This window comes from Mesorhizobium sp. M0159, assembly GCF_040322295.1.
GTDB lineage: Bacteria > Pseudomonadota > Alphaproteobacteria > Rhizobiales > Rhizobiaceae > Mesorhizobium.
Genome location: NZ_JAMYTF010000033.1, coordinates 1 through 54,158, shown reverse-complemented (window position 1 = coordinate 54,158; position 54,158 = coordinate 1). Strand labels below are relative to the sequence as shown.

61 protein-coding genes and 1 pseudogene are annotated in these 54,158 nt (G+C 63.2%); 32 read left to right on the top strand and 30 right to left on the bottom strand.

The annotated features are described in order from the left end of the window. Window positions 1–192 precede the first annotated feature (192 nt). Complete coding sequence (locus tag NKJ32_RS25720; protein WP_352570014.1) at window positions 193–621, top strand: GNAT family N-acetyltransferase; 429 nt, start codon at window positions 193–195, stop codon at window positions 619–621. Window positions 622–655: 34 nt separating this feature from the next. Here the strand turns inward: NKJ32_RS25720 and zapE are convergent, their stop codons facing one another. Together zapE and NKJ32_RS25710 are read right to left on the bottom strand one after the other, a co-directional pair. Then, on the bottom strand, window positions 656–1,858 hold the full coding sequence (zapE, locus tag NKJ32_RS25715) for a cell division protein ZapE (protein ID WP_352829205.1): 1,203 nt from the start codon (window positions 1,856–1,858) through the stop codon (window positions 656–658). Between the two features lie 142 nt (window positions 1,859–2,000). After that, the gene (locus NKJ32_RS25710; protein ID WP_023679800.1) at window positions 2,001–2,540 is read right to left on the bottom strand and encodes a protease inhibitor Inh/omp19 family protein; all 540 of its coding nucleotides are present in this window, start codon (window positions 2,538–2,540) and stop codon (window positions 2,001–2,003) included. A 304-nt stretch (window positions 2,541–2,844) separates the two neighbouring features. Between NKJ32_RS25710 and NKJ32_RS25705 the strand changes: the two genes are divergently transcribed. Then, a complete protein-coding gene (locus NKJ32_RS25705) occupies window positions 2,845–3,855 on the top strand; it encodes an MBL fold metallo-hydrolase (protein WP_352570016.1) in 1,011 nt (336 codons plus the stop codon). Here the strand turns inward: NKJ32_RS25705 and NKJ32_RS25700 are convergent. Next, window positions 3,852–5,111, bottom strand: coding sequence for a flavin-containing monooxygenase (locus NKJ32_RS25700; protein ID WP_352570017.1), 1,260 nt, complete (start codon window positions 5,109–5,111; stop codon window positions 3,852–3,854). The two genes, NKJ32_RS25705 and NKJ32_RS25700, sit on opposite strands and share 4 nt — an antisense overlap. 238 nt (window positions 5,112–5,349) lie before the next feature. Here NKJ32_RS25700 and NKJ32_RS25695 point away from each other — a divergent pair, with 238 nt between their 5' ends. The 7 genes from NKJ32_RS25695 (at window position 5,350) to NKJ32_RS25665 (ending at window position 11,383) form a co-directional block, all read left to right on the top strand. After that, window positions 5,350–5,511 carry a DUF1328 family protein gene (locus tag NKJ32_RS25695; RefSeq protein WP_031195454.1) on the top strand — a complete coding sequence of 54 codons (162 nt, stop codon included), beginning with the start codon at window positions 5,350–5,352 and terminating at the stop codon, window positions 5,509–5,511. 74 nt (window positions 5,512–5,585) lie between these two features. Beyond that, window positions 5,586–6,470, top strand: a complete 885-nt coding sequence (gene dapF, locus NKJ32_RS25690; RefSeq protein WP_352829203.1) for a diaminopimelate epimerase — start codon at window positions 5,586–5,588, stop codon at window positions 6,468–6,470. Beyond that, window positions 6,470–7,771, top strand: coding sequence for a tRNA (N(6)-L-threonylcarbamoyladenosine(37)-C(2))-methylthiotransferase MtaB (mtaB, locus tag NKJ32_RS25685; RefSeq protein ID WP_031212717.1), 1,302 nt, complete (start codon window positions 6,470–6,472; stop codon window positions 7,769–7,771). The genes dapF and mtaB overlap by 1 nt, the downstream gene beginning before the upstream one ends. Before the next feature lie 11 nt (window positions 7,772–7,782). Further along, a complete protein-coding gene (ftsY, locus tag NKJ32_RS25680) occupies window positions 7,783–9,372 on the top strand; it encodes a signal recognition particle-docking protein FtsY (RefSeq protein WP_352829201.1) in 1,590 nt (529 codons plus the stop codon). A gap of 60 nt (window positions 9,373–9,432) precedes the next feature. Then, entirely contained in the window at window positions 9,433–10,098 is a 666-nt protein-coding gene (locus NKJ32_RS25675) for a septation protein A (RefSeq protein ID WP_023679806.1), read from the top strand. A gap of 90 nt (window positions 10,099–10,188) precedes the next feature. Beyond that, window positions 10,189–10,809: a pyridoxamine 5'-phosphate oxidase family protein gene (locus NKJ32_RS25670; RefSeq protein ID WP_352570022.1), complete on the top strand. Its 621-nt coding sequence runs from the start codon at window positions 10,189–10,191 to the stop codon at window positions 10,807–10,809. 40 nt (window positions 10,810–10,849) lie between these two features. Next, window positions 10,850–11,383 carry an NADPH-dependent FMN reductase gene (locus tag NKJ32_RS25665; protein WP_352570207.1) on the top strand — a complete coding sequence of 178 codons (534 nt, stop codon included), beginning with the start codon at window positions 10,850–10,852 and terminating at the stop codon, window positions 11,381–11,383. Between the two features lie 106 nt (window positions 11,384–11,489). Here the strand turns inward: NKJ32_RS25665 and NKJ32_RS25660 are convergent, their stop codons facing one another. Continuing rightward, on the bottom strand, window positions 11,490–11,699 hold the full coding sequence (locus tag NKJ32_RS25660; RefSeq protein ID WP_023679809.1) for a tautomerase family protein: 210 nt from the start codon (window positions 11,697–11,699) through the stop codon (window positions 11,490–11,492). A gap of 32 nt (window positions 11,700–11,731) precedes the next feature. Continuing rightward, window positions 11,732–12,649 (bottom strand): SMP-30/gluconolactonase/LRE family protein, encoded by a 918-nt coding sequence (locus tag NKJ32_RS25655; RefSeq protein WP_352570023.1) that lies wholly within the window; start codon window positions 12,647–12,649, stop codon window positions 11,732–11,734. A 264-nt stretch (window positions 12,650–12,913) separates the two neighbouring features. Between NKJ32_RS25655 and NKJ32_RS25650 the strand changes: the two genes are divergently transcribed. Beyond that, on the top strand, window positions 12,914–13,081 hold the full coding sequence (locus NKJ32_RS25650) for a hypothetical protein (protein ID WP_023721879.1): 168 nt from the start codon (window positions 12,914–12,916) through the stop codon (window positions 13,079–13,081). Between the two features lie 88 nt (window positions 13,082–13,169). Here NKJ32_RS25650 and NKJ32_RS25645 read toward each other — a convergent pair whose 3' ends face one another. From NKJ32_RS25645 to ccmA, 4 genes are all read right to left on the bottom strand, one after another. After that, the gene (locus tag NKJ32_RS25645) at window positions 13,170–13,745 is read right to left on the bottom strand and encodes a DsbE family thiol:disulfide interchange protein (protein ID WP_352450188.1); all 576 of its coding nucleotides are present in this window, start codon (window positions 13,743–13,745) and stop codon (window positions 13,170–13,172) included. Next, on the bottom strand, window positions 13,742–13,909 hold the full coding sequence (gene ccmD / locus NKJ32_RS25640) for a heme exporter protein CcmD (protein ID WP_352456348.1): 168 nt from the start codon (window positions 13,907–13,909) through the stop codon (window positions 13,742–13,744). The genes NKJ32_RS25645 and ccmD overlap by 4 nt, the downstream gene beginning before the upstream one ends. A 126-nt stretch (window positions 13,910–14,035) precedes the next feature. Beyond that, window positions 14,036–14,701 carry a heme exporter protein CcmB gene (ccmB, locus tag NKJ32_RS25635; RefSeq protein ID WP_023679814.1) on the bottom strand — a complete coding sequence of 222 codons (666 nt, stop codon included), beginning with the start codon at window positions 14,699–14,701 and terminating at the stop codon, window positions 14,036–14,038. Between the two features lie 37 nt (window positions 14,702–14,738). Next, a complete protein-coding gene (ccmA, locus tag NKJ32_RS25630; RefSeq protein ID WP_352570024.1) occupies window positions 14,739–15,338 on the bottom strand; it encodes a heme ABC exporter ATP-binding protein CcmA in 600 nt (199 codons plus the stop codon). A 282-nt stretch (window positions 15,339–15,620) separates the two neighbouring features. On the opposite strand from ccmA, the gene acnA reads away from it, so the two are divergent. Next, a complete protein-coding gene (gene acnA / locus NKJ32_RS25625; protein ID WP_352570025.1) occupies window positions 15,621–18,311 on the top strand; it encodes an aconitate hydratase AcnA in 2,691 nt (896 codons plus the stop codon). Between the two features lie 77 nt (window positions 18,312–18,388). On the opposite strand, the gene NKJ32_RS25620 is transcribed toward acnA, so the two are convergent. Further along, complete coding sequence (locus NKJ32_RS25620; protein ID WP_352570026.1) at window positions 18,389–19,069, bottom strand: ceramidase domain-containing protein; 681 nt, start codon at window positions 19,067–19,069, stop codon at window positions 18,389–18,391. A gap of 175 nt (window positions 19,070–19,244) precedes the next feature. On the opposite strand from NKJ32_RS25620, the gene NKJ32_RS25615 reads away from it, so the two are divergent. After that, window positions 19,245–19,994: a DUF1223 domain-containing protein gene (locus NKJ32_RS25615; protein ID WP_352570028.1), complete on the top strand. Its 750-nt coding sequence runs from the start codon at window positions 19,245–19,247 to the stop codon at window positions 19,992–19,994. A 656-nt stretch (window positions 19,995–20,650) separates the two neighbouring features. Beyond that, window positions 20,651–21,037 carry a DUF2794 domain-containing protein gene (locus tag NKJ32_RS25610; RefSeq protein WP_031212724.1) on the top strand — a complete coding sequence of 129 codons (387 nt, stop codon included), beginning with the start codon at window positions 20,651–20,653 and terminating at the stop codon, window positions 21,035–21,037. Between the two features lie 10 nt (window positions 21,038–21,047). Here NKJ32_RS25610 and NKJ32_RS25605 read toward each other — a convergent pair whose 3' ends face one another. The 4 genes from NKJ32_RS25605 to NKJ32_RS25590 form a co-directional block, all read right to left on the bottom strand. Then, window positions 21,048–21,611, bottom strand: coding sequence for a GNAT family N-acetyltransferase (locus NKJ32_RS25605; protein WP_352570029.1), 564 nt, complete (start codon window positions 21,609–21,611; stop codon window positions 21,048–21,050). Between the two features lie 110 nt (window positions 21,612–21,721). Further along, window positions 21,722–22,501 carry a Bax inhibitor-1/YccA family protein gene (locus NKJ32_RS25600; protein ID WP_254817871.1) on the bottom strand — a complete coding sequence of 260 codons (780 nt, stop codon included), beginning with the start codon at window positions 22,499–22,501 and terminating at the stop codon, window positions 21,722–21,724. Between the two features lie 218 nt (window positions 22,502–22,719). Next, window positions 22,720–25,269: an ABC transporter permease gene (locus NKJ32_RS25595; protein WP_352570030.1), complete on the bottom strand. Its 2,550-nt coding sequence runs from the start codon at window positions 25,267–25,269 to the stop codon at window positions 22,720–22,722. Beyond that, window positions 25,269–25,979 (bottom strand): ABC transporter ATP-binding protein, encoded by a 711-nt coding sequence (locus tag NKJ32_RS25590; RefSeq protein WP_031212726.1) that lies wholly within the window; start codon window positions 25,977–25,979, stop codon window positions 25,269–25,271. Before NKJ32_RS25590 ends, NKJ32_RS25595 begins: the two co-directional genes overlap by 1 nt. Window positions 25,980–26,104: 125 nt before the next feature. On the opposite strand from NKJ32_RS25590, the gene NKJ32_RS25585 reads away from it, so the two are divergent. From NKJ32_RS25585 to NKJ32_RS25570, 4 genes are all read left to right on the top strand, one after another. Next, window positions 26,105–26,749, top strand: coding sequence for an arylesterase (locus NKJ32_RS25585; protein WP_023679824.1), 645 nt, complete (start codon window positions 26,105–26,107; stop codon window positions 26,747–26,749). Window positions 26,750–26,886: 137 nt separating this feature from the next. Beyond that, a complete protein-coding gene (gene thpR, locus NKJ32_RS25580) occupies window positions 26,887–27,483 on the top strand; it encodes an RNA 2',3'-cyclic phosphodiesterase (RefSeq protein ID WP_023679825.1) in 597 nt (198 codons plus the stop codon). Window positions 27,484–27,489: 6 nt separating this feature from the next. Beyond that, complete coding sequence (locus NKJ32_RS25575) at window positions 27,490–27,786, top strand: 4a-hydroxytetrahydrobiopterin dehydratase (RefSeq protein WP_023679826.1); 297 nt, start codon at window positions 27,490–27,492, stop codon at window positions 27,784–27,786. A gap of 92 nt (window positions 27,787–27,878) precedes the next feature. After that, entirely contained in the window at window positions 27,879–28,241 is a 363-nt protein-coding gene (locus tag NKJ32_RS25570; RefSeq protein ID WP_031212728.1) for a YkvA family protein, read from the top strand. A 45-nt stretch (window positions 28,242–28,286) separates the two neighbouring features. Here NKJ32_RS25570 and NKJ32_RS25565 read toward each other — a convergent pair whose 3' ends face one another. Continuing rightward, window positions 28,287–28,895 (bottom strand): methyltransferase family protein, encoded by a 609-nt coding sequence (locus tag NKJ32_RS25565; RefSeq protein ID WP_352570032.1) that lies wholly within the window; start codon window positions 28,893–28,895, stop codon window positions 28,287–28,289. 360 nt (window positions 28,896–29,255) lie between these two features. On the opposite strand from NKJ32_RS25565, the gene NKJ32_RS25560 reads away from it, so the two are divergent. The 3 genes from NKJ32_RS25560 (at window position 29,256) to NKJ32_RS25550 (ending at window position 31,737) form a co-directional block, all read left to right on the top strand. After that, entirely contained in the window at window positions 29,256–29,762 is a 507-nt protein-coding gene (locus NKJ32_RS25560) for an invasion associated locus B family protein (RefSeq protein ID WP_023721899.1), read from the top strand. A 266-nt stretch (window positions 29,763–30,028) separates the two neighbouring features. After that, on the top strand, window positions 30,029–31,261 hold the full coding sequence (gene rlmN, locus NKJ32_RS25555; RefSeq protein WP_023679831.1) for a dual-specificity RNA methyltransferase RlmN: 1,233 nt from the start codon (window positions 30,029–30,031) through the stop codon (window positions 31,259–31,261). Next, window positions 31,258–31,737, top strand: a complete 480-nt coding sequence (locus tag NKJ32_RS25550; protein WP_023679832.1) for a hypothetical protein — start codon at window positions 31,258–31,260, stop codon at window positions 31,735–31,737. The genes rlmN and NKJ32_RS25550 overlap by 4 nt, the downstream gene beginning before the upstream one ends. Here NKJ32_RS25550 and NKJ32_RS25545 read toward each other — a convergent pair. Further along, complete coding sequence (locus tag NKJ32_RS25545; protein ID WP_352570033.1) at window positions 31,709–32,350, bottom strand: LysE family translocator; 642 nt, start codon at window positions 32,348–32,350, stop codon at window positions 31,709–31,711. The two genes, NKJ32_RS25550 and NKJ32_RS25545, sit on opposite strands and share 29 nt — an antisense overlap. 168 nt (window positions 32,351–32,518) lie before the next feature. Here NKJ32_RS25545 and NKJ32_RS25540 point away from each other — a divergent pair, with 168 nt between their 5' ends. Next, the gene (locus NKJ32_RS25540) at window positions 32,519–33,742 is read left to right on the top strand and encodes an argininosuccinate synthase (protein ID WP_352570035.1); all 1,224 of its coding nucleotides are present in this window, start codon (window positions 32,519–32,521) and stop codon (window positions 33,740–33,742) included. 76 nt (window positions 33,743–33,818) lie between these two features. On the opposite strand, the pseudogene NKJ32_RS25535 reads toward NKJ32_RS25540, so the two are convergent. The 3 genes and pseudogenes from NKJ32_RS25535 to NKJ32_RS25525 all read right to left on the bottom strand — a co-directional run. Next, a pseudogene (locus NKJ32_RS25535) lies at window positions 33,819–34,091 on the bottom strand (IS5 family transposase); the annotation flags it as partial. 77 nt (window positions 34,092–34,168) lie between these two features. Then, window positions 34,169–34,591, bottom strand: a complete 423-nt coding sequence (locus NKJ32_RS25530; protein WP_352570036.1) for a DUF4279 domain-containing protein — start codon at window positions 34,589–34,591, stop codon at window positions 34,169–34,171. A gap of 113 nt (window positions 34,592–34,704) precedes the next feature. Continuing rightward, window positions 34,705–35,505 (bottom strand): lytic murein transglycosylase, encoded by an 801-nt coding sequence (locus tag NKJ32_RS25525; RefSeq protein ID WP_352570208.1) that lies wholly within the window; start codon window positions 35,503–35,505, stop codon window positions 34,705–34,707. A 185-nt stretch (window positions 35,506–35,690) separates the two neighbouring features. Between NKJ32_RS25525 and NKJ32_RS25520 the strand changes: the two genes are divergently transcribed. From NKJ32_RS25520 to rpsP, 7 genes are all read left to right on the top strand, one after another. Continuing rightward, the gene (locus tag NKJ32_RS25520) at window positions 35,691–36,938 is read left to right on the top strand and encodes a flavin monoamine oxidase family protein (RefSeq protein WP_352570037.1); all 1,248 of its coding nucleotides are present in this window, start codon (window positions 35,691–35,693) and stop codon (window positions 36,936–36,938) included. A 90-nt stretch (window positions 36,939–37,028) separates the two neighbouring features. Further along, window positions 37,029–38,123: a zinc-binding metallopeptidase family protein gene (locus tag NKJ32_RS25515; RefSeq protein WP_352570039.1), complete on the top strand. Its 1,095-nt coding sequence runs from the start codon at window positions 37,029–37,031 to the stop codon at window positions 38,121–38,123. A 63-nt stretch (window positions 38,124–38,186) separates the two neighbouring features. Next, entirely contained in the window at window positions 38,187–38,789 is a 603-nt protein-coding gene (locus tag NKJ32_RS25510; RefSeq protein WP_352829196.1) for a DUF1236 domain-containing protein, read from the top strand. A 151-nt stretch (window positions 38,790–38,940) separates the two neighbouring features. Beyond that, window positions 38,941–39,909: a CPBP family glutamic-type intramembrane protease gene (locus tag NKJ32_RS25505; RefSeq protein WP_352570042.1), complete on the top strand. Its 969-nt coding sequence runs from the start codon at window positions 38,941–38,943 to the stop codon at window positions 39,907–39,909. Window positions 39,910–40,218: 309 nt separating this feature from the next. Further along, entirely contained in the window at window positions 40,219–41,820 is a 1,602-nt protein-coding gene (gene ffh, locus NKJ32_RS25500) for a signal recognition particle protein (RefSeq protein WP_352570044.1), read from the top strand. A gap of 7 nt (window positions 41,821–41,827) precedes the next feature. After that, window positions 41,828–42,154: a chorismate mutase gene (locus tag NKJ32_RS25495; RefSeq protein WP_352450211.1), complete on the top strand. Its 327-nt coding sequence runs from the start codon at window positions 41,828–41,830 to the stop codon at window positions 42,152–42,154. A 50-nt stretch (window positions 42,155–42,204) separates the two neighbouring features. After that, window positions 42,205–42,606 (top strand): 30S ribosomal protein S16, encoded by a 402-nt coding sequence (gene rpsP / locus NKJ32_RS25490; protein WP_352570046.1) that lies wholly within the window; start codon window positions 42,205–42,207, stop codon window positions 42,604–42,606. A gap of 72 nt (window positions 42,607–42,678) precedes the next feature. Here the strand turns inward: rpsP and NKJ32_RS25485 are convergent, their stop codons facing one another. Further along, complete coding sequence (locus tag NKJ32_RS25485) at window positions 42,679–42,942, bottom strand: YMGG-like glycine zipper-containing protein (protein ID WP_023680734.1); 264 nt, start codon at window positions 42,940–42,942, stop codon at window positions 42,679–42,681. 191 nt (window positions 42,943–43,133) lie between these two features. After that, the gene (locus NKJ32_RS25480) at window positions 43,134–43,544 is read right to left on the bottom strand and encodes a DoxX family protein (protein WP_023680735.1); all 411 of its coding nucleotides are present in this window, start codon (window positions 43,542–43,544) and stop codon (window positions 43,134–43,136) included. Between the two features lie 261 nt (window positions 43,545–43,805). Here NKJ32_RS25480 and NKJ32_RS25475 point away from each other — a divergent pair, with 261 nt between their 5' ends. Next, window positions 43,806–44,213, top strand: a complete 408-nt coding sequence (locus NKJ32_RS25475) for an ACT domain-containing protein (RefSeq protein WP_352570209.1) — start codon at window positions 43,806–43,808, stop codon at window positions 44,211–44,213. A gap of 187 nt (window positions 44,214–44,400) precedes the next feature. On the opposite strand, the gene NKJ32_RS25470 is transcribed toward NKJ32_RS25475, so the two are convergent. Then, a complete protein-coding gene (locus NKJ32_RS25470) occupies window positions 44,401–45,435 on the bottom strand; it encodes an aspartate-semialdehyde dehydrogenase (RefSeq protein ID WP_023680535.1) in 1,035 nt (344 codons plus the stop codon). A gap of 106 nt (window positions 45,436–45,541) precedes the next feature. After that, window positions 45,542–45,691, bottom strand: coding sequence for a hypothetical protein (locus NKJ32_RS25465; protein WP_352450216.1), 150 nt, complete (start codon window positions 45,689–45,691; stop codon window positions 45,542–45,544). Window positions 45,692–45,892: 201 nt separating this feature from the next. Between NKJ32_RS25465 and NKJ32_RS25460 the strand changes: the two genes are divergently transcribed. Next, window positions 45,893–47,725 carry a DEAD/DEAH box helicase gene (locus NKJ32_RS25460; protein ID WP_352570047.1) on the top strand — a complete coding sequence of 611 codons (1,833 nt, stop codon included), beginning with the start codon at window positions 45,893–45,895 and terminating at the stop codon, window positions 47,723–47,725. Between the two features lie 88 nt (window positions 47,726–47,813). Further along, entirely contained in the window at window positions 47,814–48,521 is a 708-nt protein-coding gene (locus tag NKJ32_RS25455) for a DUF805 domain-containing protein (protein WP_352570048.1), read from the top strand. Between the two features lie 278 nt (window positions 48,522–48,799). On the opposite strand, the gene NKJ32_RS25450 is transcribed toward NKJ32_RS25455, so the two are convergent. The 6 genes from NKJ32_RS25450 to leuD all read right to left on the bottom strand — a co-directional run bounded on the left by NKJ32_RS25450 (window position 48,800) and on the right by leuD (window position 53,039). Next, complete coding sequence (locus NKJ32_RS25450) at window positions 48,800–49,309, bottom strand: GNAT family N-acetyltransferase (RefSeq protein ID WP_352570049.1); 510 nt, start codon at window positions 49,307–49,309, stop codon at window positions 48,800–48,802. A gap of 4 nt (window positions 49,310–49,313) precedes the next feature. Beyond that, window positions 49,314–50,417, bottom strand: a complete 1,104-nt coding sequence (gene leuB, locus NKJ32_RS25445) for a 3-isopropylmalate dehydrogenase (RefSeq protein WP_352829193.1) — start codon at window positions 50,415–50,417, stop codon at window positions 49,314–49,316. 137 nt (window positions 50,418–50,554) lie between these two features. Further along, window positions 50,555–50,905 (bottom strand): VOC family protein, encoded by a 351-nt coding sequence (locus NKJ32_RS25440; RefSeq protein WP_352570210.1) that lies wholly within the window; start codon window positions 50,903–50,905, stop codon window positions 50,555–50,557. Between the two features lie 51 nt (window positions 50,906–50,956). Then, window positions 50,957–51,340 carry a RidA family protein gene (locus NKJ32_RS25435; protein WP_352570052.1) on the bottom strand — a complete coding sequence of 128 codons (384 nt, stop codon included), beginning with the start codon at window positions 51,338–51,340 and terminating at the stop codon, window positions 50,957–50,959. A 125-nt stretch (window positions 51,341–51,465) separates the two neighbouring features. Further along, entirely contained in the window at window positions 51,466–52,377 is a 912-nt protein-coding gene (locus tag NKJ32_RS25430) for an Ivy family c-type lysozyme inhibitor (RefSeq protein ID WP_352570054.1), read from the bottom strand. Window positions 52,378–52,433: 56 nt separating this feature from the next. Further along, window positions 52,434–53,039, bottom strand: coding sequence for a 3-isopropylmalate dehydratase small subunit (gene leuD, locus NKJ32_RS25425; protein ID WP_023680526.1), 606 nt, complete (start codon window positions 53,037–53,039; stop codon window positions 52,434–52,436). Between the two features lie 167 nt (window positions 53,040–53,206). Here leuD and NKJ32_RS25420 point away from each other — a divergent pair, with 167 nt between their 5' ends. Then, complete coding sequence (locus NKJ32_RS25420; protein ID WP_352570056.1) at window positions 53,207–53,632, top strand: GNAT family N-acetyltransferase; 426 nt, start codon at window positions 53,207–53,209, stop codon at window positions 53,630–53,632. Between the two features lie 17 nt (window positions 53,633–53,649). On the opposite strand, the gene NKJ32_RS25415 is transcribed toward NKJ32_RS25420, so the two are convergent. Further along, a partial coding sequence (locus tag NKJ32_RS25415; RefSeq protein WP_352829191.1) for an NAD(P)/FAD-dependent oxidoreductase occupies window positions 53,650–54,158 on the bottom strand: 509 nt, incomplete at its 5' end.

The window sequence follows — 54,158 nt, the reverse complement described above, 5'->3', positions numbered from 1 at the left end:
CTTGACGATTTGATGACGGCGTCGGAGGAAGAGGCCGGAATGCTGCGGAACCGCGAAATTCGCCGCACGCAATAGCCCCGGCCGCACAAAAATTCAAACGATTATTTTGGAGTGAATAATTTCAATCGGTTAGAAACAATGGGAATTACGTAAACGTCAAAATTATGAAGCCGACTAGAGGAATTCTACACAATGGCACTGGAAATCAGAAGGCTGTTTCCTGGCGATGACGCCCTTGTGATGCGGGTTGCCGGCGAAGTCTTCGACGAGCCGGTCAGGCCGGATCGGCTCTCTGCCTATCTCGCGGAGCCCGGTCATTTCATGGTCGTGGCCCTCGCCGACGGCATCGTCGTTGGCCAATGCGCAGCCGTCATCCACTGCCACCCGGACAAGGTGAGCGAACTCTACGTAGACGAGGTCGGCGTGGCGCCGGCCTTTCAACGCCAGGGCATTGCGACGAGGATGCTCGGCGCCATGTTCGCACTCGGTCGCGAGCATGGCTGTGAGGAGGCGTGGGTCGGCACCGAGCCGGACAATGTTGCTGCTCGCGCACTTTACGAGTCGCGAAAAGAGCCGCATGGGCCGGCGGAGGGGTTCGTCATGTATGTTTATCGATTATAGGCGCCGGCGGCAGCGCCCCCTTCGGTACTATCCCTCACGCCTGTGCCTGCCGTGCCTCCGTCGATGATCCCTGCGCCCTCTGCCTCTTCGCCCAGTCCTCCAGCCAGTCGTGGCTCTGCATCTCGATCAGCCGCGATGCGGTGCGCTCGAACTCGAAGACTTCGTTGCCGCGCTTGGCCGTATAGAGCTGCGCCGGCGGTGCCGCGGCGCTCATCACCAGCCGTACATGATGATCGTAGAGCGTATCGACCAGCAGGATGAAGCGCTTGGCTTCGTTGCGCTTGCCTTCGCCGAGCACCGGCACATGGTCGATGAAGATGGTCGAGAAACGGCTGGCAATGCCAAGATAGTCGCGGGCGCCGAGCGGCCTCTCGCAGAGATCGGCGAAGGAAAAACGCGCCGCCTCGCCGGCAGCACGCGGCACTACGACGTGCCGGCCCTTCACCGTCAGCATCGTCTCGGCCGTCGGCCTGCCATGCGTCATCACCGCCCACGCTTCGTCGAGCGCATGGTCGGCGGCGGCATCGGCCGGGGTGACGTAGACCGGCATGCGGCTGAGCTTGTCGAGGCGGTAATCCTTATCGGCATCAAGCGCCAGCACCTGCGCGTGGCGCTCCAGGATAGCGACAAACGGCAAAAACAACTGACGGTTCAGGCCGTCGCGGTAGAGATCCCGCGGCGCGACATTGGAAGTGGCAACCAGCACCACGCCATTGGCAAACAACGCCGAAAACAACCTTGACAGGATCATCGCATCGGCGATGTCGGTGACGGAGAACTCGTCGAAGCATAGCACCCAGGCTTCCTCGGCCAGCGCGCGCGCCACCGGCGGGATCGGGTCGTCCTCCTTGGCCGTGCCGTTCTTGCGAGCCTGCCGGTGCTTCTGGATGCGGTCCTGCACGTCGGCCATGAAGTCGTTGAAATGTACCCGGCGCTTGCGCCGCACCGGCAGCAGCTCGAAGAACATGTCCATCAGCATGGTCTTGCCGCGGCCGACGCCGCCATGGATATAAAGGCCCTTGACCGCCTCGTGCACCTCGCGCTTGCGGGCGAACAACCACCCCAGCGCGCTTGATTTCTGCGCCAGCCGCTTTGCCGATATCTCTTCGATCAGCCGGTCGAGCGCAGCGGCGATCCGCTCCTGCGCCGGATCGCGCCCGATGGCGCCCGTCTCGACCAGATGGTCGTAGCGCTGCTTGACGGTTGCATGGGTCTGGAGGCCGTCACGCAGATGCATTGGTCACGTCGTTCCGGAGCAATTCCAAGAAAAGTGTGTAGCGGTTTTCTGTCCGGAATTGCGTAAAAACAAAAGAGGCAATTCCAGGAAAAGTGTGTAACGGTTTTCCGTCCGGAATTGCGTAACAATGGGGGCCGTTCTCTTACCTTGTAAGCGAGATCGGCAGGCCGTTGGAAGTCTGGCCGTCGAATTTCTCGCCGCCCGAGGAATAGAGCCGTGCCAGCGTGCCGCCATTCTCGTCAAAGAGCGTCAGCTGTTTGCCGGCGACGTTCCAGGATTTGATGCCATCGAGCGGCGCCGGGCAATGCAGCGGTCCGGCGCGGTAGCCCGAACCGAATTTGGTCTGCGGCGTCGCCACCTGACAGCTCTGGCCGGACACGCTTGCCTTCCACACACCGGCGACGCTGGACGCGGTCAGATCGGCCGCACCGGCCGGCGCCGTCCCATCGGGCGGCAGCGAGGCGACCTGCGTGTTCTGCGGCGCGGTCGGAAATTTCGACGGGTCGGCCGGGCCGGGTGTCGCCGGTGGCGGCAGCTGGTTTGCAGTCACCTTGCCGGCGGGCGCAGCTTCCAGCGGCGCCGGCTGCTGCTCGTCCATCGATGAGAACCGTGAGGTTGAACAGCCGCTCGCAACGAGCACGGCCAGCGATACGGCCAGCAGGCCGGTTTTCGAAAATTTCATTCTTCAACCTCCGTCGGATCGGGCTGGGGATGCCGTCCGCGCAATGTCCCCCTCACCAAGATGGAGAAGGTGGCGAAATTTCAACCCGATATGGTTAAAATACGGTTTGCGCCGGTAATGTTGCAAATTTGTCGCAAAATGCACATTGCCTGAACTTGCGTTACGCCTTGGCCGTTTGGCCGACACCTCCGGTTGATTCGATACGGCGCGCTGGCGCCAAATCCTTGGCGTTCACCTCAAATGCTTGTGCGGGCCGGCTCCGGCATTATCTCTTGGGATCAGCAAACTGCAGGGAGCCGATTTCTTGGCCGCGAGAAAGAGAGCCGCCAACCGCTATTACAGCGGGCCGCCCAGCGATCATTTCGACGGCACCTTGTTCTTCAATCCCAACGGACGGCCGCCGGGTCGCTTTGCCGATCTGTTGAAATGGCAATTGAGCCGCGAGCGCTCGAAATGGCCGGCGGCGGATCCGAGCCCGTTTCCACCGGCAAGACCGGTCGAGCGCATCGATGGTTCTGCGCTGCGCCTCACCATGGTCGGTCATTCCTCGCTGCTCGTCCAGACAGCCGGCCTGAACATCCTGACCGACCCGGTCTGGTCGCGGCGTGTCTCGCCGCTCTCCTTCGCCGGTCCGAAACGCGTCAATCCGCCGGGCATCGCCTTTTCGCATTTGCCGCCGATCGACCTCGTGCTGGTCAGCCACAACCATTACGACCATCTCGACCTCGCCACGCTGAAGCGCCTGAAGACAAGACACGACCCGCTGCTGCTGACGCCGCTCGGCAACGACACGATCATCGGCGCTGCCGTGCCCCGTATGCGGCTTTCCGCGCATGACTGGGGCGACCGGGTCGATATCGGCGATCGCGTCGCCGTCTATGTCGAGCCGGTGCACCACTGGTCGGCCCGCGGTACTCGCGACCGGCGCATGGCGCTGTGGGCGGGTTTCGTCGTCGAGACACCCGACGCAAAGATCTATTTCGCCGGCGATACCGGCTTCCACGGTGGCATCAATTACCGGCTGATGGCGCAAAAGCACGGCGGGTTCCGCCTCGCCATCCTGCCGATCGGCGCCTACGAGCCGCGCTGGTTCATGGCGCCACATCACCAGGATCCGGAGGAGGCGGTGCAAGGCATGCTTTTGTGCAACGCCGCCTATGCCGCCGGCTGTCACTGGGGCACGTTCCGGCTCACCAACGAGCCGATCGATGAGCCGCCCAGAAAGCTCGGCGAAGCGCTCGATGCTGCCGGCCTGCCGCGGCAACGTTTTCGCGCCTTGCGGCCGGGCGAAGTCTGGGACGTGCCGGCGGTCTAGCCCGGCGACCGGCCTGACGGCGCAGGCGACCCCAAGGCTTCCATACACCTGGCTATGTGGGCGGCGTCGCGGCCTACATATGAGAGAAGGCCGGAGCCAAAGGTATGCATCCAATGGAGGCCAAGAAAATACAGGCCAGGAAAAGCCGTCACGCCACGCTGTTGAACGGGTGCACCGCGCGAATCGAAAATTGGCAAATCTATCCAGTTGTAGTCGAAGAGGTATCCCGTCCCCCAGATAACCGAGCTGACGTTCTCGCTGCTGATATCCATTGACCGGGCACCGCCGACTTCCGCCAGGATTGGGGTTACTGAATGTTCATTGCCATCGCTGATATGGTCCGAGACTTCACGTTTCTCTGCCAACGCCTCCGCAGCGGAAACAAAATCGTCATAGGATTTGTCGGCTTCAGCTAATATCTGGAAGGCATCAGCGGCCACCAACAGTTTTCCATCGGCGCATCCGAGCACACGTCCCAGCACCGTTCCGCCATCGCGGGCAAAACGGCGGACGTTCATATCGTAACCGCCGTTGACACCGGTTACGACCGTCGAGGGGGGATACCGCTGCTCCGGGAAACTGTCGATGGTGATCTCGAAACGTCCCATTTTGTCGAACCACCACAAAACATCCTTGCCGCGATAGCGCCGAGGCACCCGACGATGGGGGCTGACCGAAAGATAGACATTGCGCCCGGATTGCTGGAGCTCATCGGCTATCTGGCTTCCAGATGCGCCGCTGCCCACCACCAGCACCGCTCCGGGGGGAAGTTCGTCGGGGCTGCGGTAGTTCGAGGCGTGAACCTGGTAAACGGATCGAGGCAAATCCCTTGCGGCCGCCGGTACCATCGAACGCTGGAACGGGCCCGTCGCCACTACGACGTTGCGGGCTCTCATGCTGCCGGTGTTTGTCTCCAATGCATAATCGCCGGTATCCCTGTGCCGGAGCCTCGTGACCTCGACACCCTGGCGAACCGGAGCTGCAATTTTGGCCGCATAGTGCTCGATGAATCGCGTGACAGCGGTGTGATGGGCGAACCCCTCCGGTTCGGGGCCCTGATAAGAAAGCCCAGGAAGCTCTATTGCCTGGTTGATGAATTGAAATCGGAGCGAATCCCAACGCTCCGTCCGCCAGCGTTCGGCAATACGAGCGCGTTCCAACACAACATGCTCACGTTCATGTTGTTGAAGATAGTAGCTCATGGCGAGCCCCGCCTGGCCGCCACCAATAATGATTGTGTCCCAACGCTCGGTCATTGGAAATTTTACCAAGCCGTCGAGACTCAAATATGCAAGTCCCGACTTTCCTATCCGCCGGCCGCAGCTCATGTGCCAGCGAACACGTCGTTTGGATCATTCAATACTATGACACATTGCATCCGTAGCTGCATATCCCAGCCGGGTTCTCCGACCCGCCCCAGCCACCGCCGGCGGAACCCAAGGCCTCGCTGAAGCGTTTGTACGTGTTCAAACCTGTCGGCTGCGAGGTAATCTCATGATCAGGTGGATCATCATTCTTTTGATTATCGCGGCCGCGGCGAGCCTGCTCGGCATGCCGGCACTGGCCGGAGCCGCCGCCACCGGCGCCCGCATCCTCATCGGCATCGTGCTGATCATCTTCCTGCTGATCGTGCTTGGCGTCTTCGCGGTGACCTGAAAATCACGCCGCGCTGGTAATTTCTGCCGCTATCCGCCATATAGGCGCCAAACCGGCAAGAGACCTTTCGATCGATGGCAAGCGCGTCCCCTTTCGCCAAGATGAACGGCATCGGCAACGAAATCATCGTTGCCGATATGCGTGGCCGTGCCGATCGCGTGACGCCTGCGGCAGCCGTCGCGCTTAATGCCGATGCGGCGACCAGGTTCGACCAGATCATGGCAATCCACGACCCCAGGACGCCGGGCACCGCCTTTTTCATCGACATCTTGAATTCCGACGGAACCAGGGCGCAGGCCTGCGGCAACGGCATGCGTTGTGTCGTCCAGGCGCTCGCCGCCGAGACCGGCCAGAAGACATTTGCCTTTGAAACAGTCGCCGGCATCCTCAATGCCGAGGAACATGCCGACGGAATGATCTCGGTCGACATGGGCAGGCCGCGCTTTGGCTGGCAGGACATCCCGCTGGCCGAGGAATTCCGCGACACCCGCATGATCGAGCTGCAGATCGGCCCGATCGATGCCCCGGTGCTGCATTCGCCCTCGGTCGTCTCGATGGGCAATCCGCACGCCATCTTCTGGGTCGACCGCGACGTCTGGTCGTACGAGCTCGAGCGCTTCGGCCCGCTGCTCGAAAACCATCCGATCTTCCCCGAGCGCGCCAACATCACCATCGCGCAGGTGACTTCGCCGGAGACCATGGTCATCCGCACCTGGGAGCGCGGCGCCGGCCTGACCAAGGCCTGCGGCACGGCTGCTTGCGCCGCTGTGGTCGCCGCGTCCCGCACCCGGCGTACCGGCCGCGGCGTCACGCTGATGACGCCCGGCGACGGCTCGCTGCATGTTTTGTGGCGCGACGACGACCACGTCATCCTGACCGGTGCCGCCGAATGGGAATTTTCCGGCAGCTTCGATCCGTCGACCGGGGCGTGGGCGCGCGACACCGAAAGCGCCGCCTGATGGCTCCTCTTGGCAACAAGGGTATCGAGGTCGTCACCTTCGGCTGCCGGCTGAACACCTATGAATCCGAGGTGATGCGGCGTGAAGCCGAAAGTGCGGGCCTCGGCGGGCTCGAAGGCGGTGCCATCATCTTCAACACCTGCGCCGTCACCGGCGAGGCTGTACGCCAGGCCAAGCAGTCGATCAGAAAAGCCCGCCGTGAGAACCCGGCTGCCCGCATCATCGTTACCGGCTGCGCCGCGCAGACCGGCCCGCAGGATTTCGTCGCCATGGACGAGGTCGATCTCGTCCTCGGCAATGAGGAAAAGCTGAAGGCGCATTCCTATCGCGCGCTGCCGGATTTCGGCGTCAACGACACTGAGAAGGCGCGCGTCAACGATATCTTTTCGGTGCGCGAGACGGCCGCCCACATGGTCGACGCCATCGAGGGCCGGGCGCGCGCTTTTGTCCAGGTGCAGAACGGCTGCGACCACCGCTGTACCTTCTGCATCATTCCCTACGGTCGCGGCAATTCGCGCTCGGTGCCTATGGGCGCCGTGGTCGAGCAGATCAAGCGACTCGTCGGCAATGGTTATGCCGAGATCGTGCTGACGGGCGTCGACATGACCAGTTTCGGCGCCGATCTGCCGGGCGCACCGAAGCTCGGCAAATTGGTCAAGACCATCCTGAAGCAGGTGCCAGACGTGAAACGCCTGCGGCTTTCCTCCATCGACTCGATCGAAGCCGACGACGATCTGCTGGACGCCATCGCCACCGAGCCGAGGCTGATGCCGCATCTGCATCTATCGCTGCAATCGGGTGACGACATGATCCTGAAGCGGATGAAGCGCCGGCACAGCCGCGACCAGTCGATCCGCTTTTGCGAGGATGTGCGCAAACTGCGCCCCGGCATTGTTTTCGGCGCCGACATCATCGCCGGCTTCCCGACCGAGACGGACGCCATGTTCGAAAACTCGCTGGAGATCGTCGAGGAATGCGGCCTGACGCATCTCCACGTCTTCCCGTTTTCGCCGCGCCAGGGCACGCCCGCCGCGCGCATGCCGCAGCTCCGCCGCGACGTCGTCAAGCAACGCGCGGCACGCCTGCGCGCCGCCGGCGAGGCCGCCTATCGCCGCCATCTTGCCTCGCTCGCTGGAACGCATCAGTCGATCCTGGTCGAGCGTGACGGCCTTGGCCGCACCGAAGGGTTTACGCTGGCCGCGGTCTCTGCCGGCGCTCCGGGCGACATCGTCGAGGCTGATATCGCCGGCCATGACGGTATCCGACTGATCGCCGCGCCGCTTGCCGCCCGCGCCGCCTGAGAGCGCAAGACATGGCTGGTTTTTTCAAGAAGATATTTTCGTTCGGCAAGAAGGAAGTCGTCGAGGAGCGGCCCGACGAGACCGCACCGCTGCCGCCGATCAAATGGGACGAACTGGAGGCGCTGAAACCGGCCGCCGAGCAGGCCGTCCCGGAGTTTTTGAAACGCGAAGAGTCGCGACCCGAAGTCGAAGCCGTACCTCCACCGCCAGTCGAACCAGAGTTGCCTCCGGCACCCCAACCGGCGCCGGAATCGCAGAAGCCTGAGCCGCCGCCGACCGTTCCACCCGAGCCGGAAACGCCTGCTGAGGAACCGGAGGAGATCCGGGCCGAGCCGCAGCAGCCAGAAATCGTCCCCTCCCAGCCAGAACCTGCACCCGTCGAAGTGCCGGTAGTGCCCACCGAGGCTCCCTCAGCAGCGCCAGCGCGCGAAGTCCCGCCCGCCGAAATACCGCCCCCGATCCGCCAGCCAGCGCCGGCCGAGACGAAACCGATCTTGACCGAGATCGCGCCCGAACCGGAGGTCGTGCCGGCGCCCCACCCTCCCATCGAGGGGGAGGTAACGCCCGAGCCAGAAGCCGTTCCGCAACCATCGCCGGAGCCAAAGCCCGCCCCCGGCAAAGTCACCGTGACCAAGAAGGTCGAGCAGAAAGCCGAGCCGCAGAAGGCGCCCGAACCGGCGCCGAGGCGCTCCTGGTTCCAGCGCATGCGAGACGGGCTTGCCCGCTCTTCCAAGGAGTTGTCGGGCAACATCGCCGGCGTCTTCACCAAGCGGAAACTTGACGAGGACACGCTGCAGGACCTGGAGGATGTGCTGATCCGCGCCGATCTCGGCATGGAGACGGCTTTGCGCGTTACCGACGCGCTCTCCGCCAGCCGCTACGGCAAGGACGTCTCCGACACCGAAGTCCGGACCATCATGGCGGCCGAGGTTGAGAAGGTGCTGACCCACGTCGCCATGCCGTTGGAGCTCGACCTCAGCCACAAGCCGCATGTTATCCTGGTGGTCGGCGTCAACGGCACGGGGAAGACCACGACCATCGGCAAGCTGGCGGCGAAGCTCACCGATGGCGGTCTCTCGGTGATGCTCGCCGCCGGCGACACCTTTCGCGCAGCCGCGATCGAGCAGCTGAAGATCTGGGGCGAGCGTACCAACTCGCCGGTCATTGCCTCGAAGCTCGGCGCCGATGCCGCCGGCCTCGCCTACGATGCATTCGAGCGCGCGAAGGAGGCCGGCTCCGACGTGCTGATCATCGACACCGCCGGGCGGCTGCAGAACAAGACCGAACTAATGGCGGAACTGGAAAAGATCGTCCGGGTGCTGGGCAAGCTCGATCCGGAAGCGCCGCACACCGTGCTGCAGACGGTCGATGCCACCACCGGCCAGAATGCGCTCAACCAGGTCGAGATCTTCCGCAATGTCGCCGGCGTCAACGGCCTGGTGATGACCAAGCTGGACGGCACGGCGCGCGGCGGTATTCTGGTGGCGATCGCGGCAAAGCATAAATTGCCGGTCTATTTCATCGGCGTCGGCGAACAGGTCGACGACCTCGAACCCTTTTCCGCAAGCGAATTCGCCAAGGCGATCGCTGGCGTGGCTTGACGAGCATGATCCCAAAAAGTTGCAGGCTTTTTGGATTGAATCATGCGTAAGAAGGACCCTATGAGCCCACCCATCCTCGAACGCGACCTGTCCGATCCGCGCCGCAAGGCATTGAACCCCGGCCTGAAATTCCTGCTCGAACTCGGGCCTGGCCTGGTGTTCTTTTTCACCACCATCCGCGGTGCGTGGCTTGTCGGGAAGTTTCCGATCCTCGGCCATATCGGCGAGCCTATCCTGATTGCCACAGCGTTCTTTATGGTGGCGACGGCGCTATCGCTCAGCGTTTCGTGGATTTTGACGCGCAGCTGGCCGATCATGCCGTTGGTCTCGGCCATCGTGGTGTTTGTGTTTGGCGCGCTGGCGCTGTGGCTGCAGGACAAGACCTTCGCTTTCATGAAGCCGACAATCATCAACAGCCTGTTCGGCATCACGTTGCTTGGCGGGTTGGCGTTTGGCAGATCGCTGTTGGGCTATGTCTTTGATTCCGCCTTCAATCTCGACGCCGAAGGCTGGCGCAAGCTCACTTTCCGATGGGGGCTCTTCTTCCTTTTTCTGGCTGCGCTGAACGAGGTCGTGTGGCGCAACTTTTCTGAGGAAGCCTGGCTTTATTTCAAGGTCTGGGGCACGATTCCCATTACCCTTGTCTTCACGTTAAGCCAAATGCCGTTGATCCTGCGCCATTCGCTCGAGGACAAGACCGGCAAGGAAGAGAAGGCCGGCAAATAGAGCAATTCCAGGAAAGTGTGTAGCGGTTTTCCCGGGAAAAGCGCGTAGCGCTTTCCCTAGGGAATTGCGTCAGAATAAGAGGAGAGGGGCATGGAATTCATCACCACACGCGACGAGTTGAGGACGATCTACAAGACGCCTCGGCCGACTGACGGCTCGATCCGCAAGGAACTGAAGGCATTGGACGGCCACTGCCGTTCCTTCATCGGCAAGAGCCCTTTCGTGCTGATCGGCTCGTCCGACGGCGCCGGCAATGCCGATGTGACGCCCAAGGGCGACAGGCCGGGCTTCGTAACAGTGCTCGACGAGAAGACCATCGCCATCCCCGACCGTCCCGGCAACAACCGGCTCGACACGCTGGAGAACATCCTTCTCAATCCCTCGATCGGGCTGCTCTTCCTCATTCCCGGCATGAACGAAACGCTGCGTGTCAATGGCGATGCCCGCATCACCGTCGATGCGGCATTGCGTGAGCGGCTGGCGGTCGACGGCAAGGCACCGCAAAGCGTCGTCGTGGTAACGGTCAAGGCCGCCTATATGCATTGCGCCAAGGCCTTCATGCGCTCCGAACTGTGGAAGCCGGAGAGCTGGTACGACCGCGCGACGCTGCCGACGCTCGGCCAGATCCTGCGCGACCAGCTGGCGCTCGCCGATTCGGCCGAGGCGACCGACCGCTGGCTGGACGATGAATACAGGAAGACCATGTGGTAGCGTGATCGGCAACGAATCGCCCAAGCCGGTCTCCATTCCTTTGCTGAACATCCTCGCCATCTCCGGCAGCCTGCGCGCCGCCTCGACCAATTCGGCCCTGGTCGCGGCACTCGCGCAAAACGCGCCGCCGGACTGTCACGTCTCCGTCTATGACGGGCTTGGTCGGCTGCCGATCTTCAACCCCGACGACGAAGGCGAGCGAACGCCGCCGCAAGCAGCGGCGCTGATCGATGCGGTCACCGCCGCCGACGGCGTCATCGTCTCCTGCCCGGAATATGCCCACGGTGTGCCAGGCGGCCTGAAGAACGCGCTTGACTGGCTGGTGTCGCGCGATGCCGCCGTTGGCAAGCCAGCCATGCTGGTGCATGCCTCGCCGCGCTCGCTGTTTGCCCGCGCCGCACTGGTCGAGATCATGCGGACAATGTCTTTTGCGCTCCATGAGGAAGCAGCGCTCGAAATAGCGCTGCTCGGCAAGAAGCTGCTGGAGGTGGAGGATATCTTATCGCAGCCTGAAAACCGGCTGACGATGCGCGATGCCCTATCCGCCTTCGCGGAGTTCATCCGCTCGCGGTGAACGCCGGACCGTGCTTTCGTCATCCCAGGGTCTCCGCGACGGAGCTTCGCTCCTGCTCCGCCCTGGGATGACGACGCTAGGAGCTGCGGCCAATCTGTGCCGGGAACTATCCCTTGCCCCTCCGCGTCTCGACGTCGGTCTCGCCGACGAACCAGTCGCGTGCAGCGACCTCCTCGAAAACCACCCAGACATCATTGTTGGTCAGGCCGGTGACGCTGGTGATGGCCGCTGTCACTTGGGCGGCGATCGCGGCCTTTTTGCCGGCCGGGTCATCGGCAATCACCTCCTTGACCAGGCGGATATTCACGAATGGCATGGTTCCCTCCCTTGCATATGCTTGGCGGCCGCTCAGTAGGTTTTGGCGCCGTTGACCATGAGCCGGACCATGTAGAGGGATGTGGTGCCGGCGATGTAGAGGCAGTTCAGCTTGTTGCCGCCGAACACGCAATTGGCGACGACTTCCGGTACCTTGACCTTGCCGATCAGCGTCCCGTCCGGATCGTAGCAATGGACCCCGTCGGCGGCACTGGTCCAGATGCGGCCGTCCGCATCCAGCCTGAAACCGTCGAACAGGCCGGCGGTGCAGTCGGCAAAGACCTTTTCGCCTGAGACCGTCTTGCCGCCCTGGTCGACATTGAACACCCGGATGTGCGCCGGGTTTTGCGCGCCATGGGTGCGGCCGGTGTCGGCGACATAGAGCTTGCTTTCGTCGAGCGAGAAGGCGAGCCCGTTGGGCCTGACCATGTCGGTGATCACCGCCTCGGTCTCGCTGGTGCCGGGATCGACCCGGTAGACATGGCAGGCGCCGATCTCGCTTTCGGCCTTGTCGCCCTCGTAATCGGTATCGATGCCGTAGCTCGGGTCGGTGAACCAGATCGAGCCGTCGGACTTGACCACCGCGTCATTGGGCGAGTTCAGCCGCTTGCCGCGCCATTTGTCGGCGATGGTGACTACCGACCCGTCATGCTCGGTGCGGCTGACGCGGCGGCCGGAATGCTCGCAAGTAACCAGCCGGCCTTGCCGGTCGACCGTGTTGCCGTTGGAATTGCCGGACGGCTGACGGAACACGCTGACGCTGCCGTCGGTCTCGTCGTAACGCAGCATGCGATTGTTCGGGATGTCGGACCAAACCACATAGCGCCCGGCCGCGAACCAGGCCGGTCCTTCCGCCCATCGGCAGCCGGTAAACAGCCTGTCGACCTGTGCATTGCCGTTGAACAGCCGCGAAAAGCGCGGATCGAGAACTTCGTAGAATTCGCTGGCCATGGTTCCTCCCGGTAGCAGTCGCTTGGCAAGGCGCGATCAAGCCAGCCCACGATCGATATGGCAAGATCGATGATGCGTCAGAGGCATTATGGAAGCGAATGCTGGCCCGGACGGCAGGTCACATCCCGCTAACCGGCTATGCGCCCAGCGCAATGGTGCATTGCAACATCTTATTTTTGCAATGCACCATAACTATGTCATGCTCCGTATCGATCAAGGGAGGAACAACTGGCCGCGAAACGCGGCGCAAAAAGGAAACTCGCTATGATCATCGACAGCCTCATGAGCCGCGCTCGCGCCAGCATCGCCAAGCGCCGGCATTACAACCGCCTCGTCGCCGAAATAGACAGCTTCAGCAGCCGTGACCTCGCCGACATGCGCGCCGACCGCTCAGAAATGCTCTACCAGGTCCACAAGCAGATCTACGGCTGAGTCTTCGGTCGACCTATCACGTTCGTCATCCTTGGGCGTAGCGACGCAAAGCGGAGCAAAGACCCTAGCATGACGAAACGGCGGGCCATCAGCCCGGCATGGCCAGCGCCTTCTCGATTTCGGGCAACAGCAGCGTCCGCGCCGAGTCCGGCGTCAGCGGTCCTACATGCTTATAGGCGATCTTGCCATCCTTGCCGATGACGAAGGTCTCCGGCACGCCGTAGACACCCCAGTCGATCGCCGTGCGTCCGGCCTGGTCGACGCCGATCGCCTGGAATGGGTTGCCGAGATCGCCAAGGAACCGACGGGCGTTTTCCGGCTGGTCCTTGTAGTTCAGCGCGGCCATGACGAAGCGTCTGTCCTGCGACAGCGCCAGCAGCACCGGATGCTCTTCGCGGCACGGCGCGCACCAGGACGCGAAGACGTTGACCAGCGTCACCTTGCCGGCGAACTGTTTTGAATCGAGGCCCGGCAAATTGGTGCCTTCGAGCGCCGGCAGGTTGGTCTGCGGCGCCGGCAGGCCGATCAGCGCTGACGGCACTTCCGACACGTCGCGCCCGGACAAAAGCTGCGCCAGGAACAATCCCGCCAGCCCGAGAAAGACCAGCAGCGGCAGCAGCACGATCAGGCGGCGGCGCGCCGGTGTTTGGGTTTCCGTGCTCATGATTTTACTGCCTTATCGGAGCGCCGGCGCACGCCGGATGCCTCCAGCTCGGCAAGCTCTCGCTTGCGGCCGCGCTGGTCGAGCAGAATCCAGCCGATCAGCCCGCCCAGCACCACGGCCGTGATCGCATAGGCGGCGGTGACATAAAGCGCATGTACGCTCATGCTTTTCGCTCCGCGGCGCTTTCCAACCGGTCCGTCTCACGCCGTTCCAACATGTCTTCTCTTAACGCTGCGCCATCGGCTCCGCAATTGTTCGCCGCGCCGCAGGCATGAGCTGAAGCCAACGCATCAATCCGTTCCGTGCCGTAGCGCCAGCGCCGCCGCCACAGGGCCGAGCACGGCAAGAAACAAGGTCAGCGCGGCAAGAATGAGGAAGGGCTGCAGGAATGGATCGGGGTCCGCCACCGCGCCATAGCTTGCCGATACGCCGAAGATCAGCACGGGAATGGTCAGCGGCAGCACGAGCACCGAGATCAGCAGCCCGCCACGCGGCAACGCCACTGCCACCGCTGCACCGGCAGCACCGATGAAGGTGATCGCCGGCGTGCCTACCAGAAGCGTCAACGCCGTGGCGCCGATGCCGGCCGGCTCCATGTTCATGAACAGGCCGAGCAAGGGAGCGGCGATGACCAGCGGCAGCACGCTTCCCGCCCAATGCGCCAGGCATTTCGTCAGAACGGTCAAGGCCAGCATGTGCCGGTCGTTGCCAAGCACCAGAAGATCGAGCGAGCCGTCCTCGCGGTCGGCCTGGAACAGCCGGTCGAGGCCGAGCAGGCAGGCCAGCAAGGCGGCGATCCACAGGATCGCCGGGCCGATGCGGGCCAGCAGCTTCAGCTCGGGACCGACGCCGAAGGGGATGGTCGCGATAACGGCGAGAAAGAAAATCACGCCGGTAAGCGCCCCGCCGCCGGCGCGGATACTCAGCCGGATGTCGCGCAGGAAGAGGGCTAGCATGATGTGAGATGCTTTCGCCTGTGAAGGAATGCCAACATCAGCCGGTCATCCTCAATTCCTTTCCCTCGATCCCCAGCGGCAAATGCGTCGCCGCAACCACGATTCCCCCACTCTCGAGGTGCTTCCCCATCAATTCGCCGAATCTCGCCTCCGAAGCCTTGTCCAGTCCTGCCGTCGGCTCATCGAGCAGCCACAATGGCCGGTGGCTGACCAGCAGTTTTGCAATCGCCGCGCGGCGGCGTTGCCCGGTCGAGAGGTAGCCGAACGGCAGATGGCCGATGCCGCCCAGCCCGACGGTTTCCAGTGCCTCTTCAACACCCGCGGAACCGGCGCCCGAAAAATCGCGCCAGAAGCACAGGTTTTCCGTAACGCTCAGCGCCCTCTTCATCGCGTTGAGGTGGCCGAGATAGTGACAGGCCGAGGCGGCCGACGGAAAGTCCTCGCCACCACCTTCGAACCGCACACGGCCTGCCGCCACCGGCAACAGTCCGGCGACGATCCTGAGCAGCGTCGATTTGCCGGCGCCGTTCGGCCCGGTGACGACCAGCGCCTGGCCATCCCCCAACGCGAATTCGATGCCGGAAAATACCGTCTCGCCGCCGCGTTCGCCGCCAAGATTTTCCGCGATCAGCCGCATCCGTTCCCCTTCGCCGAACGTTCAGGCGCGGCTTCGGTGCGCCGCAGCAAAAATGGCGATTCCGTGTCTAGAACTATTCCAGAAAATTCTCTATATCCGCATCATCCGTGCCAGCGGTCGGCACGGGAACCGAATTTGCGCCGAACCAGCGCGCGTGCCGCCTTGAACGGCCCGGACGCTTGGGAACGGATAGCGGAAATGGCCGTACCCGCACCTTTGCGCGTGATTTGCATGCCCACTGGCGTCCGTTCCCTTCCGGCAACCGACAGTTAGGGATCGCACGTGTCCAAATCACTCGACAGTTTCAATTGCCGCCGCACGCTGACCGCCAGCGGCACCGAGTACATCTACTATGACCTTGTCGAGGCCGAAAAGAACGGCCTCACCGGTATTGCCCAATTGCCCTATTCGATGAAGGTGCTGCTGGAGAATCTGCTGCGCAACGAGGACGGCCGTTCCGTTACCAAGGAGAGCATCCAGGCGGTCGCCGGCTGGCTGACTGACCGGGGCACCGCCGGCGTCGAGATCGCCTATCGCCCGGCTCGCGTGCTGATGCAGGATTTCACCGGCGTTCCAGCCGTGGTCGACCTTGCCGCCATGCGCGACGCCATGGCCTCGCTCGGCGGCGACCCGCAAAAGATCAATCCGCTGGTGCCGGTCGATCTGGTCATCGACCACTCGGTCATCGTCGACGAATTCGGCACGCCACTGGCTTTCGCCCGCAATGTCGAGCTTGAATATGAGCGCAACGAGGAACGCTACAAATTCCTGAAATGGGGCCAGCAGGCGTTCCGCAATTTCCGCGTCGTGCCGCCCGGCACCGGCATCTGCCATCAGGTCAATCTCGAATATCTCGGTCAGGTCGTGTGGACCAACAGCGAAGACGGCGAGACCACCGCCTATCCCGACACCTGCGTCGGCACCGATTCACATACCACGATGATCAACGGCCTCGGCGTTCTCGGCTGGGGCGTCGGCGGCATCGAGGCCGAGGCCGCGATGCTTGGCCAGCCGGTCTCCATGCTGCTGCCTGAAGTCATCGGCTTCCGGCTCACCGGCAGGCTGAGGGAAGGCGTCACCGCCACCGACCTGGTGCTCACCGTCACCCAGATGCTGCGCAAGAAGGGCGTCGTCGGCAAGTTCGTCGAATTCTTCGGGCCGGGCCTGTCCAACATGACGCTGGCCGACCGCGCCACCATCGGCAACATGGCGCCGGAATATGGCGCCACCTGCGGCTTCTTCCCGGTCGACAGCGAAACCATCCGCTATCTCACCATGTCCGGTCGCGACGAAAGCCGCATCGCCCTGGTCGAGGCTTATTCGAAGGCGCAAGGCTTGTGGCGCGATGCCGGCTCTGCCGATCCGGTCTTCACCGACCTGCTGGAGCTCGATCTCGGCAGTGTCGTCCCGTCGATGGCCGGCCCGAAGCGGCCTGAAGGCCGGGTCGCACTTGAAGACATTCCGGCCGGCTTCGCCAAGGCCATGGAGACCGAATACAGGAAGGCCGCCGAAATCGACAAGCGCTATGCCGTCGAGAGCACGGACTACGATCTTGGCCACGGCGATGTGGTCATCGCCGCCATCACCTCCTGCACCAACACCTCGAACCCGAGCGTGCTGATCGGCGCCGGGCTGTTGGCGCGCAACGCCAACCGGCTCGGCCTCAAGCAGAAGCCGTGGGTCAAGACCTCATTGGCGCCGGGCAGCCAGGTCGTCGCCGAATATCTCGAGAAATCCGGCCTGCAGAAGGAGCTCGACCAGATCGGCTTCAACCTGGTCGGCTTCGGCTGCACCACCTGCATCGGCAATTCCGGCCCGTTGCCGGCGCCGATCTCCAAGACCATCAACGATAAGGGCTTGATTGCTGCGGCAGTCTTGTCCGGCAACCGCAATTTCGAAGGCCGCGTCTCGCCCGACGTGCAGGCGAACTATCTCGCCTCGCCGCCGCTGGTCGTCGCCCACGCGCTGGCCGGGACCGTGACCAAAGATCTGACCACCGAGCCGCTCGGCGACGATCGCAACGGCAGTCCGGTCTATCTCAAAGACATCTGGCCAAGTTCGGTCGAGATCCAGGAATTCATCGAGAAGAACGTCACGCGCGAATTGTTTGCCCGCAAGTATGCCGACGTCTTCAAGGGCGACGAGTACTGGCAGAATGTCAAGGCGCCGGAAGGCCAGACCTATGCCTGGGACGACAATTCGACCTATGTGCAGAACCCACCCTATTTCGCCGGCATGAAGTCAGGCTTCGGCAAGATCGGCGATATCAAGGGCGCGCGTGTGCTCGGCCTGTTCGGCGACAAGATCACCACCGACCACATTTCGCCGGCCGGTTCGATCAAGGCGGCCTCGCCGGCCGGCAAGTATCTTACCGACCACGGCGTCGGCGTCGCCGATTTCAACCAGTACGGCACGCGCCGGGGCAACCACGAGGTGATGATGCGCGGCACCTTCGCCAATATCCGCATCCGCAACCATATGCTGGGCGAGAACGGCCGCGAGGGCGGCTACACCATCCATTACCCCTCGAAAGAAGAGGAATCGATCTACGACGCCGCGATGCGCTACAAGAAGGAAGGCGTGCCGCTGGTCATCTTCGCCGGCGTCGAATATGGCAACGGCTCGTCGCGTGACTGGGCGGCCAAGGGCACCAATTTGCTGGGCGTCCGCGCGGTCATCGCCCAGTCCTTCGAGCGCATCCACCGCTCCAATTTGGTCGGCATGGGCGTGATCCCCTTCGTCTTCGAGGAAGGCACCTCATGGGCCTCGCTCAACCTCAAGGGCGACGAACTGGTCGAGATCGACGGACTGAGCAACATCAAGCCGCGGCAGAAGATGATCGCCAGGATCACCTACGGCGACGGCAGCGTCAAAGAGGTTCCGATCATCTGCCGCATCGATACGCTGGACGAGCTCGACTACTTCAAGAACGGCGGCATCCTGCAATACGTGCTGCGCGATCTGGCCGCTTAAGTGAGTAGGGCAATAAGGGAGTAGGGCAGTAGGGTGAAGCAAGGAGAAGCGACTTATTCCCCTACTGCCCTACTGCCCTACTGCCCTATTCCCCCAATTCCCGGCTTTCCAAACCGCGCTGTCGCCGCCAGCAGCACGCCGAGCATCAGCCCGTTGAATATGTGCCACAGGAAATGCGTGCCGAGCGGAAAGCCGCCGCAGACCAGCGGATCGATCATCCTGCAGATGACCGACACGACGAAGATCGCCGAACCCGCCAGATTGTACCAGCCGGCGCGATTGCCGCTGGCCGCCACCCAGGCGCCGAAGAAGGCGAGCGCCAGAAACGGAGGCAGATAGCCGGTCGTCCCGTTCGACGCCTGGCGCAGCCAGTCGGGCACGGCAAAGGTCACCAGCCCGGCAACGGCGTAAAAGGCGACGAAGATGGCGATCGCCCTGCCCCATTTCATGCCGAGAAAACGTCGCAGGTTGAACAGCGTGTAGGCCAGCGTGAACCCTGCAATGGGCAGCACGTCGGCCAGGATCATTGCCCTTGTGGCAAAGGTGTGGAACAGCGACGAGCCGACGCCGATCGCCACCACCCACCAGGCCAGCACTTCGGCGAAGGTGCCGGTGCCGCGCTTGCGCACCTGCCAGACACCCCATAGCCCGGCGGCAAAAAAAGCCAGATTGCTCAGCGCATTGAGCGGTTCGGCCCAGAATTCCGGCCCCATCCGTTCGCAATAGAGGTCGACCGGCGCCAGGAGAGATTGCCACATGCTGATTGCCGCCCGAATCGCTTCCATCGTGTAGTGCAAGTCCACCTATTGCGCCCTTGCCAGTGGTTGCAACGGCAAAATTTCACCGCAACGTGACTTCCCGTTGACTGCCGCTTCTGCCACATATTTCGACAACCAGAACAAAGCCGGCGTCACCGGCGGGATCGGAACGGCCATGCCATCTCGAAGACCATTGCGGCTTGCGGCCCTTGCGCTGGCCCTCTCGGCATTGGCCGGCAGGGTCCTTGCCGAGCCAACCGACAAGCCATTAGGCGTCGTCGAGCTCTTCACCAGCCAGGGATGCAACTCCTGTCCGCCGGCCGACGAATTCTTCGCCGAGCTTGCCGCCAAGGAGGACATCGTCGCGCTCGCCTATCATGTCGATTATTGGGATTACCTCGGCTGGCAGGACACGCTGAGCCGCAAGGAAAATACCGAGCGGCAATACGAGTATATGCGCGCCTTCGGCAGTCGTTCCGTCTACACCCCGCAAGCCGTCATAAACGGCCGCAGCCATGTCAACGGCGCCAGCCGCAAGGAAGTCGACGGCGCGCTGGCCCGCATGGAGAGGGTCGGCGAAGGCATGCGCGTCGGCATCAAGGTCAGCCGGACCAGCGATCGCGTCATGATCGATGCCGGCGACGCCGTGACCGGCCCCACCGACGCGCATGTCGTCATCGTCTATTTCAACCCGCCACAGACGATAAAGATCGGCAAGGGCGAAAACAGCGGCCGCAGCATGACCTACTGGAACGCCGTCTCCACCATCCAGACCGCCGGCATGTGGCACGGCAAGGCGCAGCGCTACGAACTGCCGATGAGCGAGATCGCCAAGAAGGGTGGCTGCGCCGTGCTGCTGCAATCAGTTGGCAAGGACGGCATGCCCGGTCCGATCCTGGGTGCAGCCTTTATCCGCAAGCCTTGAACCGAAACGTCGCGCTGCCCCTCATCCGCCTGCCGGCACCTTCTACCCGGTATAGTGACGGGGAGAAGGGAAACTGGCCGCGGTATCGGCGTTCTTCGTGCAACGCTGGTGATTGGCAAAACCGCAGCCGTCTGCGTCTTTCTCCCCGTCGCTATACGGGGAGAAATGCCCGGCAGGGCAATGAGGGGCTGCGCAGACCGACGGTCATAACGCAATTAGGGCCCCTGCATGGCCATCTTAACGTGCCCCCCGCTTCGGAGGCGATCCCACCGGCCGGCCAATAAAAAACCGGCGTCAGCTTGCTTCTGACGCCGGTCATTTAGGTTTTGGGATCGTCGCACCCGATCTTTCCAAGGAAAAACCGAGGTTGGTTCGATCCGACGCAGACCCGTGGGCGGGGGGCTTGGGGTTTACGAGCCGGTGCCGGACCGAACCGTCTCAGGCAACACCGGTAAATTCGTCGGACATTGGGGCATGAGCACGGATAAAAAAAGGCAGGATTGTGGCGAAGCATCACCAATTCCAACAGGCGTTTCGCAAACGTGACTGGACGCTGGAGAAACCGCGCGGTGCTGGCCTTGCCCGGCCGGGCCTTGCAATTCGGCAACGAAAGCGCCAACTTTGGTCGGCGTACGATTCATTGCGAGGATCCAGGCATGACTGATCGCAGCAGCGGGACGGAGGATGGGGACGCATCCGCAATATTGATCCCGCTGCATGAGGCAAGACGCGAACGCCTCGACCAGCCGGTGCGGTTCGACCGGCGCGAACTGGACCAGATCCTCAGGCTCTACGGCCGTATGGTTGCCGCCAACGAGTGGCGCGACTATGCCATCGACCATCTCGCCGACCGCGCCGTTTTTTCCGTCTTCCGCCGCACCAGCGAAGTGCCGCTTTTCCAGATCGTCAAGGATCCGAAGCTGGCGCGCCGGCAAGGCGCGTTCGCCGTCATCGCCGCCGGCGGGCGCATCCTCAAGCGCGGCCAGGAACTCGGCCGGGTGCTTGGCGTGTTCGACCGAACACTGAAGCTGGTCGAGGCGTAACCCTTTATTTTTACTGTTGGAACTTCCGCTCGGGCAGCGATTGCGGATCAGGCGGGATGGACGCCCCGCCATTGATCGGCAGCTGCATGAACACCGTGTCCAGCCAACGCCCGTGCTTGTAGCCGGAGCCTTCCAGGCGGCCGGAATGACGAAAGCCGAGCTTCTCGTGCAGCCGTACCGAGGCGCTGTCGGGCCGGCCGTCGCCGATCACCGCGATGATCTGGCGAAAACCCGCCACCTTGGCCGCCTCGATCAGCCCTTGCATCAAGAGCAGCCCGACGCCTTGCCCTTTGGCCTCGGGCGCGACATAGACGGAATCCTCAACGACGAAGCGGTAGGCCGGGCGTGGCCGGAACGCCCCGGCATAGGCATAGCCGAGCACGGCGCCGGTCTTTTCCGCAACGAGATAGGGAAAGCCGCCCGCCATCAGGCTGTCGAAGCGCGCGCCCATCTCGGTGCGGCTTGGCGGTTCGAGTTCATAGCTCGCCGTGCCATTCGTTACCGCGTCGGCATAGATTTCCGTGATCCGGTCGAGATCGGCCGACGTCGCGGCCCGCAAGGTGATGCTGCTCATAATTTAGGCACGTCGTTCATCTGCCCTATATCACAGCAAAAGCCGGCACAAAAGAAAAGGGCGGCCATTGGGCCGCCCTTTCCAAACTCGCTGGTCCAGGAAAACCGTATTTAGCGACGGTCGCCCATGAACTGCAACAGGAACATAAACAGGTTGATGAAGTCGAGATAGAGCCTCAATGCGCCCATAATCGCCTTGCGGCCGGCGACATCAGTCTCGTCGCCCTCGAAGTACATCTCCTTGATGTTCTGCGTGTCGTAGGCGGTGAGGCCCGCGAAGATCAGCACGCCGATCGCCGAAACGGCGAAGGAAAGCGCCGACGACTGCAGGAAGATGTTGATCACCATCGCGATGATCAGGCCGACCAGGCCCATGACCAGGAACGACCCGAACGCCGAGAGATCGCGCTTGGTCGTGTAGCCGTAGAGCGACAGCCCGCCAAAGGCGGCGGCGGTGGCGAAGAAGGTCTGCGAGATACTGGCGGTGGTGTAGACCAGGAAGATCGACGACAGCGACAGGCCGACGAGGCCGGCGTAGACCCAGAACGTCGTCTGCGCGGCCGAAACGCTCATCGACTGGACTCGGAACGACAGGAACATCACCGCTGCCAGCGGGGCAAAGATCACCAGCCATTTCAGCGGCGAACCAAAGATCGCGTAGCCGAACGAGGTCAGCATCTCGCCGCTTGGCAACGTCGCGACGGCCGAGGCGGGATCGCTGGTGGTGGCCAGCATGATTGTGCCGACCGCGGCAAGGCCGGTGATGAGGAGGCCAAGCCCCATCAGATTGTAGACCTTGATCATGTAGGCCCGCAGGCCCTGGTCGATGGCAGCATCGACGCCGGCGCCGGGCACGGCGCGCGTCTGATAATTGCGAACGGGATCAGCCATGGAAATCCTCATATTGCTTCTGCCCCGTCCGGTGTCAGGTCCTTTGAACCCAGGCGCCGCTGGCGGGGCTCCAGCATGCCTGCGCCGAAATATGATGGTTCTTGGCGTAAAGGACAAGACCGTAACCAAGCGTAATGCTCCGTGAAGTGCCAGAGATACGGTTTTATTGGCCTTCCCGCCCGGAACATTACCGAGATTTAATCAAAAACGGCTCTGGCTCAAAGATTCCGCAGCACCGGCGCCGCCTTGTGGCCCAACACCCGCCACGTGCCGGCAAGGCCGATGCCGACCGTGACCACCAGCGAAAAGCCGATGGTCGCCACCGCCACTTCGGGCATGAAGTGCGATGGCAGCGTCATGATGCGCGCGACGACGAACCACGCCGCCACACCGCCCGCCGCCAGCGCGAAGATCGCAGTGGCAAGGCCGATCAGCATGTATTCCAGCGAAAACGCGGCGATCAGCGTTTTCCTGGTCGCACCCAGGGTCTTCAGCACCACCGCGTCGTGAATGCGAGCCCGGTTGCCGGCGGCGAGCGCCCCGGCCAGCACCAGCACCGAGGCGATCAACGCCACGCCCGCTGCTGCCCTGATTGCTGTGCCGAGCTGCGCCACCAGCCGGTTGACGATTTCGAGCGCGTCCTTGACCCTGACCGTCGTCACCGCGGGAAAGGCACGCGTGACGGCGTTGAGAAGATGCGCATCGTCGGCTGCCGACGCATTCGTCTCGGTCAGCGTCGCCAACCAGCCATGCGGCGCACCAGCGAATGTGTTGGGCGAGAACACCATGACGAAATTGATGCCCATGGTTTCCCATTCGACCTGGCGGAAATTGGCGATCTTGGCCGTGATGTTGCGGCCGAGCACGTTGACGGTGATGGTGTCGCCGAGCTTCAGCCCGATCTCTTTGCCTTCCTCGGCGGAAAACGAGACCAGCGGCTCGCCGGCATAGTTCTCCGGCCACCAGCTGCCCTCGGTCAGCGTCGCATTCTCCGGCAGCTTTGCGTCATAGGTCAGGCCGCGATCGCCGCGCAGTACCCAGGCGCCTTCGGCCGGAACCTTGACCTTGTCGACATCGACGCCGTTGAGCGCCATCACCCGGCCGCGCAGCATCGGCACCTTGATCAGCTTGCCTTGCGGTGCCTCTTTGCCGACCAGCGCGGAGAAGGCATCGACGTCACCGCTCTGGATATCGACGTAGAAGAAGTTCGGTGCCCTTTCCGGCAGGCTGCCCGAGATCTGCCGCCTCAGATTGCCGTCGATCAGCGCCAGCGTAACCAGCAGCGTCAGCCCGAGTCCCAACGACAGCACCACGGACGGCGTCAAGGCGCCAGGCCGATGGATGTTGCCGATGGCGAGCCTGAGCGCGGTCGAGCGCACGCGCGGGCCTTTCTTCGCCGCCCACTGCACCAGCGAGCCGACCACACGCAGCACCAGGAACGAAAAGATCGTGGCGCCAACGAAGATCGAGGCAATACGGCGGTCGCCGGAAAACAGGATCGCCAGTACCGCGAGCAGCAGCGCGATGCCCAATGCCGCGGCGATATAGAGCGGGCGGGGAAAACCGCGGCCCTCGAAACCCATTTCGCGAAACAGCGCCGTTGCCGGCACGTCGCGGGCGCGGCCGAGCGGCAGCAAGGCGAAAGCCAGCGTCACCAGCAGCCCGAACAGCGCTGCCATGCCGAGGGCGCCGGGATAGAACCCACCTTCCGCCGGCACTGGAATGACCGATTGGAGTGCCGCGCTGGCCGCGAACGGCATCAGCGCGCCAAGTACAAGGCCTAGCGTGATGCCGAGGGCGGCGATCATCAGGATCTGCACCAGATAGACGGCAAAGACGAACCCGCCCGAAGCCCCCAGGCTCTTGAAGGTGGCGATGACGCCGCGCTTGCCGTCGAGATAGGCACGCACGGCATTGGCCACGCCGACGCCGCCGACCACCAGCGCCGTCAACCCAACCAGCGTCAGGAATTGCGAAAACCGCTCGATATTCGAGGACAGCGCCGGCGCTGCGTTGCTGCGGGTGCGGATCGACCAGCCGGCCTGCGGGAACTGGTTTGCCGCCTGCTCCTGGATCGCCTTGATCTGTGCCTCAGTGGTGCCGCCGGGCAGGCGGACCTTATAGGCGTTCTCGACCAGGCTGCCCGGCTGGATCAGGCCGGAAGCGGCAAGCCCGTCGGTCGACACCATCAGCCGCGGCGCAAAACCGAAGCCATCCGACACTGCATCCGGCTCGTTGACCAGCCTGGCGCGCAGCTCGAACGTCGCGCTGCCGAGCTTTAGCCGGTCACCGATGCCAAGGTTCAGCCGCTCGAACAAGAGGTCCGGGGCGGCGGCGCCGAAGACGCCGGATTTTTCGCCGAACAGATCCTCTCGCGACAGCACCGGCTCGGTCTCCAGCGCACCATAGAGCGGATAGGCGCCGTCGACCGCCTTGGCCTCGACCAGCGCCTGGTCGGAGCCGTCCTCGAGCCTCGCCATCGAGCGCATATTGGCGCTGTGCGAAACCGTGCCAAGCCGGTCGAGGAAGCTGCGTTCGGCTCTGGTCGGATCGCGTTGGTTGAGCTGGAAGCGGAGATCACCGCCGAGCAGCGTCTGGCCCTGGTCGGCAACACCGGCGGAAATAGCCTGCGCCACCGAATTGACGCCGCCGATCGCAGCGACGCCGAGCGCGATGCAGGCAAGGAAGATCAGGAAGCCGGACAGCCCGCCACGCATTTCTCGCAGCGAAAACCGAAAGGCGAGCCTCAGCGTTTGCGCCAGCGGCATCAGGCGGTCACCTTGCCAGCCCTGGTGGCCGGCTTAGGCGCGTCTTCGATCAGCCCCGACCGCATCGACACCTGGCGCGAGCAGCGCGCCGCGAGTAGCGGGTCATGCGTGACCAGCACCAGCGTCATGCCGCGTTCGGCCGCCTTGGCAAACAGCAGGTCGGCGACGTGCCGCCCCGTTGCCTGGTCGAGATTGCCGGTCGGCTCGTCGGCGATCAGGATGCGCGGCGACGGCGCCAGTGCCCGGGCGATCGCCACGCGCTGTTGCTCGCCGCCAGACAATTCGCCGGGGTAATGGGTGACGCGATCGCTGAGACCGACCGCCGCCAGCTCGCGTGCCGCTACGCCGAACGGATCGACATGGCCGGCAAGCTCCAGCGGGACGGCAACGTTTTCCAGCGCCGTCATATTGGGGATGAGATGGAAAGACTGGAACACGATGCCGATGTTTCGTCCCCGAAACGATGCGATCTGATCTTCGCTTTTGCCGTTGAGCAGCTCGCCGGCAATTCGGACCGTGCCCGAATCGACCCTTTCAAGCCCGGCCAAAACCATCAGCAATGTCGACTTTCCCGAACCTGAAGGTCCAACGATGCCGGTCGCTTCGCCGCCCGCCACATCGAGGCTGACGCCCTTCAGCACATGGACCGAGGATGCACCTTCGCCGAGCGTCAGCGATACGTCTTTCAGCGAAATGACGGCTTCTTCCAAAATCAAGGCTTCTTCCAAAATCAAATCGTCCTATATGGGGGATGAAGGCTAGTGCATCCGATGCTCGACAAAGACGAAAACCTGCCTTCGCCAACAGATGTTCCTGGTCATATGGGGCCTGCCGCATGGCTTTCAAACACACCTTTGCCGCAGCCTTCGCCCTTTTCCTCGCCATTTGCGGCGCCATTTCGTCGGCGCGCGCCGAACCGTTCACCATTGTCGGTTTCGGCGACAGCTTGATGGCGGGTTATGGCCTCGGGCCAGGTCAGGGCTTCACCGAGAAGCTGCAGGCGGCGCTGCGCGCCAAGGGCTACGATGTCACGGTCGCCAACGCCGGCGTCTCCGGCGATACGACGAGCGGCGGCCTGTCGCGGCTCGACTGGTCGGTGCCGGACGGCACGCAGCTGGTCATCCTGGAGCTCGGCGCCAATGACATGCTGCGCGGCGTTTCGCCCGCCATAGCGGAAAGGAACCTGGACGCCATGCTGGCAAAACTGAAGCAGCGCAAGATCGCCGTTTTGCTTGCCGGAATGCGCGCGGCGCCCAATCTCGGCGCCGACTACCAGAACGCCTTCGACGCGACCTTTCCGAGACTGGCTGAAAAATATGGCGTGCCGCTCTATCCTTTCTTTCTCGAGGGCATCGCCGGTCAATCCGTCCTGCAACTCGAGGACGGCCTTCATCCAAACGCCCGAGGCGTCGACCGCATCGTCGAGGGTATCCTGCCCAGTGTGGAGAAGACCATTGAAGCGGTCCGGGGCAATTCCTGAAGGCGAGGGTTCGCCGTCGCAACACCTTCCGCAGGGGAAGCTTTTAGGCAGGCCTGCGACCAACAAACCCCTTGCCCCGTTTGAATATCGATGATTCGCTAGGGGCAAGAGTTCGATTCGAGGACAGGAGGCTTGCCATGCCGCGTCTTTTTACCGCCCTCGAGATACCGCGTGATGCCGCTCTTTCGCTGTCCCTGCTCAGGGGCGGCCTGCCCGGAGCCCGCTGGATCGACGTCGAAAACTATCATCTGACGCTGCGCTTCATCGGCGATGTCGAGGGCCATGTCGCCGACGACATCGCCAATGCGCTCGACCGTGTTCACCGCCCGTCCTTCCCGCTGACGCTGTCCGGCGTCGGCGCCTTCGGCCAGAAGAAGCCGCATGCGGTGTGGGCCGGGGTCGCCGCTTCGCCCGATCTTTCCGCATTGCAGGCCGAGATCGATCGCATCTGCCAGCGGCTCGGCATCCCGGCCGACCCGCGCAAGTTCACGCCGCATGTGACGCTGGCCCGCCTGCGCAATTCGAGCCCGCTCGACGTCGCCCAGTATCTGTCGGCGCGCGGCAATTTTTCGACGCTGCCGTTCCGGATCGGCCGCTTCGTGCTGATGTCGTCACGCGATTCGGTCGGCGGCGGGCCTTATGTCGTCGAGGAAGCCTGGCCGCTTTCAGGTGCTGACAACCGCGTCGCCAGCCGTTTGGTCGGCGCCGCCGACGCTTCGCGGATCATGCGGTAGACGGACATGGCCAGGGAGAAACTAGCAAAAGAGGCGATCCGCGCCGAACTTGCCGGCCTCGACGGCTGGTCGCTGGCCAAGGATGGTGGCTCGATCACCCGCAGCTTCACCTTCAAGAATTTCTCCGAAGCCTTTGCCTTCATGACCCGCGTTGCCCTGGCCGCGGAGAAGATGGACCACCATCCCGACTGGTCGAACGTCTATAAGACGGTAAACGTGACCCTCAACACGCACGACGCCGGCGGCCTGACCGCGCTGGATTTCGATCTGGCCAGGAAAATGAACCGCTATTTCGGCGGCTGAGCCTATCTGCACCTTGCAGCGAGGTTCGGCTTTCACCACATTTTGCCTCGCGGTCACGCGTGAAGTCACGCGACGGCCGCAAGGAGAGGTTGATGGCGCAAAAATCCGGTTTTGATTTCTTTGGCCTCGGCAGCAAGCCGGGCAACGAGAGCGAAGTGCGCGAAAAGTTCTGGCGTACGGCGAAGAAGGCCGCCCGGCAGATCCCGTTCATGGAAGAGGTGGTCGCCGCCTATTACTGTGCCATGGACAAGAAGACGCCGCTGCGCGCCAAGGGCACCTTGCTGGCTGCGCTCGGCTATTTCGTGCTGCCGACAGACGTCATCCCCGATTTCATCCTTGGGCTAGGCTTCACCGACGACATCGCCGTGCTGACCGCCGCGATTACCGCCGTCAGCGCCCACATCACGCCGGCGCACCGGCTCGCCGCCAGGCAGGCCATCGCCGACAAGAGCTGAGCCGGTACGGCGCAAAAAATCGCGTGAGAACCGACTTTCCGGCCGTCAAACCCACCGCCGCACCCGCGCCTTGTAGGCGCGATAGGCATCTCCGAACTTCCGCTCGAGATAGCGCTCTTCCGGCGCGATTACGCCGGTATTGATCACCCACAGCAGCGGGACGACGAGCGCAATAGCCCAAAGACTTCCGGCCGCGACGCCGAGGCCCAAATAGATGAGGGTCGTTCCCAGATAGAACGGATTCCTGGTGCGCCGATAGATACCGTCGACGACCAGCGCCGTCGTCGGCAAGGTCGGTGGTATGTTGGTTCCAGCGGCCTGAAAGCGGCCCGCTGCCATAAAGATGAACACGAAGCCGCACACCGCGAGCACGGCGCCGGTCAGATAGCGGGCGAGCGCCTGCCCGGCCATGACCGGGAGCGGCACGAGCACCTCGAGCACGGTTGCCGCCACCAGGAAGCCGAGGAAGATCAAAGGTGGCAGCGCAATGACCCCGGCCACGTCGGGCGCGCCCGATCCGCCCGCCGTCTCCCCGGCATCCGACCGGCGCACCGCGCCACCGGCCGCCCGCCGCATGGCGACACGAATGCCGAACACAATCGCCAGGACGGCTGTGCCGCCCGCCAGGATCAGGACTGTCTCGGAAACGGCCATGGCCAAATCTCCCGTAGCCGCCAAGAAGGGCGCCCTGGCCGAACGTCGTGGAGGCGAACGTAGACATGGTACCATCTGGAGGGAAATTCGTCACGTACATCAGAAAAGCCAGGATGGCTGCAAGGACCTAGCTGCTTGAAAAGTCAAACTCTTGCCGTTTTCGTGGCCTCCAAGTCGCGGCAGGGACAGTGCGCCAGCCGCTTTTTCGAGCGGCAGCGCGAAGACGGCGGCGGTTTCCTGGCGTGAACATCCTTTTCTCAGGGAAATTCACCGTTTGGTAACCCAGATTAAATCAAAATGAAGCGACGGGCAGGACGCCGAGCCGGCCTGCCGCCGCACCAGTGGAATACGGGAAAAGCGATGCGCGGATTGATTGCTATAGTTTCCAGCCTGGCCCTGGTGGCCTTGACGGCGCCCGCGCTGGCGCAGTCGGCAACCAAGATCGGCCAGCATAATGCCTGGGGCACCTACAGTTATCAGGCGTCGGGCGGCGGCAAGGTCTGCTATGTCCTGACGGTGCCAACCGACAAGCAGCCGCCGACGCTCGATCACGGCGACATGTTCTTCTTCGTCAGCCAGCGGCCGGGGCAGCAAGTGTCCTACGAGCCGCAATTCATCGCCGGCTATACCTTCCAGGAGGGTTCCAAGGCCACCGTCACCATCGACAAGAAGTCTTTTTCGATGTTCACGCGCGGCAAGTCGGCCTGGGTCGAGAACGCCGCCGAGGAGCCGGTGCTGATCGCCGCGATGAAGACCGGCACCGACATGAAGGTGTCGGCCAAGTCCGGCCGCGGCAACACCACCACCTACGTCTTCTCGCTGAAGGGCATCTCGGCGGCGCTGGCCTCGATCGCCAAGTGCAAGTAGGCGGTTAGGCGCAGTCTTCCCTTCTCCCCTTGTGGGAGAAGGTGGATCGGCGCGCAGCGCCGAGACGGAAGAGGGGTGTTGGACGGAACGCCGTCGGCGCCAAGCTGGAACACCCCTCATCCGACCGAGCTTCGCTCGGCCACCTTCTCCCACAAAGGGAGAAGGAAGAACCCGGCATGACTCCGCCATCAAGCTGTGCTATGCGCCGCGCTTCATTTCGGGCACGATGCTGTATTCGGCCGCAAATCGCTTATATTGGCGCAACAATGACCCTTTCATTCGATCTTACCGCCGAAGGCGCGCGTGACGCGTTGCGCACCCGCACGACGCCTGAAAAACCGTCGCTGATCGGCTTGACGCGCGCCGAACTTGGGGCCGCCCTTGTCGCCGCCGGCATCGTGCCGGAGCGCCAGGCGAAAATGCGCGCCCAACAGCTCTGGCATTGGATCTATGTGCGTGGCGTTTCCGACTTTGCCGGCATGTTCAACATCTCCAAGGATCTGCGCGCGGCGCTCGACAGGCATTTCACCGTCGCCAGGCCCGAAATCGTCGAGGAGCAGATCTCCACCGACGGCACGCGCAAATGGCTGTTTCGCTTTCCGCCGCGCGGCGCCGGCCGGCCGGTCGAGATCGAGACCGTCTACATTCCCGAAGAAGGCCGCGGCACGCTGTGCATCTCTTCGCAGGTCGGCTGCACCCTGACCTGCTCCTTCTGCCACACCGGCACGCAGAAACTGGTGCGCAACCTGACCGCCGAGGAAATCCTCGCCCAACTTTTGACCGCCCGCGACCGGCTCGGCGATTTCCCCGACCGCGATACGCCGGACGGCGCCATCGTGCCGGCCGAAGGCCGCAAAGTATCCAACATCGTCATGATGGGCATGGGCGAGCCGCTCTACAATTTCGAGGCGGTGAAGAAGGCGCTGCTTATCGCATCCGACGGCGACGGGCTTTCCCTGTCGAAGAGGCGCATCACGCTCTCGACCTCCGGCGTCGTGCCCGAAATCTTCCGCACCGGCGAGGAGATCGGCGTGATGCTGGCGATTTCGCTGCACGCCACCAATGACGATTTGCGCGATCTCTTGGTGCCCATCAACAAGAAGTATCCGCTGAAGGATCTGATCGCTGCCTGCCGCGCCTATCCAGGCCTGTCGAACGCCAAGCGGATCACCTTCGAATATGTGATGCTGAAGGACGTCAACGATTCCATCGACGACGCCAAGGCGCTGATCAAGCTGCTCAAGGGCATTCCGGCCAAGATCAATCTGATCCCGTTCAATCCGTGGCCGGGCACCAACTACCAGTGCTCGGACTGGGAAACGATCGAGAAATTCGCCGATTACATCAACAATGCCGGCTATGCCTCGCCGATCCGCACGCCGCGCGGCCGCGATATCCTCGCCGCCTGCGGCCAGCTCAAGTCGGACTCCGAGCGCATGCGCAAGGTCGACCGGCTGGCGCTGGAAGCGATGATGATCGCGGGGCATGGCGAGGCGTGAATCGCGTCGGCGCCTATCTGATCCGCTTCGCCGTCATCCTTGTCGGCTACGGCGTTGCTTCGCTGGCGGCCAGCGCCTTCCTTAACATCATGTTCCTGGCGTCTCTTGGGCTGATAACGGACGAGACGCAACCGGCGGCGCAGGCGTCGCTGTGGTTTTCAATCCCCTTCGTCGCGCTGTTCGTCGCCTATTTCGCCTTCATGCCGGCCGCCATCGCCATCCTCGTCTCCGAGATCCTTGGCCGGCGTGACTGGCTGTTCTATGCGCTGGCGGGTGCTGTGGTCTCGGCGGTCTTCCTTGGCTTCGTCCACCAGACGGCCGATGCCAATTTCGAGGTTACCAATACCAGCGTCATGCTGGCGGTGATCGGCTGCGGCATGGTCGGCGGTATTTTCTACTGGCTGAGCGCCGGGCGCTCGGCCGGAAGCTGGCGTCAGATCGGACGCCCTATTTCGCCTGGGCCGTCAGGATCTTGAGCGCGAAGGCCGAAAAAACTCCGGCAAACAGATAGTCGACGACGCGGGTCACACGCGGGCTGGATTTCATCGCGGCCGAGAATTTTTCCGCCGCCAGCACCATCGGCGCCGTCACCGGGATCGCCAGCACGACGAACATCGCGCCGAGGAAGAACAGCTTTCCCGGCGCGTCGGGATCATGCGCGGAGACGAATTGCGGCAGGAAGGTCATGAAGAACAGGATGATCTTCGGGTTGAGCAGATTGACCCCGAGCCCCGCCGCCCAGCTGCGGAACAGCGAGATCTGCGGCCCGCTCTTCTTCTCCGGTGAAAACGCCGACCCTTTTGTGATCGCCTGCCATGCCAGGAAGACCAGATAGCCGGCGCCAAAAATCTTCAGCACGAAGAACGCCATCGGCGAGGCGACGATCAGCGCCGAGACGCCGACCACCACCAGCGTGGTGTGGATCAGCGTGCCGCACAAGGCGCCGGCCATCGAGGCAAAGCCGGTGGCACGGCCTTGGCTCAGCGTGCGCGACACGAACAGCGTCATGTCAGGCCCGGGCGTGATCGCCAGGATCAAGGTGGCGATGGAGAACTGGATAAGCGTCGTACTGTCGGGGATGAAGGACATGGCTCGTCTCGTGGCGGCAAAAGACGGCGCAGCCATACCGCAAGAGCCGTGTCCTCGCCAGCCTCTTGGAGATGAGGCATTTGGTCCAGGCATCGTTCGTCCCTTGCGCTGGCCTAAAACGCCGTGATACCTCGCCCGCGAAGAACCCCTGTCGCGGAACTGCCCACCATGTCGAAAGCAAAAGCCGCCAAGAAAGTCGTGCTCGCCTATTCCGGCGGCCTTGACACCTCGATCATCCTGAAATGGCTGCAGACCGAGCTCGGCGCCGAGGTCGTGACCTTCACCGCCGATCTAGGCCAGGGTGGCGAACTGGAGCCGGCCAGGCGCAAGGCCGAGATGATGGGCATCAAGGATATCCGCGTCGTCGATGTCCGCGAGGAGTTCGTATCCGATTTCGTCTTCCCGATGTTCCGCGCCAACGCTGTCTATGAAGGCACATATCTGCTCGGCACCTCGATCGCCCGGCCACTGATCTCGAAACATCTTGTCGAGATCGCCAGGGAGACCGGCGCCGATGCGATCGCCCATGGCGCCACCGGCAAAGGCAACGACCAGGTGCGTTTCGAGCTGTCGGCCTATGCGCTCAACCCCGACATCAAGGTCATCGCGCCGTGGCGCGATTGGTCGTTCAAGTCGCGGACCGATCTCATCAACTTCGCCGAGCAGCACCAGATCCCAGTGCCGAAGGACAAGAAGGGCGATGCGCCTTTCTCGGTCGACGCTAACCTGCTGCATTCGTCGTCCGAGGGCAAGGTGCTGGAAGACCCGTGGAGCGAGCCGCCGGAATTCGTCCACCAGCGCACCATCTCGCCGATGGATGCGCCGGATGAGGTCACCGAGATCGAGATCGAATTCCTCAAGGGCGACCCGGTTGCGCTCAATGGCAAGAAGCTGTCGCCGGCAACGATGCTGGCGGCGCTGAACGATCTCGGCCGCGACAACGGCATCGGCAGGCTCGACCTGGTCGAGAACCGTTTCGTCGGCATGAAATCGCGCGGCGTCTACGAGACCCCCGGCGGCACCATCCTGATCGCCGCCCATCGGGCGATCGAATCGATCACGCTCGACCGCGGTGCGGCCCACCTCAAGGACGAGTTCATGCCGCGCTATGCCGAGCTGATCTACAACGGCTTCTGGTTCGCGCCCGAGCGCCTGATGCTGCAGGCAATGATCGACAAGAGCCAGGAAGACGTCGAAGGCACCGTGCGGCTGAAGCTCTACAAGGGCAACGTCATGGTCACCGGCCGCAAGTCGAGGAAGACGCTCTATTCCGACGCGCTGGTCACCTTCGAGGACGACCGCGGCGCCTACGACCAGAAGGATGCCGAAGGCTTCATCCGCCTCAACGCGCTCAGGCTGAGGACACTGGCGGCGCGTAACCGCCAGCGCTGACATCCGAACAGCGGGCTGGGCGCTCTACCGATCTCGTGAAAGCTGAAAACGATCCGAGAAAACTAGGACGTAGACACATTACTTGCACCGTGCCGTCATGGGCCTCGGTAATGACGTCCATCAGCCGATCCCAGACACCTGCTTTCCGCCATCGAACGAAGCGGTTGTAGCAAGTGGTGCGAGGGCCGTAGCGCTCGGGCAGATCGCGCCATGGCGCACTCGATCGCAGCACCCAGAAGATGCCGTTCAGCACGCGACGGTCATCGACACGCGGCACGCCTCGCGGCTTGTTGGGCAAAAGCGGCTCGATGACGCGCCATTCGAAGTCGGTCAGATCGTATCGGCTCATGCCCCTATGAATCAGACTCCGCTCAAATTTGGAACCAGCCAGTCGGCAAACGACCCAATGCGGGACAGGACGCCTGCTCACACCTCACTTCCATGTTGGTGAGCTTCGTCCTCAACAAAAAGGTCGAGGCTCCAGCCAACACCGCAATCCGCGAGCACCCTCATCGCAGACGGCTCAAGCCAAATGCCGCACTGTACGTCGTAGGGCTGATAGAACCCGCCGTAGATAGTTATCTGCTTTGGCCGCACTTCCTGCCGCAGCCGTGCGAAGGCCTCCTCCCGACCTCGCATCTGCTCGATCAGGTAGTTGACCGCATTCTCGTGCTCGGCCCCACTCCGGAGCCTTTGCCGCGGACCATCGAGGCTCCATCCATTCTTCTTGCGCGGGGACCCGTTACGCATCGGGTCGCCCTTGCGGACTATGCGTGTCGGTTCGAGGCTTAGGATCGCAGTCACCCCCTCGGGGTCCGCATCGAAATCAACGATCGAGAGCGAGATCATCGCCTGTCCTAGCTAGGTTCCAAAGGGCAAGGCAAGCCCTGCGCTGTTGCGAGACTCTTCATGCTCGCCTCGCGCTTCCAACCGAGCCCAGTCATTTTTGCGTTTATATCCTGTCAGTCGGCATCGATCGCCGTGGCCATGCGGGCGATGGCCTGTTGATAGACGCTCGCCGAATTCCAGCCAGCAATTGCGCCGATATTCGCCTGCGCGCTGGCGCCCGGTCGCCAACCATGACCCTTGAGGAAGTTGGCGGTAGAAGCCAACGCAGTGGCCTTGTCGCGCAGGTTTTTGTTGCCTACGCCATATGCCAAAACATTTCCGGGCAGGAACTGCGTGTGGCCAATCTCGCCATGCGCGGCACCGACCGACGCGGCGCTCAACGCTCCGCGATCAACCAGCTTCAGGGCCGCAATGGCATGCGGGTAGAAGAACTCCGGACGGCGACAGTCATAGGCCAGCGTTAAAATGGCGGAGACCGTATTCTGGTTGCCCATGGCGGAACCGAAGCCGGTCTCCATACCCCAGATGGCGAGCAACACGCCCGGCGACACGCCGTAATTCCGTTCGATCTTGTCGAACAGCGCAGCATTGGCCTTCTTCAGCGCACGGCCCCTGGCAATGATCGCGGACGCGCCACGGCGCTTCATGAAAGCTTCCACCGAGCCGCTGAAAGCCTTATGGATGGCGCGGTCGACGGAGATCGTCTTTGTCGCGTAGGTTGCGCGAGACAGAGCGGCCAGACCCTTCGAGCCGACACCGTCGGCCTTTGCCTCCGCGGCGAACTCCGGTTTCCATGCCTCGAAGCCGGCGCCGCTCTTGCCACAGCTGGCCGCCGCCTGCGCGCCCGTCGCCAGCGCAAGCACCGCCACCACCGTGGCCACTACAAACATCTTCCCCTTGGCAAGAAATGCCATGCTGCTCTCCTGGTTGCCTGAATCACGTTCCCAATTGCGAACTTGCCTGCGAAACACCTGCTTGTCACTGTCCCGGCGCTGCGCCGATGCACTCAATACAGCAGGAACTTCAAATCCACCACACTGGCGGATGCCCGGGAATTTGCCTACGATCAAGTAATTATTGTGGCGGGGACAGAATAAGCATGGAAGACGTTGATGTCGTGATCATCGGCGCCGGTTCAGCCGGGCTTTCGGCTTCCAAGACCCTGCGCGCTGCCGGTTTTTCCTTCAAATTGTTGGAAGCGATGAACCGCATTGGCGGCCGCGCCTGGACCAGCGACCAGCATTTCGGCGTGCCGTTCGACATCGGCTGCGCCTGGCTGCATGCCGCGGACCGCAATCCCTACTTTCCCGAGGCGAAGGCCGCTGCCTGGACGCTTCATCACCACGACATGAATGTCGATCATCTCTATTACCGTGAGCGAAAGGCAAGCGAAGCCGAGGAGGCGGCGATGAAGGTGGCCGACGCAAGGCTGTTCGAACTGGTGGCGGCACATCAGGTGAGGGAAGGCGACGATGACCGCCTTTCGGCATTGCTCGCCAAGGGACACGCGCCGCGCGCCGCCGCAACCTTCGCGGGGCCGATGGATTTCGGCGCCGACGAGGACGAGATATCGATCCGCGACTTTCAGGCCGCCGCCGATCTCGATCCGAATTATTTCACCGGGGAAGGCTTCGGTACGCTGGTTGCCCGCTTCGGCGCCGACGTGCCGGTGGAGCTGTCGACGCCGGTGCGCAAGATCCTCTGGGATGGGCCGGGCGTAGCCTGCGTCACCGATCGCGGTACCATCTGCGCCAAGGCGGTCATCGTCACCGCCTCGCCGGCAGTGCTCGCCTTCGAGGAGATTGCGTTCTCGCCTGCACTCCCCGATGCGCATTTCGCCGCCCTCTTCGACCTGCCGATGGGCATGCTGACCAAGCTGCCGGTCGAAATATCCGGTACAAGGCTCGGTCTGGAGCCGTTCGACGATTTGCTGATCGAGCGGTTGGCACGGCACGACATCTACTTCCTCTGCTTTCCCTTCAACCTTGATTTGATGGTCGGTTTCGTCGGCGGCGATTTCGCTTGGGAGATGTCGGCGGCGGGCGAGGCGGCTGGCATCGACTTCGTCGTCGACCGGCTCTGCGGCATTTTTGGCGGCGACATACGAAAGCATGTCGGACGCGCAATGATGACCAATTGGGGCGCTGAGCGGTTCGTGCGCGGCGCCTATGCGGCGGCGCGGCCCGGCCGCTCGCAAGCGCGCGCCACGCTGATGCAGCCCGTGGCGGAAAAGATCTTCTTCGCCGGCGAGCATTTGGCCGGTCCGCTGATGCAGACCTGCGGCGGCGCCAGATTGTCGGGCGAGGCAGTGGCCAAGGAGGTCGTCGCCCAGCTTGCGGCAAAATAGCATCGGCCGGCAGGAACGTGGGCAGCTGACAGGCGTTTGGCGTTCTCCTGCTCGTATCGTCCTCCGCATTTCGAATGATTTGAGACGCCAATGAAGCTTTTCGACTGCCCGCATTGCGGCCACCGTCTCTATTTCGAGAACGCGCAATGCCTGAACTGCGCCAGCCTCGTGCTTTACGATCCCGAGCATGCGCGCTTCGCGCTGTCCGGCGCCGACGTCTTCCATTGCACCAATGCCGACGAATGCGCCTGCAACTGGATGGCGGAGCCCGGCCACGCCTTCTGCCGCGCCTGTGCGCTGAACCAGCTGATCCCGGATCTGTCGGTCGACGGCAACCGCCGCCGCTGGATCCGTGTCGAGGCGGCAAAGAAGCGTGCCGTCTATTCGCTGCTCGCCTTCGGCCTGCCGGTCGCACCCAAGCAGGACGTTGGCGACGAGATCGGTCTCGCTTTCGATTTTCTTGCCGATCCGATCGGCGGCGGTCCGGGCGGCGAACGTATCCTGACCGGTCATGACAACGGCCGGATCACGCTCAACGTCGCCGAGGCGGATTCGGCAGAGCGCGAACGGCGGCGCGTCGAGATGGGCGAGAACTACCGCACGCTGCTCGGCCATTTCCGCCATGAGCTCGGCCATTATTACTGGGACCGCCTGATCCGCGACAATTCGCAAAAGCTTGCCGGTTTTCGCGCTTTGTTCGGCGACGAGCGCGCCGGCTACGAACAGGCGCTGAAGACCTATTATGCCGATGGCGCGCCGCCCGACTGGCAGCAGCGCCATATCTCGGCCTATGCGACGTCGCACCCATGGGAGGACTGGGCCGAGACATGGGCGCATCACATGCACATCACCGACACGCTGGAGATGGTGCATGCCCTGAATTTCCCGCTCGGCCGGCTGGAAACCGTTGAAGCCAACGAGCTGCCGCGCGCCGATACCGGCGGCAAGCTGCAGCCGGCACCATCGGAACCCGCCTCCAGGCCAGAGCCTTTCGAAAGGATTCTCGACCGCTGGCTGGTGCTGTCGGAGGCGTCCAACTCGATCAACCGCTGCATGGGCCTGCCCGATCTCTATCCCTTCGTCATCTCGGACGTGGCGGCGCAAAAACTTGCTTTTGTTCACGAGCTTTTGACCGACCTGCCGAAAACGACTGGAACAAATCGTGAGCCGGCCGAAGCCTTTTAGCCGGAACGCATGCGGCTTTGCTTCGTTTTCCGTGCCAAGGGACTGTGAAACGGAGAGAAGACCATGAAACGCATATTGTTTCCGGCGGTGGCCGGAGCGCTCATAGCGATGTCGGGCTCTGCATTGGCCGACACCGCCGTCTCGGCCATCACTGATCTCAATGTACGCGCCGGCCCCGGCCCGCAATATCCGGTGATCGGCGTGCTCGCGGCCGGCCAGTCGGCGACGCTCGACGGCTGCATCGCCAACAGCAAATGGTGCACTATCGCAGAGGCTAACGGCCAGGGCTGGGTCTATTCCGACTATGTGACGGCCGATTTCGGCGGCAGCCGTGTGGTCCTGACACAGCGTCCGGCCGGCGCCGACATTGCCATCGTGACGCCGCCCGCCGATAGCGTCGAGTATTCCGACAGCTATACCGGAGCAATCGTCGCCGGCGAGGCGATCGAACCTATCCGGAGACCGCCGGCCGAAATCCGTACCTATGTCCGTACGCATCGGCTCGATCCGGTCTATCTCGAGGGCGAGGTGGTCACGGGCGCGACGTTGCCCGACACCGTCGAGCTACGCGAGATTCCGGACTATGACTACCGCTACGTCTACGTGAACGGTCAGCCGGCGCTGATCGATCCGGACACAAGGCGCATCATGTACGTCGTGCGCTGACGTTACCAACAGGGCGGTCGCCCTGCAGTAGCGGCGGCCGCTCACAAACCCCGATATTGCCACAGGCCGGCATTGCCGATGCAATACCGGTTTCCACATTGGGGCCGATGTTCTAGACCTTGCGAGCCGAAGCACCAGCCAGCGAGCCCGCGTGATCATCGACCCGACCGCCTTCCAACAGTACCGGCACGCCGCCAACGACAAGGCCACCTTGCCGCGCCTCCTGCTCGGGACGGTGGTCGTCATCCTGTTCTGGCTCGGAACCACTGCCGCCGTGCTGTTCGGCGGCACCTATGCGTTTGCCGTTTGGCAGGCATCGTCTGGCACCGCCCCGCCAGGTGGAGGAGCGGTGCAGGATTTCATGGCCTCTCCTGCGGGCATCCTCGCGGCGCTGGCTTCATTTGCCGGAATCTGGCTCGGCCTTTGGGCTGCCATGCGCTGGATCCATCGCGAGAAGCTGACCGCCCTGATTGGCGTCAGCCGGCGCATTTCTTGGGCGGGGTTCCTGAAAGGGCTGGCCGCAGTGCTGATCACCTCGCTGCTTTCCGAGATCCTGCTTTATGGTTTGCAGCCCGACATCGCGCGCGGCACGATCGGCCTGTCCGCGTGGCTTTCGTTCCTGATCCCGATCGCCGCCCTGACCTTTCTGCAGACCTCGTCGGAGGAGATGCTGTTTCGCGGTTATCTGCTCTGGGGCCTGGCGAGCCGGTTCCAGAACCCTTTCATCTGGGCGCTGCTGCCGGGATTGCTGTTCACCTCCCTGCACTGGAGCCCAGGTTCGAGCGCTGCCATCAATGCCTGCGTGCTGGCCTCGATCGCCGCCTTTGCGCTGCTGCTGACGCTTCTGGTCTATGCAACCGGCAATCTCGGTGCCGGCTTTGGCGCCCATCTCGGCAACAATCTGACCGGCTTCCTGCTGATTTCGCACCAGCAAAGCTATAATTCCTTCGCCCTGTTCAACGCCAAGCCGCTCGAAGCCGCCGGCTGGACGACTTCAGACGCCGTCCTCATCGCTTCGATCGGCATCGTCAGCAGCCTGTTGACCGTTCTGCTGCTTTTGCATCCGCGCTCACCGCTGAAGGTCGAGCCGGATATGGCGCGCGCCGGCAGCGTGCGCTGATGTGCATTGCCTGGTCGTCCTGAGCTATTTGACGCAAAGCTTGACCAAAGCTTGACTCTGCGGCCGATTTCCTGTCTACACGCCGCGAATTCCGCGACGAGTATTCCTCCGAGCAAACCGACCGGGACGCCGAAACCTCTTTGAGGTGAAGTGCTGTAAATCGATCCCGGAGGCCAACACCCGGCAGCGCTGTGCGCCCCCGGGTGCTTTTTGGCTTTGGGCTTTGCCCGGACCGGCTTTTGCTTGGACAGTTGGCGCGAACGCATTACCTCTCGGGCATCATCCGGGTGCCAGGGAAAAGGAAAAAGAATGTTTGAATCGCTACAGGAACGTCTTGGTTCGATCCTGAACGGCCTCACCGGCCGCGGCGCCTTGTCGGAGGCTGATGTCTCGGCGGCGCTGCGCGAGGTGCGCCGTGCGTTGCTCGAGGCCGACGTGGCGCTGGAAGTGGTGCGTTCCTTCACCGACAAGGTGCGCGAGAAGGCCGTCGGCGCCGCCGTGGTCAAGTCGATCAAGCCCGGCCAGATGGTCGTCAAGATCGTCCATGACGAGCTGGTCGAGATGCTCGGCGCCGAGGGCGTCGCCATCGACCTCAATGCACCGGCTCCGGTCGTCATCATGATGGTCGGCTTGCAGGGTTCCGGCAAGACGACGACCTCGGCCAAGATCGCCAGGCGCCTCGCCGACCGTCAAAACAAGAAAGTCTTGATGGCCTCGCTCGACACGCGGCGTCCCGCCGCGCAAGAGCAGCTCCGCCAGCTCGGCGAGCAGGTCAAGATCGCCACATTGCCGATCGTCGCTGGCCAGACGCCGGTCGATATCGCCCGCCGCGCCGTGCAGGCGGCCAAGCTCGGCGGCCATGACGTCGTCATCCTCGACACCGCCGGCCGCACCCATATCGACGAGCCGTTGATGGTCGAGATGGCCGACATCAAGAAGATGTCGTCGCCGCACGAGATCCTGCTGGTCGCCGATTCGCTGACCGGCCAGGACGCCGTCAATCTGGCAAAAAGCTTCGACGAGCGCGTCGGCATCACCGGCCTCGTGCTGACCCGCATGGACGGCGACGGCCGCGGTGGTGCGGCGCTCTCGATGCGCGCCGTTACCGGTAAGCCGATCAAGCTGATCGGCACCGGCGAAAAAATGGACGCGCTGGAGGAATTCCACCCCAAGCGCATCGCCGACCGCATCCTCGGCATGGGCGACATCGTCAGCCTCGTCGAAAAGGCGGCCGAGAACATCGACGCCGAACAGGCCGCGGCGATGGCCAGGAAGATGCAGTCGGGCAAGTTCGACCTGAACGACCTCGCCGGCCAGCTTCAGCAAATGTCGAAAATGGGTGGCATGGGTGGCATCATGGGCATGATGCCCGGCATGGGCAAGATGAAGGACCAGATGGCCGCCGCCGGGCTCGACGACAAGATGTTCGGTCGCCAGCTCGCCATCATCTCGTCGATGACCAAGGCCGAGCGCGCCAACCCCGATATTCTGAAGCACTCGCGCAAGAAGCGCATCGCCGCCGGCTCGGGTACCGACGCGGCCGAAATCAACAAACTGTTGAAGATGCATCGCGGCATGGCCGACATGATGAAGGCGATGGGCGGCAAGGGCAAAGGCGGCGGCCTGATGCGCGGCATGATGGGCGGCCTCGCTTCCAAGATGGGGCTCGGCGGCATGATGCCTGGCGGCGCAGGCGGCATGATGGGCGGCGGCATGCCGGACCTCTCCAAGGTGGACCCCAAGCAGCTCGAAGCCTTGCAGAAGCAGGCCCAGGCGGCCGGGCTCGGCGGCATGAAGGGCCTGCCCGGTGGTTTTCCCGGTGGCGGTGGCCTGCCTGGGCTGCCCGGTGGCATGAAACTTCCCGGCCTGCCGGGCGGTGGCGGGCTGCCTGGCCTCGGCAAGAAGAAGTGAGGGCGCCATGAACGAAGAGAAGGACATGGCGGACGCGCGTGCGGCGCTGGCCAATTATCGCGCCTCGATCGACAATATCGACGCGGCGCTGATCCACATGCTGGCCGAGCGCTTCCGCTGCACCAAGGCAGTCGGCGTGCTGAAGGCGGAACATGGCCTGCCGCCTGCCGATCCGGCGCGCGAGCAGGAGCAGATCGCCCGTCTTCGCCAACTGGCGAAGGACGCCCATCTCGACCCGGATTTCGCGGAGAAATTCCTGAACTTCGTCGTCCGCGAAGTGATCCGCCATCACGAGCAGATCGCCGCATCCAACGGCGTAGCGAAAACCGGCTGAGGACCAGCCACCAACCGATCAACCGAATCAGAGCTTTTAGGAGAAAAGAAATGCCACTGAAAATCCGATTGGCCCGTGCGGGCTCGAAGAAGCGTCCCTATTACCATGTCGTCGTCGCCGACGCGCGTTCGCCGCGCGACGGCCGTTTCATCGAGTCGCTCGGCTCGTGGAATCCGCTGCTGCCCAAGGACGGCGAACGCGTCAAGGTCGACGCCGAGCGCGTCAAGCATTGGCTGTCGCATGGCGCCCAGCCGACCGACCGCGTGCTGCGCTTCCTCGATGAAGCCGGCATCGCCAAGCGCGAAGCCCGCTTCAACCCGAACAAGGCCGAGCCCGGCAAGAAGGCGCAGGAGCGCGCAGCCTTGCTGAAGAAGGCGCAGGAAGATGCCGCCGCGGCCGTTGCCGCCGCCGCAGCCGCGCCGGCCGAGGCGGAAGCCGCCAGCGCCGAATAAATCATCTCCACAACCACGAAACGGCGGGCCCTGCCCGCCGTTTTGCTATTGCATCCATATGATGCGGCCCGATCAATAGCCTTCCGGGCAACTCGCAACGTAGACACGACCGTTGCGATCGCGATAACGGCATTGGCCGCTTTCGCTGGCACGGCCGATCAGTGCACCGGCCAAAGCGCCGGCCGCACCGCCGATCACCGCGCCCTTGGTCGGGTTGCCGGCCACCGCAGCGCCGACCGCCGCACCGCCCAGGCCACCAACTGCCGCGCCTTGCTCAGTACGGGAGCAGGCACCGAGCGGGACCAGCAAGGCCATCAAGATCATCACCTTTTTCATTGTCGTTCCTCTCCAACAGGGTGCCGTCCTCGCCGCTGCACCCCCTAACTCGCAACCAGGCGATTTGATCCAAAGAAGAAGATCGGCTGCCGCCCGGCGGCGCTCAATTTGATCCAAAGAGTAGAAAGGCGGCGGCAGACCGCGCCCGCTCTGGCGGCGTGGCCACCATCGAACGGCTTTCGAAATCGCCGCTATTGGCTGAACGGGAACAACGCGCGCACCCTTGGATCGCGCAGATACAGGCCACCCCAGAGGACGGCGCCGAGATAGACGCCGAACAGTATGTGCGAGAACAAAGGGCTGCCGATACGCACATGCGTGGCGACTGCGCCGCCGAGATAGGCGGTGAGCAGGATGGCGCCGAGCACCGAGGTGCGTGGCAGCGCGTAAAGCGCTGTCGAGACCAATCCAATGGTACCGAGCATGCGCGAGACATTGGCATCGGCCGGCCAGCCGAGCTGCACCATGGTCTGGGTGACGATTTCGAGCGGCGGTAGCTTGATGACGCCGTCGAAGATCATGAACAGCACGATGACGGCGCTGAGCACGCGGCCGGCCCACAGGGCACGCGGTGAGACGGGTGCTGCCTGAGACATGGTCATTGATGTTCCCTCCGGTCGTTGTGAGCACTGGCTCCTTCGCCAGCTCGAACCAAGGACGCGGCCCATGACGGCGATCCGACACGCCTCCAGCTCTTTTTCAGCTCCGGGGGACGGCGACCTCGGATGTACAAGTTCAGTCGGCAACGAACCTGGCCAAGTCCACCTTGCGGGGTGAGGTGGAGGGCGTTATTGAAAATCCGTAGAGGTGTCTTCCGAGCGCTCGACGGCAACCACCGCCTGATCGCACAACGAAAGCAACCGATGGCCGGAGAGACCGACCTGAAACAGTTGCTGGCGGCAATGACGCCGGAATTGCTTGCCGGCGTTCATGTCTTCACCACGTTGCCACCCGATGCGCCCGTTCCCGACAGGCTCCACCCGGTGATGCTGTTTCGCGAGCGCGAGGGCACGACGCTGATCGTGGTTGAAGACCATGCCAAGGCCGCTGGACTGAAAACCGTGTTCCGCTGCCGGATGCTGACGCTGAACATCCATTCGTCGCTGGAAGCGGTCGGCTTCCTCGCCGCCATCACCGCGCGGCTGGCCACCGCCGGCATCGGCGTCAATCCGGTCTCGGCCTTCTACCACGATCATCTGTTCGTGCCCGCCGACCGGGCGAAGGAGGCGCTGGAGTTGCTGTTGGACCTAGCGGAGGAGAACCGGCTGTGACGCCGTCGCCTTGCTGCCTATTTGAGACGCCTGTGCCCCTCATCCGCCTGCCGGCACCTTCTCCCCGTGAACGGGGAGAAGGGCGCTAACGGCCGAAGGCCGAGCCCGCGACTGCGGGCCGCCGGTCGTCCGGCGCCCCCGCGGAGGGCCAGCCGCGACAGCGGCGATGCGGCCGTGAGCGAAAAAGTTATGCCGCCTTCTTCTTCGGCTGGATCAGCCCGCGCTCGACCAGCAGCTCGGCGATCTGCACCGCATTGAGTGCCGCGCCCTTGCGCAGATTGTCGGAGACGATCCACATCGACAGGCCGTTGTCGATGGTCGAGTCCTCGCGGATGCGCGAGATGAAGGTGGCGTCCTCGCCGGCCGATTCCAGCGGCGTGATGTAGCCGCCGTCCTCGCGCTTGTCGATGACCTGGCAGCCCGGCGCCTCGCGCAGGATCTCGCGCGCCTCGTCCGCCGTGATCGGCTTCTCGAACTCGATGTTGACCGCTTCCGAATGGCCGATGAACACCGGCACGCGCACGCAGGTCGCCGTCAGCTTGATCTTCGGGTCGAGCATCTTCTTGGTCTCGGCCACCATCTTCCACTCTTCCTTGGTGAACCCGTCGTCGAGGAAGACGTCGATATGCGGGATGACGTTGAAGGCGATACGCTTGGTGAACTTCTTGACGTCGACCTGGTCGGCGACAAACACCGCGCGCGTCTGCGTGAACAATTCGTCCATGCCTTCCTTGCCGGCGCCGGAGACCGACTGGTAGGTGGCGACGACGACGCGCTTGATGGTGGCCGCGTCATGCAGCGGCTTCAGCGCCACGACCAGCTGCGCCGTCGAGCAGTTCGGGTTGGCAATGATGTTCTTGCGCGTGAACAGCGAGATCGCATCCGGGTTCACTTCCGGAACGATCAGCGGCACGTCCTGGTCGTAGCGGAAGGCCGACGAATTATCGATGACGACGCAGCCCTGCTTGCCGATCTTCGGCGACCATTCCTTGGAGACGTTGCCGCCGGCCGACATGATGCAGATGTCGGTATCTGAAAAATCATATTGGTCGAGCGCTCTGACCTTCAGCGTGCGGTCGCCGAACGACACTTCCGTGCCCTGGCTGCGCCGCGAGGCCAGCGCCACCACCTCGCTCACCGGAAAGCCGCGCTCTTCGAGTATGTTGAGCATTTCCCGGCCCACATTGCCCGTGGCGCCGACGATCGCAACCTTGAAACTCATCGAAATCTCCTGTCCCTCTCCGCTCGTTTTCTGGAGAAAACCCGCCGGCCGATGCGGGTTTCAACCCCCGGGCCGGACCCGGGAGAGGGTGGTTAGGCCAAGGGAATCAGACCGTTTTGGTGGTCGTTTTGCCGGTTTTTTTGAGCAAGAACGTGATTTTGCTGGAACGAGGAGACGCAGCGACGCGCCCGGCCCAATGGTTCGCATTGGGGCCGGGGATGTCGAAGGCAGAAAGCGCCATCAAAAGGCCGCGCATCGAAAACTATCCCGTTCGGTGCCGGCTTTTACGCGGTTTACGTCTAGAGTCAATCGCAACAAGGCCGACCCGCCCGCCCTGTACAATGACGGCGGCACCAAGTACGAACGAGCATCGTCTGGCTCGTGGCGCCCGTCTGTGGCGCTTGCCGACATTTGACCCGTCGCCGGGTATTCAGAATCCGAATTTCGAAAGAGCAAGATGTCCAATTTCGAAGCTATTGTTCCCGCGCTGGCAAAGGCGCTGGAAAAACGCGGCTATGTCGAGCTGACGCCGGTGCAGAAGGCCGTTCTCGAGCTTGGCCAGGCCGATGCGCTGGTTTCGGCCCAGACCGGCTCCGGCAAGACCGTCGCCTTCGGTCTGGCTTTGGCGCCGACCCTTCTCGATGGCGCGGAGCGCTTTTCCCACGCGGCGGCACCCCTGGCGCTGGCCGTGGCGCCGACGCGGGAGCTGGCCCTGCAGGTAACGCGCGAGCTGGAATGGCTCTACGAACTGACCGGCGCCACGGTGGCGTCCTGCGTCGGCGGCATGGACATGCGCACCGAACGGCGCGCGCTGGAGCGCGGCGCCCATATCGTCGTGGGCACGCCCGGCCGCCTGCGCGACCACATCACCCGCAATTCGCTCGACATGTCGGCGCTCAAGGCAGTGGTGCTCGACGAGGCCGACGAGATGCTCGATCTCGGCTTTCGCGAGGATCTGGAATTCATCCTCGATGCCGCACCCGCCGATCGCCGCACGCTGATGTTTTCCGCGACCGTGCCGCGCTCCATCGCCACGCTGGCCAAGGGCTACCAGCGCGATGCTGTGCGCATCTCGGCCTCCGGCGAGGAAAAGCAGCATCTCGACATCGAATACCGGGCGCTGAGCGTCGCCCAGGCGGACCGCGAAAACGCCATCATCAACGTGCTGCGCTTTTACGAGGCCAAGAACGCGCTGGTGTTCTGCAACACGCGCGCCGCCGTGAACCATTTGACGGCGCGCTTCAACAATCGCAACTTTTCCGTCGTGGCGCTGTCCGGCGAGCTTAGCCAGAACGAGCGCAGCCACGCGCTACAGGCGATGCGCGACGGCCGCGCCAAGGTCTGCATCGCCACCGACGTCGCGGCACGCGGCATCGACCTGCCCAATCTCGAGCTGGTGATCCATGCCGACCTGCCGACCAACCCGGAAACGCTCCTGCACCGAAGCGGACGCACGGGTCGTGCGGGACGCAAGGGCGTCAGCGCGCTGATCGTGCCCAATAGTGCCCGCAGGCGCACCGAGCGGCTGCTGCAAAGTGCCGGCCTTGCGGCAACCTGGGCGAGCCCGCCGTCGGCCGACGACGTGATACGGCGCGACGACGAGCGCATTCTCGCTGATCCGGTCTTCAGCGAGCCTATGAAGGATGAGGAGCGCGGCTTCGTCGAGGCGCTTCTCGATCAGCACGGGCCCGAACAGGTTGCCGCCGCATTCGTGCGGATGTGCCGCTCCAGCCACTCGGCGCCGGAGGATCTTCTCGACGTGGCACCGTTCACGCCGTCGGGCGAAAAATTTGCGCGCCGGGACGAGGCACCGAGCCGCCGCGACGATTTCGGCGACAGCGTCTGGTTCTCGCTGTCGGTCGGACGCCGGCAGAATGCCGAGCCGCGCTGGCTGATCCCGATGCTGTGCCGGACAGGCGGCATTTCCAAGCGCGAGATCGGCGCCATCAAGATGCAGCCGGAGGAAACCTTCGTGCAGATCGCGGCGGACTGGGCCGAGCGTTTCCTCGCTGCGATCGGCCCCGACCGCAAGCTGCAGGGCAACATTGCGGTCAAGCGGCTGGACGGCACGCCGGATTTGTCGCGGGCCGGCTACCAGGAACCGCGGCCCGAAAAGAAGCCGCACCGCGGCAAGCGCACCTTCGATCAGAACACGCCCAAATTCGAGAAGCGCGCACCGGCCGACCAGCGCCCGGCATTCGAGGCGAAGCCCTGGGCCGGAAAACCGGCCAAGGCGAAGTTCGAAGGCGGACCTGCGAAACACAAGAAATCGAAGAAACGGCCGGGGTAAATAGCCAGCACTCTCCATTTCCGCACGCCCCTTGCGGTCTGCCGGAACTTTGCACAGTCTGGGGCGGGGAAATGGGGGTGGGCAGGACATGCGCGGCGAAGTTCTTCATTACGACGAAGACCAGGGTTTCGGCTTCATCATCGGAGCCGACGGCAACCGCTACACTTTGGCGCGCGAAGATTTGCGCCGCGAAGCATCGGTTGCCGGAGGTACGACCGTCGAATTCCAGCCGGCTGGCGGACGGGCACGCGATGTTTTTTCGATCCGCGCCCAACCTGGCAGTGCGCCTGCCGACGCCTCCACTGCAACCGCCGCGCCATCTCAGGCCGGCAACGCGCCAGCGGCACGTCAGCCGCAACATTTCGGCCGTTCCGCTGAACAAAGTCCGGCCGAATCGGCCGGCCTGTGGAACTATTTCTGGCTGGGTCTGACCGAGAATTACTTCAACTTCGCCGGCCGTGCCTGCCGCAAGGAATATTGGGGCTATTGCCTGTTCTGGACGATCGCGCTGCTCGTGGTCATAGGCATCGGTGTCTTTATCGACGGCGCCATGGGCAATACCGCTGAACTGCCGGCAGTAGCGGTCGGCCTTTTCGGCCTCTTTCTGCTGGCGACAGCCCTGCCGTGGTTCGGGCTGAACGTGCGTCGCCTGCACGATATCGGCCTGACCGGCTGGCTCTTCCTGCTTTTCCTGATCCCGACCTTCGGCACCGTGATCATCCTGATCTTTGCGCTGATCCCGACCCAGCCGCGCGAAAACCAGTGGGGTCCGGTGCCAGTAGGTGTCAGGGTTTAGTACCTCCACGATTGGGTCGCCGGCCGCCACGCCTTCGTCATCCTAGGGCGGAGCGACGCGAAGCGGAGCGCAGACCCTGGGATCCATGCCGCGACATAAGCCGAGGAACGCAGCGGTTCAGAATGGCGCTCATATCCACCACGAAGAAGCACTCGGTTCTGGTCGGCCGAGCACTGCCGCCGGGTAACGGCATGGATCCTGGGGTCTGCGCCGCGTCGCTTCGCTCCTTGCTTCGCCCCAGGATGACGAAGGGGGAGATGTTTCGGCCAATCTCCAATTTAGGGCTTCCAAGATCGCGTCGAGGAACCAGCCGCGATCGCCAGCAGCGCCTCGCCGGATAACCTGAGAAAGACCTTCTGCTCGTGACGCTCGGCACCAAATTGGGCATAGAAGCGCAGCGCGCCTTCGTTGCAGTCCTCCGTGGTCAGATCGATACGGCCGATGCCTTCGCGCATGCAATTGCCGGCGAGGAATGCCATCAGCGCTCGACCGACACCGCCATCGCGGGCGGTATCGCGCACGAACAGGTCCTTGAGGAACAGCAGCCGCTCGAGATCGATGCCGGGATGCGCGATCGCAACCGAGGCCAGCCCGCAAACTTCGCCATCGACGAAGGCGAGCGCAAAATGCGGATAGGATGGGCTTTCGTCGCCAAGCCATTTCTGCGCCGCCGACAAAACCTGGCTGGCGTCGAGTGGCGGTTGCCGGTAATGCACCGCCATTTCGCAAAGCACGGTGGTGAGTGCCGCCGCATCCCCAGTCGTCGCCCAGCGGACGTCGACCGCCATAGGATCAGCCCAGGAACTTGGCGATGATCGCGCCGCCCATCTCAGCGGTGCCGACCTCGGTCATCCCCGGCGAATGAATATCCCTGGTGCGCAACCCCTGATCGAGCACGGCGGCGATCGCGCCTTCCAGCCGGTCGGCCTCTTCAACCATGCCGAAGGAATAGCGCATGCACATGGCGAAGGAGGCGATCATGGCGATCGGATTGGCGATGCCCTTGCCGGCGATGTCGGGCGCCGAGCCGTGCACCGGCTCGTAGAGCGCCTTGCGCTTTTTTGTCTTCGCATCCGGCGCGCCGAGCGAGGCCGACGGCAGCATGCCGATCGAGCCGGTCAGCATGGCGGCGATGTCGGACAGCATGTCGCCGAACAGATTGTCGGTGACGATGACGTCGAACTGCTTCGGCCAGCGCACCAGCTGCATGCCGCCAGCATCGGCCAACATGTGATCGAGCTTGACGTCGGCATACTTGGCCTTGTGCGTCTGGGTGACGACCTCGTTCCACAGCACGCCCGACTTCATCACATTGCGCTTTTCCATCGAGGTGACGTGATTCTTGCGCGTGCGCGCCAATTCGAAGGCAACGCCCGAAATGCGCTCGATCTCGAACGTATCGTATATTTGGGTGTCGATGCCGCGCTTCTGGCCGTTGCCGAGGTCGATGATCTGCTTAGGCTCGCCGAAATAGACGCCGCCGGTGAGCTCGCGCACGATCAGGATATCGAGCCCCTCGACCACCTCCTGCTTCAGCGAGGAGGACGCCGCCAGCGCCGGATAGCAGATTGCCGGCCTGAGATTGGCAAACAGCTCCATGTCCTTGCGCAGCCGCAGCAGACCCGCCTCCGGGCGCACCTCGTAAGGCACCGCATCCCATTTCGGTCCGCCGACGGCGCCGAACAGCACCGCGTCCGACGCCATTGCCTTGGCCATGTCGGCATCGGAAATCGCCGCGCCATGCGCGTCGTAGGCGCAGCCGCCGACAAGGCCCTCACTGGTGACGAAATCGCTGCCGAGCCTGTCGTTCATGGCGGAAATCAGCTTCTTCACCTCGGCCATCGCCTCGGGGCCGATGCCGTCGCCGGCAAGCAGGAGAAGATTTTTCGAAGCCATGGGGAACCGTCCTGATTGTGTCGTGAGCCGCGGCCTTGCTAAACGCCAAGCGGCCGGCGCGCAAGCCTGCGGTTCAGAGCATCGGACCCAAAAGTGGAAACCGGTTTTGGGAAAATCCGATGCTCAAGACAAAATGCCTAGAGATGCGAAAGGATATTGACCAGCCTGCCGAACGGGTCGCGTACGAAGAAGCGCCGCACGCCCCAGGGTTCGTCCGCCGGACCGTATTCGATGGCAAAGCCGGCCGTCCTCATGCTTTCAAGCGCGGCATCGACGTCGTCGACTTCGATAGAGATGTCCGGCACCGGCGTTCCTGATCCCCCTTCGGCCATGAAACTGACCTGCACGGACATCGTCTCTTGCGAGCCGTAGGTAGCGATCCAGCCCATATCCATCTTGAGATCGAGGCCGAGCACATCCTGATAGAAGGGTTTTGCCGCCGCGATATCCTGCGTGTCTATGTTTGCAACGATGCGCCTGACCTTCACCATGGGCCGATCCTCGTGCTAACCGTGTCGTTGTCGCAACCGTGACAGGCATCAGGCTGTGCGCCGCAGCGCCGTCACCTCGATCTCGATCTTCATCTCCGGCTTGTTGAGCTGGCACACGATCATCGTTGCCGCCGGCCTGATCTCGCCAAAGGCCTCGCCGAGGATCGGGAACACCACATCCACGAAAGCCGCATCGGTGATATAGTAATGCGCCCGCACCACATCGGCCGTCTCGAAGCCGCCGTCCCCGAGCGCCTTGGCGATCGTCGTCAGGCAATTGCGCGTTTGTGCCTCCACGGTCTCCGGCATCGACATGGTCGCATAATCGTAGCCGGTCGTTCCGGACACGAAACACCAGTCGCCCTGCACCACGGCGCGCGAATAGCCGGCGGTCTTCTCGAAGGGCGAACCGGTGGAGATCAGTTTTCGCATGGTGTCCTCCTTTTTTGCAGCGTAGGCGGTTTGGCGAAAGCGGCGGTGACGGCCGATCTCCCCCCAAGTGGGGGAGATGTCCGGCAGGACAGAGGGGCGCGCGAAGGATCGCGGCAGAACGATTTCTAATTCGGCGACCCCAGCGCCTTGTCCAGCGCTTCCTTGACGTCGGCCGGCCATGTACTCACCGCCGGCCACGCGTCCGGCTCGGGCTTGTCGCCGCGGCGGGCGAAATACAGCTTGTGCTTGACCGGGTCGACCGCCATGAAGCCGTCATTGCCACCGCAATCATGCGGCACGCAGCCGCTGGCAAAGAAGGCACCCGACGCGGTTTTTTCCGTGCCGCCGCCGACCAGCAGGCTGGTCGCCATGTCGGGCATGTCCTTGCCGAGCAGCGTCTCGGCTAGCCTGTAGACGGCCTCGTTGTGAAAGGCATCAATGATGTTGTCGTATTTCGACGGATCGATGTCTTTCCAGTCGGTGCCCGGCTCCGGCATGTAGGTCAGATTACCGGACGTCGTCAGTCCGTCCGTCGGCGACCATTGCAGCGCCGGCTTGGAATCGCCCGGCAGCAGATAGGGTACGAAATAGACGGCGCTGTCGGAGATCGCGGCCGGCGGCGCGCCGCATTCATCCTGCTCGACCGTGGTCGTCTGGATCGCACCGCCCTCCGGCTTCCACACGATCACCTTGGCCGGGCCGCACTGGTTGCCGCCGTCGCCGACATCGACCAGCGCCACCTTGACGCCGCCGACCTCGACGATCTTGTCGAAGAAGACGTCGTAATTGCGCGCCAGTTCCTTGCCGTCGAAGGCGAGTACCCGTTCCCCGTATTCTTCCTCCTGGGTGATGGTCAGCTGGCCGCCCTCGAACGGGATCGGCGCCTGCTTGTCATCGTCGGCGGCGGCTGTGTCGCTGGCGCCTTGATCTGCCGCTGGCGCTTCCGTGGCGGGCGTCTGCGTCTGGGCATAGACGCTCGCCGGGGGCAGCAGCATCAGCGGCAGTCCGCAGGCAGCGGCAACAAGCAAGCGTGTCATCACATCCCTCCCCGGACACTTGGCGTAGAGGCTGACCGTCGGCGCGGCTTTAGAGCCTATGCCCAGGGCCGCAGCTCGGCGTTCTTCTTCTCGAACGAAGCGATGGCGCCGGCCTTCTCCATGGTCAGGCCGATATCGTCGAGGCCGTTCAAGAGGCAGTGGCGCTTGAATTCGTCGAGGTCGAACTTGACCACGCCGCCGTCCGGCCCGCGGATTTCCTTGGCTTCGAGATCGACCGACAGCGTCGCGTTGGAACCGCGCGAGGCATCGTCCATCAGCTTCTCCAGGTTTTCCGGGCTGACGGTGATCGGCAAGATGCCGTTCTTGAAGCAGTTATTGTAGAAAATGTCAGCGAACGAGGTCGAGATGACGCAGCGGATGCCGAAATCGAGCAGCGCCCACGGCGCATGTTCCCGGCTCGAGCCGCAGCCGAAATTGTCGCCGGCGACCAGGATCTGCGCCTTGCGGTAGGCCGGCTTGTTGAGCACGAAGTCCGGGTTTTCCGAGCCGTCGTCCTTGTAACGCATTTCGGCGAACAGGCCGGTGCCGAGCCCCGTGCGCTTGATCGTCTTGAGATAATCCTTGGGGATGATCATGTCGGTGTCGACATTGACGATCGGCATCGGCGCGGCGACACCGGTGAGCTTGGTGAATTTTTCCATGGTTCTTGCCCGTCTTCTTCTCGTTGCGGGGAATTGCTGGCGCTCGGTTTACACAATGCCGCGGGCAAATAAAAGACGGCTGTTTTTGGACTTCCGTCGTCGATCGAAACACAAAATCGGTACAAAACAGCTTCAAAACCACCAGCCCATGGTGCACTTTTGTCGACATGACAACGCGATCCACGATCCTTTACGCCAGCGAACCGGGCCTCGGCATCGCCGAGTTCCGCCGCGTTCTGGTGGAATCCGGCCTCGGCGAGACACGGCCCGTCGATGATCATGCCCGTTTGAAGGCGATGCTCACGAGTGCCGCCCTGGTGCTCACCGCGCGCATCGATGCACCGGGCAAGCCGCTGGTTGGTGTCGCTCGCGGCGTCACCGACTTTTCCTGGGTCTGCTATATCTCCGAGCTCGCTGTTTCTGCATCGGCGCAAGGGCTGGGTATCGGCAAGGGCCTGATGGATGAGGCACGCCGGCAACTCGGACCTTCCGTTGCCATCAGCCTGATCTCCATGCCCGACGCCGTCGGCTTCTATGAGCGTATCGGCATGGAGCGCATGCCCAACGCATTCTGGTTCGGCCGCAAGCGCTGACGCCTGCCGCGGAGTTCTCAGATTACATTCAATTCCCGAAACGGCCGCCCGTCGGCGATCCGGCTGTACCCGAACGCCGAGCAATCCACCGTGCGATAGCCGCCATGCACGATCAGTTCGGCCAGCGCCTTGCCGACCGCCGGAGCCTGCTGCAAGCCGTGGCCGGAAAAACCGTTGGCGAAGAGGAAATTGCCGACCTCCGGGTGCGGGCCGATCACCGCGTTCTGGTCGAGCGTGTTGTAGTCGTAATGGCCGACCCAGGCGCGCGTCGGCTTGATCGCCTCGAAGGCCGGAATGCGGGTCGCCAGCACCGGCCAGATCACCTCTTCGAACAGCGGCCAGTCGGGGTCGAAGTCGGCGGGGTCGGCCGGTCCTTCGCCCTCTTCCGGCTCGGCGCCGCCGGTGATGTAGACCGAGCCCTCCGGCCGGACATAGATGCCGCTCGGGTCGACCAGCAGCGGCATGTCGTCATATTTTTCGCGCGCCTCGAAGACGAAGACATTGCGCTTGCGCGGCTCCACCGGCA

Coding starts and splice junctions, on each gene's coding strand:
- NKJ32_RS25720 (WP_352570014.1), top strand. CDS start 193: ATGGCACTGGAAATCAGAAGGCTGTTTCCTGGCGATGACGCCCTTGTG.
- zapE (WP_352829205.1), bottom strand. CDS start 1,858: ATGCATCTGCGTGACGGCCTCCAGACCCATGCAACCGTCAAGCAGCGC.
- NKJ32_RS25710 (WP_023679800.1), bottom strand. CDS start 2,540: ATGAAATTTTCGAAAACCGGCCTGCTGGCCGTATCGCTGGCCGTGCTC.
- NKJ32_RS25700 (WP_352570017.1), bottom strand. CDS start 5,111: ATGACCGAGCGTTGGGACACAATCATTATTGGTGGCGGCCAGGCGGGG.
- NKJ32_RS25695 (WP_031195454.1), top strand. CDS start 5,350: ATGATCAGGTGGATCATCATTCTTTTGATTATCGCGGCCGCGGCGAGC.
- dapF (WP_352829203.1), top strand. CDS start 5,586: ATGGCAAGCGCGTCCCCTTTCGCCAAGATGAACGGCATCGGCAACGAA.
- mtaB (WP_031212717.1), top strand. CDS start 6,470: ATGGCTCCTCTTGGCAACAAGGGTATCGAGGTCGTCACCTTCGGCTGC.
- ftsY (WP_352829201.1), top strand. CDS start 7,783: ATGGCTGGTTTTTTCAAGAAGATATTTTCGTTCGGCAAGAAGGAAGTC.
- NKJ32_RS25675 (WP_023679806.1), top strand. CDS start 9,433: ATGAGCCCACCCATCCTCGAACGCGACCTGTCCGATCCGCGCCGCAAG.
- NKJ32_RS25670 (WP_352570022.1), top strand. CDS start 10,189: ATGGAATTCATCACCACACGCGACGAGTTGAGGACGATCTACAAGACG.
- NKJ32_RS25660 (WP_023679809.1), bottom strand. CDS start 11,699: ATGCCATTCGTGAATATCCGCCTGGTCAAGGAGGTGATTGCCGATGAC.
- NKJ32_RS25655 (WP_352570023.1), bottom strand. CDS start 12,649: ATGGCCAGCGAATTCTACGAAGTTCTCGATCCGCGCTTTTCGCGGCTG.
- NKJ32_RS25650 (WP_023721879.1), top strand. CDS start 12,914: ATGATCATCGACAGCCTCATGAGCCGCGCTCGCGCCAGCATCGCCAAG.
- NKJ32_RS25645 (WP_352450188.1), bottom strand. CDS start 13,745: ATGAGCACGGAAACCCAAACACCGGCGCGCCGCCGCCTGATCGTGCTG.
- ccmD (WP_352456348.1), bottom strand. CDS start 13,909: ATGAGCGTACATGCGCTTTATGTCACCGCCGCCTATGCGATCACGGCC.
- ccmB (WP_023679814.1), bottom strand. CDS start 14,701: ATGCTAGCCCTCTTCCTGCGCGACATCCGGCTGAGTATCCGCGCCGGC.
- ccmA (WP_352570024.1), bottom strand. CDS start 15,338: ATGCGGCTGATCGCGGAAAATCTTGGCGGCGAACGCGGCGGCGAGACG.
- NKJ32_RS25620 (WP_352570026.1), bottom strand. CDS start 19,069: ATGTGGCAATCTCTCCTGGCGCCGGTCGACCTCTATTGCGAACGGATG.
- NKJ32_RS25615 (WP_352570028.1), top strand. CDS start 19,245: ATGCCATCTCGAAGACCATTGCGGCTTGCGGCCCTTGCGCTGGCCCTC.
- NKJ32_RS25610 (WP_031212724.1), top strand. CDS start 20,651: ATGACTGATCGCAGCAGCGGGACGGAGGATGGGGACGCATCCGCAATA.
- NKJ32_RS25605 (WP_352570029.1), bottom strand. CDS start 21,611: ATGAGCAGCATCACCTTGCGGGCCGCGACGTCGGCCGATCTCGACCGG.
- NKJ32_RS25600 (WP_254817871.1), bottom strand. CDS start 22,501: ATGGCTGATCCCGTTCGCAATTATCAGACGCGCGCCGTGCCCGGCGCC.
- NKJ32_RS25595 (WP_352570030.1), bottom strand. CDS start 25,269: ATGCCGCTGGCGCAAACGCTGAGGCTCGCCTTTCGGTTTTCGCTGCGA.
- NKJ32_RS25585 (WP_023679824.1), top strand. CDS start 26,105: ATGGCTTTCAAACACACCTTTGCCGCAGCCTTCGCCCTTTTCCTCGCC.
- thpR (WP_023679825.1), top strand. CDS start 26,887: ATGCCGCGTCTTTTTACCGCCCTCGAGATACCGCGTGATGCCGCTCTT.
- NKJ32_RS25575 (WP_023679826.1), top strand. CDS start 27,490: ATGGCCAGGGAGAAACTAGCAAAAGAGGCGATCCGCGCCGAACTTGCC.
- NKJ32_RS25570 (WP_031212728.1), top strand. CDS start 27,879: ATGGCGCAAAAATCCGGTTTTGATTTCTTTGGCCTCGGCAGCAAGCCG.
- NKJ32_RS25565 (WP_352570032.1), bottom strand. CDS start 28,895: ATGGCCGTTTCCGAGACAGTCCTGATCCTGGCGGGCGGCACAGCCGTC.
- NKJ32_RS25560 (WP_023721899.1), top strand. CDS start 29,256: ATGCGCGGATTGATTGCTATAGTTTCCAGCCTGGCCCTGGTGGCCTTG.
- rlmN (WP_023679831.1), top strand. CDS start 30,029: ATGACCCTTTCATTCGATCTTACCGCCGAAGGCGCGCGTGACGCGTTG.
- NKJ32_RS25545 (WP_352570033.1), bottom strand. CDS start 32,350: ATGTCCTTCATCCCCGACAGTACGACGCTTATCCAGTTCTCCATCGCC.
- NKJ32_RS25540 (WP_352570035.1), top strand. CDS start 32,519: ATGTCGAAAGCAAAAGCCGCCAAGAAAGTCGTGCTCGCCTATTCCGGC.
- NKJ32_RS25530 (WP_352570036.1), bottom strand. CDS start 34,591: ATGATCTCGCTCTCGATCGTTGATTTCGATGCGGACCCCGAGGGGGTG.
- NKJ32_RS25525 (WP_352570208.1), bottom strand. CDS start 35,505: ATGGCATTTCTTGCCAAGGGGAAGATGTTTGTAGTGGCCACGGTGGTG.
- NKJ32_RS25520 (WP_352570037.1), top strand. CDS start 35,691: ATGGAAGACGTTGATGTCGTGATCATCGGCGCCGGTTCAGCCGGGCTT.
- NKJ32_RS25515 (WP_352570039.1), top strand. CDS start 37,029: ATGAAGCTTTTCGACTGCCCGCATTGCGGCCACCGTCTCTATTTCGAG.
- NKJ32_RS25510 (WP_352829196.1), top strand. CDS start 38,187: ATGAAACGCATATTGTTTCCGGCGGTGGCCGGAGCGCTCATAGCGATG.
- ffh (WP_352570044.1), top strand. CDS start 40,219: ATGTTTGAATCGCTACAGGAACGTCTTGGTTCGATCCTGAACGGCCTC.
- NKJ32_RS25495 (WP_352450211.1), top strand. CDS start 41,828: ATGAACGAAGAGAAGGACATGGCGGACGCGCGTGCGGCGCTGGCCAAT.
- rpsP (WP_352570046.1), top strand. CDS start 42,205: ATGCCACTGAAAATCCGATTGGCCCGTGCGGGCTCGAAGAAGCGTCCC.
- NKJ32_RS25485 (WP_023680734.1), bottom strand. CDS start 42,942: ATGAAAAAGGTGATGATCTTGATGGCCTTGCTGGTCCCGCTCGGTGCC.
- NKJ32_RS25480 (WP_023680735.1), bottom strand. CDS start 43,544: ATGACCATGTCTCAGGCAGCACCCGTCTCACCGCGTGCCCTGTGGGCC.
- NKJ32_RS25475 (WP_352570209.1), top strand. CDS start 43,806: ATGGCCGGAGAGACCGACCTGAAACAGTTGCTGGCGGCAATGACGCCG.
- NKJ32_RS25470 (WP_023680535.1), bottom strand. CDS start 45,435: ATGAGTTTCAAGGTTGCGATCGTCGGCGCCACGGGCAATGTGGGCCGG.
- NKJ32_RS25465 (WP_352450216.1), bottom strand. CDS start 45,691: ATGCGCGGCCTTTTGATGGCGCTTTCTGCCTTCGACATCCCCGGCCCC.
- NKJ32_RS25460 (WP_352570047.1), top strand. CDS start 45,893: ATGTCCAATTTCGAAGCTATTGTTCCCGCGCTGGCAAAGGCGCTGGAA.
- NKJ32_RS25455 (WP_352570048.1), top strand. CDS start 47,814: ATGCGCGGCGAAGTTCTTCATTACGACGAAGACCAGGGTTTCGGCTTC.
- NKJ32_RS25450 (WP_352570049.1), bottom strand. CDS start 49,309: ATGGCGGTCGACGTCCGCTGGGCGACGACTGGGGATGCGGCGGCACTC.
- leuB (WP_352829193.1), bottom strand. CDS start 50,417: ATGGCTTCGAAAAATCTTCTCCTGCTTGCCGGCGACGGCATCGGCCCC.
- NKJ32_RS25435 (WP_352570052.1), bottom strand. CDS start 51,340: ATGCGAAAACTGATCTCCACCGGTTCGCCCTTCGAGAAGACCGCCGGC.
- NKJ32_RS25430 (WP_352570054.1), bottom strand. CDS start 52,377: ATGACACGCTTGCTTGTTGCCGCTGCCTGCGGACTGCCGCTGATGCTG.
- leuD (WP_023680526.1), bottom strand. CDS start 53,039: ATGGAAAAATTCACCAAGCTCACCGGTGTCGCCGCGCCGATGCCGATC.
- NKJ32_RS25420 (WP_352570056.1), top strand. CDS start 53,207: ATGACAACGCGATCCACGATCCTTTACGCCAGCGAACCGGGCCTCGGC.